The organism is Vibrio sp. SG41-7 (assembly GCF_014164465.1).
Classification (GTDB): Bacteria; Pseudomonadota; Gammaproteobacteria; order Enterobacterales; family Vibrionaceae; genus Vibrio; species Vibrio splendidus.
On the sequence record NZ_JACJFF010000035.1, the window covers coordinates 1 to 46,339 of the forward strand.

A 46,339-nucleotide genomic window follows, 5' to 3' on the forward strand; every position below is an offset into this window, starting at 1 on the left:
ACCGCGAGTAATCTTAGCCTCAACCTCGCGTTGGAGGTTGCGCCGATAAGCTTTGATAAATCTGAGTTCATATAGGCTCCTTTCAGAGTCTATATTAGATCATGAATTTAATGGAATTGGTATAACTAGTTGGTTGTACTCTTCGTAGCTCTTGATTTGATCCGGTTTCACGATGTATTTGTTGTTAACCAGAACTCCAGGAACACCTGTTAGTGTGCTTTGATCAAACTCTTTATCGAAACGTTTTTGCATCGAGTTCACTGCAAAGCTGTTGTATGCCGCATCAAACTTCTTCGCATCGATACCGTTATCAATGAAAACTTCACGCAGTTCTGCTTCATTTTTTGGTGTTTGTTGCTTCTCATGGATCTGAGCAAACATGGCAGGAACCATGCTTTCTTCAGCGTCTAGAGCAATCATGGTCGCGTAAGCCTTCGCCATTGGTACTGCCATGTTGTTACCCATAAAAGCGACGTGCACTTTTTGGAAGCTTGCTGACTTTGGCAAGTCTGCTTTTAGGTACTTAATGACCCCTTCAAACTTGTAACAATGTGGGCAGTAGAAAGAGAAAAATTCGGTAACGACAGGCTTGTCGGCCTTTGCTACATCAAGGATTTTGTAGTGCGTGCCTTCTTCAAATTGTGCGGCGTTTACTGAAGCGCTCAAGAGTAGAGCGGCAAAGAGGCTAAATAGTTTTTTCATGTGTTCATTTCCTAAATTCGGATGTCATTTGATACAGCAAAAATGCTGTTATAACTTGGTGGCAGATATTGCCAAACAGGGACAAACGATTAGGAAATAGGGGGGCGGTATGGCGCTTGTGGTGCAACAATCGCTTTGTGCGAAGGCTCTTTTTCTATCAGTGCCAGTGATTCAATCTGCGGTTCGAAAGATTCAGAAACGATCAGTGGTGGCATTTTCAGTAGACAGACCGATCCACAACAGTGGTGCTCAACGGTGGGTTGTGCGCTGGAAAAAGGTGTTGGGGTGCTCTCTACAGAACTGATGTTAGAAGCAGAGAAAGAGAAGCTATTGGCAGAAGTTGATTGAGCTTGGGGGGCTTGCAGAGCATTGCTGCTCGCGATGCTGTCCACACTAATGGTGGCCATTAGCATAGCGAAGAGCATGAAAGCGTGTACCCAAATTTTGTTAATCAACTTTGGCATGAATTCTTAGTCTTGGTAAACGAGTGAAGCAGGCGAATCATACCTCACTCGTTTGTGCATCTCTAATCAAACCCAATAAAACTTAGCCGAGCTCAACTTTTATTACGCTTGATACTGTTTCAGGAACATCTCGACACTGGATTGGATGATCACTTGTTTGTGTTCAGCATCCGGTGACGGCGTATGACCAATGATTTGTGGCCAAAATGCAAAAGACTTTAACAGTGCAATAAACTGGGTAGATGCAAATAGAGGGTCTAGTTCAATTAAGCGGTCATCTGCCAGTGCTGCTTTAATCCAGATTGTGAGTCCACTTTCTGCTTGGGAATACTTTTCCATCGCTTGATGCGCCAGTTCGGCATTGTGGAAATACTCTGAGAATAAGACACGTGACAGATCGATGAAGCCTTCAGACTCAAGTAACTCAAGTTCTTGATTGGCTATCGACGAAAGCTGTTCTTCAAGTGGCAGTTCTGCTTGATAAGGGAAATGCGTCGCGGCGAGAGTTTTGCTCCAAATGCTGTCTAGAATCTCATCTAAAAGCAGTTCTTTGCTGGCAAAGTGATTGTATACGGTGCGCTTTGATACTTCCGCGCGGCTCGATATTTTATCCATGCTGGTGGCCTTGTAACCGTGCTCAGTAAACTCTGCGATAGCAGCGGCAACGATCGATTCACGTTTTCTTTGGCTCAGCGTTTTTTTTACAGTCATCGGGATACTACTCAATAGGTCGCAGTTAGCATTGCATTCGATAATTTTACACCAGTAAGTTTACTTTTAGAACACCAATCCGCGTATTGGTAATTAGGTCGATAGCCACTGAATCGCTTTGCAATGCACTGTGGGTATCATAGAATCGAAAGCGTATTCGAATTTTATTGATATCAACGGAAGAGAATAAACAATCAATGAGTAGTATTTTAGAGTGTATTCGTACAGTTGGACGAGGAGAAAGAGGGCGTAAGCCTTTATCGTTCGAACAAGCCTACCGCATCATGGATGAGTATTTAAGCGGAGAGGTCGGCGACGACCAAATGGCTATGCTACTGATGTTGATTCGTGTGCAGAATGAAACTAATGAAGAGATCGCTGGCTTTGTAAAAGCGTTTCAATCTCGAGTGCCAGACTTAGGCGCCGATATTGACTGGCCGTGCTACGCAGGTAAGCGTAACGATACCGCCAGTGGTAAGCCTTGGAATTTGTTGGCGGCAAAAATCTTAGCTGATAATGGCTATAAAGTCTTAATGCATGGCTACATGGACAAACCAAGTGGCCGTACGCACGTTGAGACTCACCTAGAGTGTGTTGGTGTTCGCCGAGCTCAAGACACACAAGACGCCAAGCAGATCCTTGAAGCGGATGGTATCGCCTATTTGCCTTTGGCGAACTTCGCACCTGAAGCTCAAACTATGATTGGTTGGAAACACCGTTACGGGCTGAGAACGCCGATTAATACTGTAGTTCGAGCATTGAACCCCGGTGGTGGTCGTTTGGGCTTGCGTGGTAGTTTTCACCCGGGCTTTCCTCAATTACACGCTGAAGTTGAGCATGTCATTGGTAATAAATCCCACTCGGTGATTTCATTTAAAGGCATGAATGGCGAATCAGAATACAACCCTAAAGTGAGTCAAACGGTCTGGATGAGTTCTCCTGAGAAGGTGGAATCTTTCTACTGGGAAGGCACGATGAATGTTGAACTGCCTCTGCCTTCTGAATGTGTACTGGGTACACCGGAAGATGAGATGGAGTTGATGGCGAACAGTGTTGTGGACAGTATGACTGCGATTTTATTCGCAGAAACGCACGATAAAACTGAGGCATACCAGAAAGCGGTGCGTCTGTGGCATGAGTATTGTGCGCGTTAGATGATGGTTTTTAACCAATGAGAGAAGGTCAGCGAGCGCTGGCCTTTTTTATGCTTAATTTCTAGCAAGGGCCTTTCGTGAATGCCCAAACAATAGAGCTACTTCACTCGCATCAATCGATGCATCTTGTCTTCGAATTGAATCTCAATCACTTGTGAAATTTTCATCTTCTCAACTCGTTCAAGCATTGCTGTTTGATAGGCTCGTTTCTTCATCCACTCTAACGGTTCTTTAAAGCCATCTTCATTTATAACAAAGGACTGATCGGTGATGGAGTCTTCAAAGATATGAACCACCCAAATCCGCGATTGGAAATCCAATAATTCGCTAAAGTAGCTTTTTAGCTTAGGGATAAAGTGAAATAGAACAGTTTGAGGAGAACGAAGCGAAGTCATAGTGAACCGTTTGGACAATGAAAAGCGGTGCGACGGATGTCTCCAATTCGAGCGCTTATCGGTTAAAGCAGGTAATCATCGTCAATGTGATTACCTACTCAAGAACTTGCCACAAAATACGGTATTCAGGTGTCGTTGACAATGCTTGTTGAGCTTGTCGGTCAAGACATGTGTGATGAGTCTGCTATTTAACGAACAAGCCGAAGTCGATCTCTTGCTCTCTTTGGTATTTGACCAGCTTTACTTTCAAATTGTGTTTTGCCGCCAGATCAATCGCTAAGCTAGACATGTGTTTTATCTCATCGACGCAGCTAGAGATAAGGGGCTTTTCTTGGTTATCGACAGTAGCGATGAGGGTGTTTTCTGTACCATCGACACCGGAATAAATGTACGCGTACATACTGTTGTTGTGTTGCATAAACGGCCTAATTGTAACGATATAATTATTTATGGCGTGAAGAGTACAAGGTTTATTCATTCAAGCCAGTGTCATAAAGTAAGGCTTTGTAAGGACTCTATTTTTTATTTTTTTGCTCGCGTAAAAATGCTCACAAGCCTTTTGTGACCTTGTTTTCTCGCCTTGGTAGGTTTTACCTATCAATAAAATTGTTGAAATCCATTTAGTAAAATCAAGATTTTAGACAACAATTAGGTTAACAAGATAGAAAAAGACATGACGAAAGTATTTAGGGAGAACGCAATGCATTCAATAAAAGTGAAAGATTACATGACGCCGCAGGTTGTGACATTCACTCCTGACATGCCGTTAAGTCTCGCGTTAGATAGAGTAATGAGCAGCCATCACATGGGCGGTCCAGTAATTGATGATAATGAGCAAGTTATTGGTTTCCTTTCTGAGCAAGATTTATTAGAAAAATTGGTGAAGGTGAGCTATTTCTGCCAAGACACACACATTGTGGGTGATTGTATGTACCAAGAGGTGCTATCGGTATCACCAGACTTATCCATCATTGAATTGGCAGATATGATGCAAGTGGGTAAACCCAAAGCTTATCCAGTGCTCGATAATAAAAAGCTAGTGGGTATTATCACCAGAACCGATGTTTTGAGAGCAATCGGCAAGAACTTGGAAGAATGCTTCAAACATCAGGTATAGTAGCGTGTTAAGAACGATTATTTTTCTCAATACCCTCAATTGAAAAAAGGCGCACTAGCGCCTTTTTTCTGTATAGAGCTTTTCTTGGTCGATCCTTTCTTTGTGGCTCCCTAGCTTGTGGAACGCTAGTTTTGGGTCACTAGTTTAGAGAGCTTGCTTGAGGGTGTCCCAGCTTTTGGAGGTTTCATGTCAAATCAAACGGCAAAGTTTGTAGAAGGTTCAACGATGCGCCACATCTTGGTGATGTCGGGGGCTGGCTCAGTCGGTTTGATGGCGTTATTCGTGGTCGATTTACTTGATATGTTGTTCATCAGTATGTTGGGACAAGTCGAATTGGCCGCTGCAGTGGGTTTTGCAGGCACGCTGACTTTGTTCTCTACCTCCGTTTCGATCGGTACTTCCATTGCTATGGGCGCGTTAGTTTCCAAAGCGATCGGTTCAAAGAATCAGGAGCACGCTCGAAACCTCGCCACCAGTATTATGCTGACTGCTTTTGTCATCAGTTTGACGATTACCGCGGTGATGTTTGCTTATATCCCAGAACTGTTAGCCGCTATAGGGGCAAAAGGGGTTGCCGCAGAGCGTGCCCAAGCTTACCTACAGATTTTATTGCCAAGTGGTCCATTTTTGGCGTTGGCGATGGCGGCTGGTGCGGGTTTGAGGGCGGCAGGAGATGCCAAACGTTCGATGTGGGCGACTTTGTCGGGCGGTATCGTTAATGCGATTTTGGATCCTCTGTTTATTTTTGGTTTTGGCTGGAATATAGAAGGGGCGGCTATTGCTTCTGTTTTTGCCCGTTTTTCGGTGCTTCTCTTCTCGCTGTATCCTCTGATTCGTAGTCATCACTTGGTTGCACCTCCTTCACTGGTGCAGTGGCGCATTAATATTCGCCCTATATTGGCCATTGCGCTTCCCGCAATTATCACCAATACCGCAACACCTATTGGTAATGCGATTGTGACAACGGGTATCGCACAATACGGTGAGGATTTTGTCGCGGGCTTTGCCGTGATTGGTCGTCTAACGCCGGTTTGCTTTGCGGTTATTTTTGCCTTGTCTGGCGCTGTAGGACCAATCATTGGGCAAAACTTTGGTGCAGAACGAATGGACAGAGTAAAAGAAACACTCAACAACTCATTGTTGGTTACTACGGCATACACCATCGCCGTCTGTATTCTGTTGTACTTTGTCCAAGACTATGTGATCCAAGGCTTTAGCCTGCAAGGTGATGCAGCAATTATTGTTGCGGCATTTTGTACTTATGTCGCCTTAACCTTTACTTTTAATGGCGCGCTGTTTGTTGCCAATACGTCTTTCAATAACCTAGGTAAACCGCTTTACTCGACCGCACTGAATCTGGGTAAAGCCACTCTTGGTACGTTGCCGTTCGTCTACTTAGGCTCGCAATGGTATGGCGCATTGGGTGTGTTGTATGGGCAAGCCTTGGGTAATGTTTTGTTCGGAATACTCGGTACCTTGGTGCTTCGCTATCATATTGCCGAGCTTATGCAAGGTTCCCAAGTTGACCCTGTAGAAGACGATGTGTCGATCGTGAGCTTGAATACACAGCCGTTTTGCTCACACGATGCGGTTCTTATTGATGATGTATCTGCGAACAGAGAAGAGTGTAAAGAGTTCAAGTCGCAATAACACCGGCATTCCAATATGAGATTGGTCGGTTTGCAAATTTCTTCTTGGCCTTGGACAATTTCTTCTTGACCTTGGAGTAGCCTCCAAGGTTTATACTTTTGATGAACTTAAGGTTTGGTTGCTGTGATTAGCCGGCAACAACCTCAAGGCTTTTGAGTATTAAGGAGATACATTATGTGCGCAAAACATGCAGCGTGCCGCTCAACAAAAGTGGACGTTCAACCTCAAGCGGCAGGAGCAAGCTGTTCCAGCCCTAAAATTTCCAGCATCACGGCAGCGGGTACTTCATCATGCTGTAGTTCTACGACGGCTTCTGCATCAGCAGATGATTGTTGTGGTTCAGACAGTGGAGAAGAAGACCGGCTGCCCTTAACTGAGTCTCTTAACGCCCAATTTTCCAAAAGTTGGCTGGTTGCCGGAATGGACTGCCCAGCTTGTGCAAGAAAAATAGAAAACGCGATCAGTAATATTGACGGTGTTATTCAAGCGAAGGTTCTCTTTGCTACCGAAAAACTGGTTGTTAAATTCGATAATGAAAGTCTTGCCGACACCATTGAACAGGTCTCTATCAAAACGGGCTTCCCTCTTTCGGAAGTCGGTTCTAAGAAAGAAAAACAACAACCTGAGACTTTTTGGCAAGCGTACATCCAACCTAATTTTCAGATTATCGCGATTGCAGCGGCAATGCTGTTCGCTGCGCTTCTCAAAAGTACATATCCTCAATTAAGTGAAGGCTTATTCATCGCAACCTGTCTACTCGGATTATATCCGGTGGCTAAGAAAGCGGTTCAGTTGGCACGTTCAGGTACACCTTTCGCAATAGAAACTCTAATGAGTGTTGCCGCGTTGGGTGCCTTGTACCTGGGCGAAACCGCGGAAGCGGCGATGGTTTTACTGCTGTTCTTGATTGGTGAGCGCTTAGAAGCGTTTGCTTCATCAAGAGCAAGAAGTGGCGTTCAAGCGCTAATGGCATTGGTACCAGAAAACGCAATCAAGATCATCAACGGCGAACGTGTCGAAGTTGCAGTCAGTGAACTGGTTCCCGGTGATGTGATTGAAGTGGCGGCGGGCTCTCGTTTACCTGCTGATGGCCAACTGATTACCGACGCAGCAAGCTTCGATGAAAGTGCATTAACGGGTGAATCTGTTCCTGTTGAACATATCGAAGGCAACAGCATCATGGCTGGCGCTGTGGTGGTCGATAAAGTGGTGCGTATTACCATCACTTCAAAACAGGGTGAGAACGCGATCGACCGTATTCTTCACCTGATTGAAGAAGCAGAGTCTCGTAAAGCGCCGCTCGAGCGATTCCTCGATAAGTTCAGTCGCTGGTATACACCGTTAATGATGTTGGTGGCTCTTTTAGTCATCATAACGCCGCCATTGTTGTTCGCACAGCCGTGGGAGACATGGGTCTATCGTGGTTTAGCGCTATTGTTGATTGCTTGTCCGTGTGCGTTGGTTATTTCGACTCCAGCCGCGATTACGTCTGGTTTGGCAGCAGCCGCGAAACGTGGTGCGCTAATTAAAGGCGGCGCAGCGCTAGAGCAGCTTGGAAAAATTCAAACCATTGCCTTCGATAAGACGGGCACACTGACTGAAGGTAAGCCTCAGGTTACGGACATTCAGCCTCTATCGGGTTGGCAACAAGGTGCGATGCTGCGTGTGGTTGGAGCAATTGAAGTGGGTTCTACTCACCCATTGGCGCAGTCGCTAGTTGCTAAAGTGAAAGAACTGAATGTCGAAATTCCAGAGTCACACAACAAGACCGCGCTGATCGGTAGTGGTGTTGAAGGTGATGTCGACGGAATTAAGTATCAGGTTCTATCGCCTTCTAAGGTGACGTTCGATCTTAGTGCCGATGTTGTTTCTCAGGTTGAGGCATTAGAAGGCGAGGGCAAGACGGTTGTGGTTGCTCTTGAGCTTAAAGATCAAGAAGAATCAATAGAGCAAGCTGCGACTGTGATTGGTCTGATTGCTTGGCAAGATACGTTACGTAGTGACGCTAAGCTTGCGATTGAACGACTCAATGACTTAGGAATTCAATCTATCATGCTTACTGGGGATAACCCGCGAAGCGCGGCAGCGATCAGCAGCAAGATTGGTATGCAGTATAAAGCAAGCCTATTGCCAAGCGACAAGGTGTCTTACGTTGAACAGTTATCTCAGCAGTCACACGTGGCCATGGTGGGCGATGGCATCAACGATGCGCCGGCTATGAAAACGGCAAATGTAGGTATTGCAATGGGCGGTGGTACGGATGTTGCCCTTGAAACTGCGGATTCAGCACTGACTCACAACCGTTTAACTGAGTTACCAGCGATGATTGAACTGTCGCAAGCGACCATGAATAACATTCGCCAAAACGTCGCACTTGCACTTGGTTTGAAAGGTGTGTTCTTAGTGACAAGCTTGTTAGGTATTACCGGTTTGTGGGTGGCAGTTTTAGCGGATAGTGGTGCGACAGCCTTGGTGACACTCAACGCTCTTCGTTTACTTCGATTCAAGTCAAAAGCGGATTAGTTTCAGGTTCCTGATGTAGGACGCTCTCAATTTGAAAGTGCCTAATATCAAAAACGCTTAATATAAAAAGCGCCTTTAGCGGTAATACGTTAAAGGCGTTTTTTGTCTCATTCGTATGCAACACATGTGTGTAGATTGCTTATTTTTGTGATGCCAATCGGTTTTTCGTGAAACTTGAAATCTTGTTGCGATCATTGGTGTGACACTCGTCACTTCATTTTGTAATGAGCTTGGTTAGAGTGTGTTCGTACCCCACGAATTTACTATGAGCTTAAATAAGGGTAAAAAGCCCAATAAGCCAAAAGGAGCGAACTATGTCTCAAGCTGTTTTCCATTTAGGTGTTACTGAAGCAGATCTTAACGGTGCTACTCTTGCGATCATTCCTGGTGATCCTGCTCGTGTGCAAAAAATTGCCGAAGAGATGGAGAATCCTGTATTTCTTGCTAGTCACCGTGAATACACGCTTTACCGCGCAGAGCTAGACGGCAAGCCAGTTGTTGTATGTTCAACAGGTATCGGTGGTCCATCTACTTCTATCGCAGTTGAAGAGCTTGCTCAACTTGGTGTTCGCACTTTCCTACGTGTTGGTACTACTGGTGCTATCCAACCACACGTAAACGTGGGTGACATGATTGTTTCTACAGGTTCTGTTCGTCTAGACGGTGCTAGCCTGCACTTTGCTCCTATGGAGTTCCCAGCAGTGGCTGACTTTGAAGTTGCAACAGCAATGAAAGCGGCAGTTGATGAATCAGGTGCAACAGTCCACATGGGCGTAACGGCATCAAGCGATACGTTCTACCCAGGTCAAGAGCGTTACGACACGTTCTCTGGTCGCGTTGTTAAGCGTTTCCAAGGCTCTATGCAAGAATGGCAAGACATGGGCGTTCTAAACTTCGAAATGGAATCTGCAACGCTTCTAACTATGTGTGCGAGTTCTGGTCTTAAAGCGGGTTGTGTTGCTGGTGTAATCATCAACCGTACTCAAAAAGAGACGCCTGATCACGAAACGCTAAAAGTAACAGAAGCTCGTTCAATCAAAGTGGTTGTAGAAGCTGCTCGTAAAATGCTTTAAGTCTGTTTCCAAGATTTAAAAATGGCCGCATCAAATGATGCGGCCATTTTTTATGGGGCAAAGAAATTAGAGACATAGATAGTTGAAAGATGAAAATAGAGCTAAACAGATAAATGGCTAGAGAACAAAAAAGGCGAGTGACCTAATCGTCATTCGCCTTTTTAGATTTACTTAAGAGCGTTGAGCTCTCAAGAGTCTATTGGCTTTTAGCATTCTAAATCTTCATCACCACCGGCGGCGGTAAACCATGCCGCTAGGTGTGTTTTAAGATCTTTTAATTCGTCAGGGCCAATCAATGCAAGGCCAAGATCTTCTGCTCGTGTGATGTCGTTATGACGAAGAGGGCGGAAACTCACTAACATTGCACGTGCTTGTAGGCCACCCAGAAGGTCTCTAAGCGATTCCAGCTTGTACAAGGTATCATCGCCATCATCACGCATACCTTTGGTCTTACACTCGATGATGTGCAGCTTATTGTTCACTACAGAGGCAACATCAAGCTCGTTACGAACCTCGCGCTCACCGAGTTGACGATAAACTTGAACATTCAAAGAGCGGTCTTGAATGGTCGGCATGTCATCTTGGATCTGCTTAACTGTGCTATGAACCAATGTTTCAAGCCATTCGCCGTTTGAGAAGCGTCGTGCGTCTTCATTGGCAAACGTCAAAATACCATTGTCGTAAGTGGCGATCTTAGCTTCAACCAAATCGCTCAACAGCATGTTTAGCTCACGATAACCTTGTTGTTTCTCTGACAACCCTACATCAAGTCTCTGTTCTTTGCGGCAGGTCGTTGCAAGATAGTTCAATGTAGCAAGGCCTGGGCCGAGTTCTAGTGCATTACTTGCCCAGCGTTCACCCAGCTCATAAAGCTTTTGATCAAGTTGCGGAGACAGCTGTACATCGCTGAATTCACCACGAGCGCCGAACACAGTCAGGTAGTCGTCGATAGTGATGCGGTCTTGAACTTGTGCGTCTTCTTTGCCATTCGGGTAAAGCCAGCACAGCTTGTCACTGTTTGGTTCAACAACAAAGATTGGCCAGTGGTAAGTACGAAATACTTCGTATACAGAAAGTAGGCGGTGACGAAGGCCACAACTTGCGTTGAGTTTCACTTCTTCACCACGAGCTTTGAGGTCTTCGGCAAGGTTTTGGATAGACTCTTTAATCGCGGATGTATTTACGAGGGTTGGAATCTCGAAAAATTCACTCGTAATGTCGCGCTTCTGCAAAACGCTGTCTAAGCGTTGGTAAATACTGACTTGATTCTTGTCACCGATGAACACGATGTGAGTGCTGATCGTTCGGTTATCGAGTAGTGGGGTGATCAAGCGAATGGGATCTTGATCGATAATGCCAACATGAACAGCCATATAAATTCCTTAATAGCGGCTCGCTCATAAAGGTGAAAGAAAAAACGGGAAGCAGCAAGCCTTAATAATCATATAATGACAAAGCTCATAAAAAACAAGGGCAACCCTTGATAAAAGTTGCCCTTGTTCAAATAGTTATCACTATTGGGTAAGAAGTCCCAATATTCTCACTAAATATCTATCAATTTCTCAGCTACCTATAGCTTGAACTGATGAACCAAATCACCTTGCTGGTTTGCGAGAATTGTTAGGTTTTGGCTTGCCTCCGCAATTGAAGACATCGCTTGGTAACTCTTATCTGCGATGTGGTTGATGTCTTCTATATTCCGCGCAATATCACCAGAAGTTTCACTCTGCTCAGCGGCTGCTTGAGAGATGTGTGTGCTCATGTGGCTGATCTCTAGAATCAAGGCTTGGATCTCTTCCATCGCACTGTTGGCACTTGAAGCTTGTTGAACCGACATGTCCATATCGCTCATACAACTTTCAATCACGTTGCTTGCTGTTTTCGAGCTTGATTGCAGGTTGCTGATCATGGTCTCGATTTCAGACGTTGATTGAGTGGTCTTCTGTGCTAGCACGCGTACTTCATCGGCAACCACTGCAAAACCACGACCTTGTTCACCGGCACGTGCCGCTTCGATTGCCGCGTTAAGTGCAAGTAGGTTGGTTTGTTCAGCAATACCACGGATAACATCGAGGATTGAGCCAATCTGGCTACTCATCTGTTGCAACTCACCTACAGCACCAACAGATTCAGTAAGGCGAACCTCGAGCTGGTTAATGGTACTGATGTTGGTGTTCATTATCTGACGACCAGACTCAGAAGCCGATTCTACTTGTTGAACCATGGTAAGTGAGCTTTGCGCGCTGTTCGCCACTTCTTGTACAGAATGAGACATTTCTGTCATTGCGGTCGCGACAGTTGCCGTTTGCTCTCGTTGGCTGTTCAGTTGAGCTTGCGTCTCTGTAGAGGTTTTCTGGTTTACGCTTGCGGTCTTCGTTAAGTCATCTGAAGCGTCATTCAGTTTCACCAGAATATTGCGTAGGTTGTCGGCTAAGGTGTTGATGTGACGACTCACACGGCTGAATTCGTTGTCATAACGAATATCGATACGCTGAGTCATATCGCCTTCAGTTAGGCCTTCTAATGTACCTAGAATGCGAGTTAATGGCTCTCTTACGCTATGTGCAATATGGTAACCAATTGCTGCAGCGAATACGGTGACAACAATACCAATTGCAATCGCATTGAACAGGCCTTTGTCGTAGATGCTGCTTGCGTCTTCAAGTGAAGCGTTCAGTTGCTCTTCCGCAGTCACGTTGAATGAGTCTAAAACAGCCATGGCTTGGTCTATTTCTACGGCTAAGTTAGCAATGTTGATGTACAGAGCTTGTTTCGCTTTCAAGTAGTTGTTGTGCTTGTCCAACACACCGCCTTTTTGACCAACGTCTTTGGTGAACTTCTGAACCGATTCATCAAAGACATTTTTAAGTGCTGGCAGTTGTGTGGATAGGCCGCGATAAGCGTAGTTAAGGTGAGTAACGGCCTTTTTGTTTTGGTTAACGGCTTTCTGAACGAAGGCAACATCAGAACTGGCTAGCGCATCAGAGGTAATCACTTCAGCATCTTGAAGTTTAATGAAGTAGCTTTTTGCCATCACTTTTACAGAGATGCTTTTTTGGTCGGCAACGTACTCTTTCATGCCAACAGTTAACTCTGAATGTAAGCGTTGGAAATCGCGAGATGCTTTCTGTACTTGCTCTTGAGCTTCAAACATCGCGACGTAGTTGTTCATCGCTTCGTCCGCTTCGGCGAAGTAGCGTTCTTCCATTGCTCTTAATTGGGCAATGCGTTCAGTGAGCGAAACATTGTTTTGGCTTGCCGCTTCTAAACTTCCGAGAACTTCTGAAAACGAGTTTTGTGACGCAGCAAACTCAGTACGCATTGCAGACATGCGTTCAGCGTTTTGTGTGGTTAAGTAATCTTTGAATGATTTATCAGCAGAAAGCAATTGAACACTTGTTTGATTTGAAAGCGCGACAAGTGGTAGTGAGGTTTCTGAGACACTCTCAAAATTGCTGTGTATCTGATTCATGCTGTTCATCATGATGGTTATCGTGACTGCGAACATGATGATGATCAGTGCGAAACCAGCGTACATACGCTTGATCACAGATCCCTTCATGGCTTTCTCCCTAAATAAAAATGCAGACCTAATGTCAGGTCAAAGTAAAACTAACAAAATTATCAGCATTCTATTGAGCTCCGTTTACGCATTTTATGACGCACACGTCAAAAATAGCCCTCAGTTATAACCAACATGCCATTCTTGAGAGCTAAGGCTCGTTTTCTTTGATTTGAACGGTGTTTTTTATTATGCTTTAAAGCAGATTTATTGTGGTTTGATGCGGCATAGCGCATACTCAAAGCATTAAAAAATAAATGTTTTATCGGAGAGAAACATGGCTGAAGAAACCATTTTTAGTAAGATCATCAATAAAGAAATCCCAGCAGATCTGCTATACCAAGACGATTTAGTAACGGCATTTCGCGATATCAACCCTCGCGCTCCAAGCCATATCTTAATCATCCCAAACAAGCTGATTCCAACAACGAATGATGTTGAAGTAGAAGATGAAGCAATGATGGGGCGTATGTTTACCGTGGCTCGCAAGTTAGCAAAAGAAGAAGGCATCGCAGAAGATGGCTACCGTCTTATTGTGAACTGCAATTCTCATGGCGGCCAAGAGGTTTACCATATTCACATGCATTTGGTTGGTGGTCGTCCACTTGGTCCGCTATTAATGAGCTAATAAAAAGTTAATGAGCTAATGCAAAGCTACCAAGTTAATGAAAGCTAATGAGCTAGTTTAAACGAACTCATTAGTGGGTTAACACAAGTAGTTAGTTGGAAAATTTGTAGTTTGTATGCCAACTTTAAGTTCTATCTGTTGTCTGAATGTCGGCATCGCCTAGGCAGAAGCTAAATCAGTAGGGTTTCAACTGGCTTGAGATCCTTTTTACAACACGTTTCGTTTTGATAATGAGACCAAGAAAGGTCAACAGACCCTAACAAAGTTGGCATTTTAAACATGCACGGAGACGATAAGTGAAGCAACAGTTTAGATTCGCTTCCATTGCCCTGTTATCGGCGTTGACTGTGGGCTGTGCAAGTATGTCTGCAGGAAACCTGTTCAGTCATTACAGCGCGCAAAACAAAGAGATCTACCAAGCCGTTAAATCTGGAGATTATTCAGAGGCTCAACAAGAGCTACCAGATTACGCTGCGGGTGACATCCTTGATAACTTTGAAAGAGGCAGAATTAACCTTCTGGATCAGCAATACCCAGAGAGTAAGTCTTCGTTTGAAGTGGCGGATCAGGCGGTAACTGAGCAGCAAAGACAAGCCGTGATCTCGATTTCAGACAGTGCAACCAGCGTGGGTGCGTTGGCGGTGAATGATAATATTACCGAGTATGTGCCAGCCGATTATGAGCTGGGGTTTCTTCATCTGTATCTCGGTTTAAATTATCTCAAGAAAAACGATTTAGAAGGTGCGGTGATTGAAATGCGTCGCGCCAACCAAGTTCAAGAACAAGCAAAGAAGCAACGTGAAGCTGAGTTAGACCGTGCAGCCAGCGATGCGAAGAAGCAGGGGTTGTCTGCCAATGTGGGGAGCATCCTTGCAAACTATCCTGATGCGGGTAAAAAGCTGCAGTCGGTACAGAATGCGTATTTGATGTTTTTGTCTGGACTGCTTTATGAAGCTTCGAATGATTTAAACAGCGCATACGTTGACTATCGTCGTGCTTTGGCTGTGATGCCAGATAACCAAGAAATCATCGACAGAACGATGGCAACAGCTGCTCGTTTAGGGATGCGACAAGATTTAGCGACATTAGAAAAACGCTATAAGCAGTCTTCTAAACTTAGTGCAGGTGAAGGGCGAGTGATTGTTCTTCAAGAGCAGAGCGCTGTACAAGCAATGGACAGTTGGCGATTAGATTTACCTGTTTATGACAGTCGCGATCAGGGCGCAATATACTCTCTGGCACTGCCCTATTATCCGAGCCAAAATGTGGAGCGTTTTTCTGCCTTGCGAATCAGCGGGCAACCGTTACAAGAACACCTGATCACGGACGTAAACGCGATGGCTCAGAATGATTTGTCTGAACGTATGACGAGCATTGTTATCCGTCAGGCTTTACGTGTGGTAGCTAAAGACCGTATCCGTAAAGAAGCGACCAAAGGCAACGATGTCGGCAATATCTTGTTCAATGTGTGGAATACATTCACCGAACAACCAGACACTCGCAGTTGGCAATCTCTACCTGCTGAAATTAAGAGCAGCACGTTCGTAGCAAACAGCGGTCAATATACGCTAGAAGCGGGCACTAAAACGTACGACTTTGATATCCGAGAAGGGCAGACCACTTTGGTGTGGATTTCTCGACAAGGTAACAATGCAACAATGTGGCATAAACAGCTAGGGAGGCTGTAATGAAAAAGTGGTTAGTGAGTTTAGCAGCGGTTATGGCTCTGGCTGGTTGTGCTGATAATACAGCTGGCGTAAGGGTTGATAGTCTGACCCAGAACGTTTTCTTTGGTGACAAGGTATTGGGCAGCCGTTTGTTGGTTGAATATATCCGTACCGACCAAGTTGACGGTCACACTCGAGGAATTGTTCGTTTAAACAGTAACTATAAAGGCGATCAACATATCCTTTATCGTTTTTACTGGTACGACGATGCCGGGCTTGAGGTCAACCTAAAACAAGGCCCTTGGAAGCAAGCGATTGTTCGTGGTTTTGAAAGTATTTCGTTGTCGGAAGTGTCGGTAAACCCGAAAGCGACTCAATTCAGAGTCCAGTTCCGAGAGCAGTAAGTCTGATAAAACGGGTCTAATGATTCGTAAATACAAGAATTTAAGAGTGTGGGTAACCCCGCTCAGTGATAAGTTGAGGAAACAAAATGAAAAAGAGTGTCATTGCGCTACTAGGTTTAGCGGTTATTTTAGGCGGTTGTTCAAACAAGGTAAGCTACGGTGATGCACAAGCTGTAGAAACCACGACAATCGATTTCGGTTCAACTGACCTTCAAACGATTGCGGGTGAAATGGTCGATAGCATGATGGCGTCTGGTTCAGTGTCTTACATTACTCGTGAGCAACGTCCAATCGTGTTCGTAGAGCGAATCAAGAACAAGACAAGTGAGCACATCGATACTGAGTCAATCACTGACACTATCAGTACTAAAATGCTGAATTCTGGTAAGTTCCGTTTCGTTGATATGGACCGTGTAGAGTCTGTTCGTGACCAATTGAACTTCCAAAACAATGATGAGCTTGTAAATCAAAGCTCAGCAATTCAATTCGGTAAAATGGTCGGTGCTCAATACATGCTGTACGGCAACCTATCAAGCATCGTTAAGAAAGACGGTAGCGCCGAAGACGTTTACTACAAAATGACGATGCGTCTAATGGATCTTGAGTCTGGCTTGATTGAATGGGCTGACGAGACTGAAATCCGTAAGCAACAATCTAAGAGCCTACTAGGCCTTTAATTTCGCTTACTTGCCAACTAAACGCAGCCAGTTTTGACAGCGTCTAGTCTTGGCAGCGCATAGCTTGGCCACACAGAGCTTGGTCACACGCCAATGCAGTGCATGATGTGCTGTTTATGAAGAGACACTGGCTTTTGGTCAGTGTCTTTTTTGTAGGGAAATGAAGACGTTTATAGGGCAGTTAAGACGTTTATAGGGAGTAAATATGGCAATTTTTTCTTGGTCTGAGGCTAAGCTTCTTGATACCAGTTTGAGTTCGCTTGATGGTTACTTTTCTGAGCCTCCAGTTAGAGCACAGACATTAACCGGCGGTTTGACCAATCGATGCTGGAAGTTGGTTGATGTCGATGGTACTGCGTATGTTTGGCGGCCCACCACTCCCATCACCAAAGCGTTCTTCATCTCTCGTCATGAAGAGTACCAAGTGCTGTCTACGATTGAACGCCTTGGGCTAGGGCCAAGTCCAATAGTGGTCAATGAGCAAGGCTTATTGGTTGAATGGATTGCGGGTGAGACGCTTTACGAAGGCTTAGAGCTTGATGATTTGTTGAAGACTCTGATCTCGGTGCATTTGGTTAATACCGCGCGATTGCCGCTCCAACCGTTCAGTTTCACAGCGCGAGTCGATCATTACTGGCTGCAACTTGATTCGATTCATAAGACTGAAACCTGCACCAAGATTTATCAAGAGTGGCGAGTAGCACCGAGTGTTCCAAATGTTGACCTGTCTTTGTGCCATTTTGATTTAGGTGGTTATAACCTAGTGAGAAATAGTGACGGCATTAATATTATTGATTGGGAATATGCTGCGTTAGCAGACCCTAGACTTGATCTTACGCTGACCATTGCTGTTGCAGGGTTACCAGTTGCTGAAGCCGTTGATCAGTACTGTCAACTGCGAGGTATCCATGATGTTCAGCCTTGGCTCGATGGGGTAGAAGCATGGTTACCAAGAAGCCAGATGATGGCGATGCTATGGTATTTACTTGCGCATCAGCTCTGGGGCGATGAAAGTTATCTGCGTGAAGCAGAGGCGCTGAGTCACACTTTATGTAGCTAGGATCACGTTTAGGAAGTGAAAAATATAATTTCGTTCGTGTTCCCTTTAAAACCTTATTTTTCATGTTAGATTAATTAAAACGTACCAATATTCAACAAGGAGGTACTAATGATTATTTATCTACATGGCTTCGACTCAACTAGCCCGGGCAATCACGAAAAAATACTGCAGTTGCAATTCATTGATGATGACGTTCGTTTCATCAACTACAGTACTTTGCATCCAAAACACGATATGCAACATTTGCTAAAAGAAGTGCATAAAGTGATAGAGCAATCCGATGACCCGCATCCGATCATTTGTGGTGTAGGCTTAGGTGGTTTTTGGTCTGAACGTATTGGTTTTTTATGTGGTATCAAGCAGGTGGTGTTCAACCCGAATCTGCACCCTGAGAACAACATGGTAGGTCGAATTGACCGTCCAGAAGAGTACGAAGACATCGCGACTAAGTGTGTTGCTCAATATCGTATGAAGAACAAAGGTCGCTGTTTAGTGGTGCTTTCTCGTGAAGATGAGATTCACGACAATACCAAAACAGCTGCCGCGTTAGAAGATTATTATGATGTCATCTGGGACGAAAAAGAGAGTCATAAGTTCAAAAAAATCTCTCAGCACTTGAAGACAATGAAAGCGTTTAAAAACGCTTAATTATTCCAGTTATTTTATAAAAGCAGTACTCAATTGAGTGCTGCTTTTTTTTACATCTGAACCCAAGAGCCGAACATTAATCAAATGGTTGTAGTTATTTTTTGAAGAGTTTGAGCATTTAAAGATAAGTTTGCGCAAACGTTAACTAATTCGCCGCGAATCCTCATTGTGGGTAAGGATTTTTGTTGCGGTCATCTTTTTGCTATATATAATGTTCCCAAGCAAAATATTTTGATAAATATCAAGAAAAATTGAGAGCGAGTGATAAAACTTGCCCATTATTTGTGCTCTACCTCTCAGGTAGTCACCTTTTTTATCCAAGTGAGCAAAGCGGCAAGCCAATGTTTGTTGCTTGTAACCCCTCTAACTACTCGGTGAGCTGTCGTTATTCTTTTTCGCGGTAATCCAATTTGTAACAGCCTTCGCATTCAAGGCCGAGTAGATACATAGAATTTATCGGTTGGAGTAATCGAGCCGAACCCCATTTATTCATTTTGTAGAGGATTGTCATTGTGACAAAAATTATCGTAGTAGGCGGTGGTGCTGGTGGTTTAGAACTAGCAACTAAGCTAGGCCGCACTTTAGGTCGTAAAAAACGTGCCCAGATTACTCTGGTAGACCGTAAAGCAAGCCACCTATGGAAACCATTACTTCATGAAGTAGCAACGGGTTCATTGGACGAGGGTGTTGATGCGTTAAGCTACCGCGCGCACGCAAAAAACCATTACTTCGATTTCCAAATGGGCAGCCTGAACGACATCGATCGTGAACGTAAAGTGATCGCTTTGAGCGAACTGAAAGATGACCACGGTGAACTGCTTATGCCAAGCCGTGAACTTGAATACGATATTCTTGTGATGGCGCTAGGTTCAACGTCAAACGACTTCAACACACCAGGTGTTCGCGACAACTGTATTTTCCTTGATAGTCCAGAGCAAGCGCACCGTTTCCGTACAGAAATGAACAACCAGTTCTTAAAGCTTCACGCTAAGAACGGCCAAGGCACGGTGGATATTGCTATTGTTGGTGCTGGCGCGACAGGTGTTGAGCTTTCTGCAGAACTGCACAACGCGGTTAAAGAGCTTCGTACTTATGGCTTTGGCGATCTAGATTCAAGCAAGCTGAACGTTAACCTTGTTGAAGCAGGTGAGCGTATTCTTCCAGCCCTACCTCCTCGTATTTCGAGCGCAGCGCACTCTGAGCTTACGAAGCTTGGTGTAACTGTGCGTACGACTACAATGGTTACACAAGCTGATGCTGACGGCCTAACGACTAAAGATGGTGAGAAGATCCCAGCACAAATCATGGTTTGGGCTGCAGGCATTAAAGCGCCAGATTTCATGAAAGATATCGGTGGTCTTGAGACGAACCGTATCAACCAGTTGGTTGTGAAAAATACGCTACAAACTACGCTTGATGACAATATCTTTGCTATTGGTGACTTAGCGCAATGTACGCAAGCAGATGGTTCATTCGTTCCACCACGTGCACAAGCGGCTCACCAGATGGCAAGTTGTGCATTTAGCAATATCATTGCTAAGTTAAACGGCCGCGACCTGAAAGATTACATCTATTAAGATAAAGGCTCACTTGTTTCGCTAAGCCGATTTTCTACGGTAGGTAGCTTGATGGGTAACCTAACTAAAGGTTCGATGATGGTTGAGGGTCGTATTGCTCGTATCGTTTACATCTCTTTGTACCGTATGCATCAGATGGCGCTTCACGGACTAATTAAAACATCGCTGATGATGTTAGTTGGTCGTATTAACCGTGTACTTCGTCCAAACCTAAAGCTCCACTAATCAGGCAAGCCTGCTAAAGGCGTTACGCTGATAATAAAAAAGAGCTCTTCGGAGCTCTTTTTTTGATCGTGTCGACTGCGTGTTGTGACGGATTGTTACTCTATTAAGCTATTAAGCTATTAAGCTATTAAGCTGTTAAGAGGTTGGAGGTAGCACTGAATAAACCACGCCATCTTTCGGCTTACCGTTAAAGATAAAGCGATTCTTAGCAATGGTTTCGCGTTCAGCGCCACATTTCTCGATCAGCTTTTGGCTGGGTAGGTTCTCTGTATCGCAGACAATCTCCAAACGCGTTAACTTGAGCAGTGCGAAGCAAAATTCAAATAAGGCAAGCATCGCTTCCTTGGCTATCCCTTTTCTTTGAAATTCATCACCCACCCAATAACCTAAACTTGCCATGTTAAAGGTGTGGTAAAGCTCATTAATGGCCACCATACCGACTAACTTATCGCTTTTTCGCTCGAAGATACCAAAGCCAAACGCTTCGGCTTTAACCCAGTTTAAGCGAGTCGCCAGAATGAATTTCTCGGCCTCGATGATAGAAAACTCGCTATGACACCAGTCGAGCCATGGCAATAAACTCGGGGAGGACTTAACCAGCTGTGAAAATTCTTGAGCGTCTGAGGCTTCAATAATTTTGAGGCTGAGATTTTGTGTATTGATCTGAAAGTCAGGGCTCATAAGAAATACCGAATTACATGTAAGTACTGAACAAAGGATCCAGTACAGAATAAAGATAGCACTTAATAAAACGCCCTCACTAGGAGGGCGGATTGAATTATTTATATAATTATAGCCGAATCGGCAAGTAACTTACTGCGCCACACGTCGAACTTGAATCACCATGCCAAGAAGCGGGTGATCAAGGTAGTGAGTCTCAGTACTGCGCATACGACGCTTTTGGTCCATGCGGTAGCTCTTAAGGAACTCTTCCACTTCAACAGTTGGAGAGATTTCAGTGAGGTTGCCCACTTGAACATTGCTTTCGGCGCCACTTACTGGTGAATCTAGCTCGATTTGTTGCTCTTGAAGAGTCACTTCACGAACGCTCGGCGCTTTTAAATCCAATGTTGTTTCAGCGTAGAGGTAATGCTGAACGTAGATTTGTAGCTTGCCGTCTAATTCGTATAGTGGCTTATCAATGGTCTCTTCTTTGAAGCCATCAGTATTTGCTGCAGTTACTGCACCTTTCTCTGAACCGTCAGCGTTGAAGTCTTTAGAGAAATCTTTACCTGCTTGAATGTGGAATACAGGTGCCGAGCTCTTACCTTGGTCGCCCTGACGCCAAGCGGTATGCATTAGCACTTCAAAACCAGCGTGTTTACGTAGCTTGTCTTTCTGAGGCGTTAACTTGTATTCCGAGTAAGGCAGCATTTGAACGCCTTTCTTTGCTCGGTATTGGGTATCTTGAAATGAACCAACGCGCTCAAGTGAAATCTTAGGCTGTGTGTTAGGCCAAGATTCATTCACTTTTTCTGCATCAACAGCACGCTTAAAAATGATCACTTCTATATCAAATTGTCTCTGCGCCAAACTTGGCAGTGAGACGAACAATAGTAGCAGTGGGATCAGTCTTTTCATTTTTACTCCGTCTTCCAGCTGATCTATCGGCTGGATAATTTATATGTGCAAGTGGATTGGGTCTTATGCTGAAGGCAGCAAGTTCTGTCTGAATTCGCCCAATAAATCACTAACAAATTGAATTCGTTTCCGTCTGTCGACCAATGGTATCGTAAACTTGAACTTTGTTGGTCCTTCCATTGAAAACTTTTGCGGTTGAGATTGCAACAGTTTAACAAGGTAGGCCGGGTTTATGTCAGCATCTGGGTAGAATTCTAAGAATCCACCTTTATCGTGAGCTTCAATTTTCTTCGCTTTGATTGACGCCGCGGCTAATTTTAGCTCAGAAACTGACAACAAGTTTTTGGTAGCATCAGGTAGAAGGCCGAAGCGATCAATCAGCTCGACTTTCAACTCGGCCAATTCGTCGGTGTCACTCACACTCGCAATACGCTTATAGGTAGACAAACGTGTATTGATGTCTGGGATGTAGTCATCAGGCAACAGTGCTGGCAGGCGCATCTCAATTTCAGTTTGTTCACGCAGTAGGTCATCAAGCGATGGCTCTCGTCCCTCTTTTAATGCCTCAACCGCTTGTTCAAGCATCTCCATGTAAAGCGTAAAGCCAACCGACTGGATTTGACCACTCTGTTCATCACCGAGTAGTTCACCTGCACCACGAATCTCTAAGTCATGGGTTGCTAGCGTAAAGCCTGCACCTAAGTCTTCAAGTGAAGCAATGGCGTCCAATCGCTTGACGGCATCTTTGGTCATTGCTTTCGGGGGAGGTGTTAGCAAGTAGGCATAAGCTTGGTGGTGAGATCGACCCACACGCCCACGCAATTGGTGCAGTTGCGCTAAACCAAGGTTATCGGCTCTGTCCATTAAGATGGTATTTGCCGTTGGTACGTCGATACCCGTTTCGATGATGGTTGTGCACACTAGCAAGTTAAAACGCTGGTGATAGAAGTCATTCATGATGCGTTCTAGCTCTCGCTCTCGCATCTGACCATGGGCAACGGTGACACGTGCTTCTGGAATCAGTTTTTGTAGTGACTCAGCCGTCTTTTCAATCGTGTCGACTTGGTTGTGCAGGAAGTAAACTTGACCACCACGCATGATTTCACGCAGTACCGCTTCTCTGACTATCGCGTCATCACTCTCACGGACAAAAGTCTTTATTGCTAAGCGTCGTGCGGGTGGTGTGGCGATGATCGAAAGATCTCGCATACCGCTCATTGCCATATTCAACGTTCTCGGAATCGGTGTCGCGGTTAGCGTGAGGATATCGACATCCGCGCGCATCGCCTTCACTTTCTCTTTTTGGCGCACACCGAAGCGGTGCTCTTCATCGACGACTAACAAGCCAAGGTCTTTAAACTTAAGGTCACTGGAAAGCAGCTTGTGAGTACCCACTAAGATGTCGACCTTACCGTCGGCAACATCTTGCATGATCAATTTCTGTTCTTTAGCTGATTTAAATCGCGACAGAACTTCGACACGTATCGGTTGGTTCGCGAAACGGTCTCGGAAGTTTTCAAAGTGTTGCTGAGCAAGTAGGGTGGTTGGAACTAACACGGCTACTTGTTTACTGTTGTCGGTACAAACGAATGCCGCGCGCATCGCGACTTCGGTTTTACCAAAACCAACGTCACCACACACTAAGCGATCCATGGCTTTTGCTTGGCACATATCCGACATAACGGCATTGATGGCCATTGCTTGGTCATCCGTTTCTTCAAACGGGAAGCCAGACTTGAAGGTCGCGTATTGGCCACGATCGAGTACAAACTTGTAGCCAGGTTTTAGTTCACGCTTGGCGTAAACATCAAGCAGTTCGGCTGCAACGTCACGAACTTTCTCTGCGGCGCGCTTACGAGCTTTCTGCCATGCTTCACCACCTAACTTATGCAGTGGTGCAGAGTCTTCAGCGCCGCCAGAGTAGCGTCCGATTAAGTTCAGAGAAGCAACCGGTACGTATAACTTGGCATCATTTTGATACTCAAGCGTTACGTATTCGGTTTTCATACCACCCGCTTCAAGTGTTTGCAGGCCGATGTAACGACCAATACCGTGGTCAATGTGAACAACAGGTTGACCAGGTTTAAGTTCGGCTAAGTGACGAATTACAGTGTCGCTGTTAACGCTTTTCTTGTCTTTCTTACGACGTTGTACAACGCGATCACCTAACAGGTCGCTTTCACAGACAAGGGCGATGTTTTGCTCTTCGTGGATAAAGCCATGCTCAGCAGAACCTAGGATCAGGGTGAACTTATCTTTACTTTTAATCGCCGCGTCGAGGTTTTCAACTTCGCTTGGACGAACTTTGATGCCTCGAAGCAATTCACTCAATGCTTCACGGCGGCCTTCAGACTCAACCGAAAAGACCACTTTGCCGTCGAAGGCTTCAGTGAACTTTCTTAGGTTAGACAAAGGTTCTTTATTCTGATGTTGAACGCTGAGATCAGGCAGAGACACAACCGGAAGGTTGGTACGTCCGGCTTTTTCTTCAATTGAGTCTAAGCTCAGATTGACCTGTGGCTTTTGTTTGAAATGTGCGAACAGTTCGTCTTTTTGTAGCCAAAGTTGTTCAGGTTTCAGCAGTGGTCGTAATGGGTCAACACCGCGTTGTTCGTATCGATGAGAAACGTCTGTTAGGAATGAATCTACCGCAGTCTCGACATCACCTAGAACGAGGATTTGCGCTTCATCGGCAACATAATCAAACAAGGTTTCAGTATGGTCGAAGAAAAGCGGTTGCCAGTATTCAATACCTGCGGGCCAAGTGCCTTTTGAAACCTGCATATAAACCGATTCTGGTTCACGGCGCGCATCAAACTGTTGGCGCCAGCGAATGCGGAAATCTTCAATAGCACTTTCAGAGGTTGGGAACTCGTGAGCTGGCAGCAAACGGATCTCAGAGATGTCTTCGATAGAGCGCTGATTTTCAGGATCGAAAGTACGGATGGTGTCGATCTCGTCATCGAAGAAGTCGATACGATACGGGTCTTTGCTGCCCATTGGGAACAAGTCGAGAATTGAACCTCGGCTCGCATACTCACCCGGGCCAAACACTTGGTCTACGTAACGATAGCCAGACTTTTCAAGTTGAAGACGCAGCTTCTCTAACGAGTACAGATCGCCCGTTTTCACCATTAAGGTGTGCTGCAACAAGAAGTCACGTGGCGACTGACGTTGTAGTAGCGTGCTGATTGGTACGATCGTGATGCCATCTTTTAACGTTGGCAGTGCATAAAGTCGCGCTATACGGTCAGAAATGATCTCTTGGTGCGGTGAGAAGCTGTCGTATGGCAGAGTCTCCCAATCAGGGAATAGCGCCACTTCATGTGACGTAAACTGTTCAATTTCTGATTGAAGCTTGAGTGCGATTTGAGGATCGGGCACTGCAAGTAAAGTATGGCTTTTATGCTGCTCCGCAAGTCTAGCGATAGCAAGCGCGAGAGATGAACCAACTAGGTTACCGATGTGTTTTTTATCACCGGCACCTTTGAGCTTAGGTAGTGTAAAAATGGATTGTTTTGTCATGTCTATTTACTTGTTATCTCGTTCTAGAGAGCGTTGACGTAAGAGCTTTTGTTGTTGATGAAGCGCAGCTTTGATCAGCAAGTCTTGGTCAGTGTCACGAAGATGAGCGTATTTGAATTTGATTTCGAAGCCTGAATCTTTTGGTTCGCTAGCGAAGACTTCTGCGTAGCAATAAATAGCGGCGGCTGGGTGCTCGATAAAGAGCTTAGCTTTAACTAAGCGACCCGCTTCGATATCTGTTTTGGAAAAACAAGAGAACTGACTCGCGCCAAATGAATACGTGTGGGTACGAAATTGTTCATCATCTTGTTGCGATAACATAAAGCTCAACAAGAGGTTTAATTTAGAGTTCTGTGCATCCAATAAACTGATGACATTCTTCAAGTCGCTGTTTTTCAGTTCGTTGCGAGCACTGTCAGCTAATAGATCCAATTGGCTAAATTCACTTGCCACGACAAACGGGGCAGGGATCTCAGATTCGAATTGAATTTGAGAAGGTAAAGTGAAGCCGCTGTCCATTGGTTCAATATTCGCGGTGAGGCTGTGGTGAACGGTGAAAAACTCTTGTTCTGTCATGCGTTAGTTCCTTGAAGTGATCTATTGATTATCGCTATGTGGCCGCAGTAATCAAGGTCAGTTAATTGAAAGTCTCAAATAGTTGTTTGAAAGTTGGCTATTTGACAAGGTTCTGTTTTTCAAGCCTAACTAATTGAGTTAATTCACTCTATATTTTCAATTAACCCCTACACAGTAACAGCAATACCCGTTACATTAACCCGCATCCCCTTTAGATGGTTCAAAGTATGTTTCATCCTATTTCGTTGTTTGTTGGCCTGCGCTATTTGAAAGGTCGTTCAGGTGATCGCTTTAGCCGTTTTGTTTCTTATATGTCGACGGCAGGTATCACCATTGGTGTGCTGTCTTTGGTTACTGTTTTATCGGTAATGAATGGATTCGAAGCGCAGTTAAAAGACCGAATTCTCGGTGTCCTTCCTCAAGCCGTCGTTTACGAGCAGGGAGGCACAACATCACTTTCTGCTCAAGCGCCTAATTTTGCAGAGCAAATGTCGCTCAATGGTCACGTTGAGCCTATTGTCCGCAGTGAAGCGGTAATTCAAAGTCCTGCTCAGTTATCTGCAGGTCTGTTGATCGGCATTGAACCTAATTCAGATGACCCTCTTCAGAACCACTTGATTGCGGGTAAATTGTCTTCACTTAAAGCGGGTCAGTATCAGCTATTTCTTGGCCATACCTTGGCGAGAAATTTGAAGGTATCTATGGGTGACAAAGTTCGCCTGATGGTGACCAGTGCCAGTCAATACACACCGCTCGGACGTATTCCTAGCCAACGGAATTTCACGGTAGCAGGCATCTTCAATACAGGTTCTGATATTGATGCTCAACTGATGGTGACAGATATTAAAGATGCTGGGCGTTTGATGCGCTATAAATCCGATACCATTTCAGGCTGGCGCTTGTTCTTTGAAGACCCGTTTGAAGTGGCGAAACTATCAAACCAAAAGCTACCTGAAGGTTGGTTGTGGAGTGATTGGCGAGACCAACGTGGTGAGTTATTCCAGGCCGTTCGAATGGAAAAAAATATGATGGGCTTAATGCTTGGGCTGATCATCGGTGTTGCTGCTTTCAATATTATTTCGGCACTTATCATGGTGGTGATGGAGAAGCAGTCTGAAGTGGCTATTCTTAAAACCCAAGGCATGACCGATGGTCAAGTTATGGGGATATTCATGGTTCAAGGCGCAAGTAGCGGCGTGATTGGTGCCCTATCAGGTGGCGTGTTAGGCGTTGCTCTAGCGATGAACCTCAATACTATTTTAGAGGCGATGGGTGTTGCTCTGTTTTCATTTGGTGGACAGTTGCCAATTTTAATTAACCCAATTCAAATCGCTGTTGTTGTGGTTCTGGCTATTGCACTTAGCTTGATTGCCACTGTATTCCCATCTTATCGTGCATCGTCTGTGAAACCTGCTGAGGCCCTTCGTTATGAGTAATTTTCTTCAATGTAATGATATCCGTAAAACGTACCGTGAAGGCTCGTTAGATACTGAGGTTCTCAAGGGAGTCAGCTTTGAAATCGAAAAGGGTGAGCTAGTCGCTATCATTGGTACCTCTGGTTCCGGTAAAAGTACGTTATTGCATATTTTAGGGGCATTGGATGATGCGTCTGACGGCAGCGTGAGCTTTCTCGGACAAGACTTAGCATCTTTGAGCTCAAATAAGCAGGCGAAGCTTCGTAACCAGCATCTTGGCTTTGTTTATCAATTCCATCATCTTCTTTCGGACTTTTCAGCGTTAGAAAACGTAGCAATGCCGCTGCTGATTGGTGGTGAAAAGCCAGCTAAAGCAAAAGAAGAGGCGCAACGTCTGTTGGATAAAGTTGGATTGAGTCATCGTGTTGACCACCGACCTTCAGAGCTTTCTGGTGGTGAGAGGCAACGTGTGGCGATTGCTCGAGCTTTAGTGAATAAACCTGCTTTGGTGTTGGCGGATGAGCCTACCGGCAACCTTGACCACAACACCGCACTTTCTATTTACGACTTAATGCGTGAACTAAACCGCGAGTACGACACGGCCTTTTTGGTAGTAACTCATGATGGTGAACTTGCAGGTAAGATGGATCGCCAGCTTCACATGCAAGATGGTTTATTGGTCAACGTAGAAAAAGAGGAGAGCTAAGTGTTTTCTTCTTTATCTCTATTGATAGGTGGCCGATTTAGCCGAGCGAAACAGCGAGACAAAATGGTGTCGTTCATCTCTTTGTCTTCGACGATTGGTATTGCCGTTGGTGTGGCCGTGATCATTATCGGTTTGTCTGCAATGAATGGCTTTGAGCGAGAGCTTGAGTCGCGTGTACTTTCCGTTATTCCACATGGTGAATTCGAGGGTGTGAATGAACCAGTGACTCGCTGGGAGCACGTGATTGAGCGGTCAGTGAAAAATGATAAAGTTGTAGCGGCTGCACCCTATGTAAAAATTACCGCGCTTGCTGAAAAGGGCAAAGAACTCAAAGCAATTGAAGTTCGCGGTGTTGATCCGCAACTTGAACAACAGGTATCAAGCCTATCGAAATTTATTGATAAACAAGCTTGGAGTGAGTTTAAAGCAGGGCAACAACAAATCATCTTAGGTTCTGGTGTGGCTAACGTGTTGGGGGCGAAAGTGGGTGACTATCTGACTTTGATGATTCCAACGGTTAACGGTTCTGTGAAAGTTCAGGCGCCAAAACGAGTTCGAGTGAAAGTGGTTGGCTTACTGACGCTTAATGGCCAGATCGACCACAGCTTGGCGCTAATCCCGATTGGCGATGCTCAAGCTTATGCAAACTTAGGCGAGGCAGTAACCGGAGTTTCTTTAAAAGTGACCGATGTGCTGAACGCAAACTCTATTGTGCGTGAAGTGGGTAACCAGCTTGATGTGTATGTGTATCTACGAAGCTGGCAACAGAAGTTTGGCTTCTTGTATCGAGATATTCAGTTGGTTCGCACCATTATGTATCTGGTGATGGTACTGGTTATTGGTGTTGCTTGTTTCAATATTGTCTCGACCTTAATGATGGCAGTCAAAGACAGAGCATCGGAGATCGCGATCTTAAGAACCATGGGCGCATCAGACGGCCTTGTTAAACGCATCTTTGTTTGGCAGGGCGTATTCTCGGGTGTGCTAGGCAGCTTAGTCGGGAGTGCGATAGGTGTCTTGGTGGCGCTTAATCTCACTACGCTTATCAAAGGGCTCGAAAAGTTGGTCGACCACCAGTTTTTGTCCGGTGATATTTACTTTGTCGACTTCTTGCCATCACAACTTGATATGACGGATGTTGTTGTGGTTTCCGGTACCGCGATTGTGTTGAGCTTACTGGCGACATGGTATCCAGCCTCACGAGCAGCTAAGCTAAACCCGGCCTCGGTGCTTAGCTCGAAGTAATACGCTAAGTAAACGTCACGTTGCGCGATAGACTAACGGCATAAACAAAAAAAGGATCCCTGATGGGATCCTTTTTTATTGAATTCAATTCGTGTTCTTTACGACTTTCGTTACATGTCAATCTTGCAGAGTTCAGTGGCTCATCTGATTTTCACTTGTGTACGTTTTAAGTGAAGTGCATACAAGGATAGATTGAATAACAAGGTACGGTCGTTCAGTACCTTGCTTGTCGCTTCTTCCAGCTTCTTACTACTGAGTAACGCCATAACCCGCGAATACCAAAGTAGCCAACCATTGCAGAAACCACACCACAAATCAGACAACCCAGCAGGAACGGAGGTCCTATGGTGCTCATTTGCGCCAAGATGAAATCCCAAGACAGTTCGAAATGAAAGGCTTGAGGCGGTACATGCATCACAAACGCGCCTACTTTATAAGCAAAGTAGAACAGCACCGGCATAGTCACAGGATTACTGATCCAAACCAATGCGACAGATAGTGGTAGGTTAACACCACATGCGACCGCAAGGCCTGCAGACATAATCATTTGACTTGGTAAAGGGACAAACGCCATGAATAACCCAACAGCGAACGCACCAGCCGCAGAGCGACGATTAAGGCACCATAAGTTGGGGTTGTACAAAACATTGCCAAAAACTTTCAATGCTTTCTGACGCTTGATTAGCTCATGGTCAGGCATAAATCGTTTGATAAACTTTCTTGGCATAGGAGGAAGCTACTCTCTTGTTTAACACTTGGTTCTTGATTTCATTTGCTGCGACAGTTGTGTCTGCCAGCTTCTGGCCTGTGATGCCACATTGGGTTTGGGCACCATTGATGCTGTTGTTACTGCTAGCATCAACAAAGTATAGCGTTTTCCGGAGTGCAAGAGGTCTAGCAACAGCATTGATACTAGTTATCTGCCTAGGGAATGCGATTGAAATACAAACGAGTCGCTTATTCCAATCAGGGCAGAATACTACCATAAATGCTTCGGTTGTTAGCCTTTTTAGTGAAAATAGCCACGGTTTTGAAAGCGTAATAGTAGCCAGATCAATTGGCGGCGAAAAATTAATCTTTCCTCAATTGATAAAATTGCGTTTGTTTACTCCTTTTAAGTTGACGCTCGGAGATGATGTCTATTTATCAGTCTCAATAAAACCAGTGTGGGGTAAACTCAATGAAGCAGGCTTTGATCTAGAAAAGTATTTGTTTAGCACCGGTGTGGTTGCCAATGCAACTTACAGAGCTGATACCCAATATCGAATTCACACCAATACCAACATGCGGTCTCATTGGTTTGAAAACCGTCTTGAAAGGTTAAGTGAGTTAGCAAATCAAGACCTCATTATGGCTTTGAGTTTTGGTTATCGAGACCTTATTCATCCTCAGCGTTGGGATTTGCTTAAAAGCAGTGGTTTGATTCACTTGATGGCTATCTCGGGGCTACATATTGGGATTGCCTTTGGTATCGGCTATCAGGTAGGAAAGGTATTCAGGTTACTCTCACCTTCATTTCTTTGGTTTCCCACAATATTCGGGCTCGGCTTAGCCTATTTCTATAGTTGGTTTGCTGGATTCACGCTGCCAACCTTGAGAGCTTTAGTGATGTGTATTATCGCGAGCTATTTCTTGTGGCGTGGGCAAAATATCAGTGTGCTTCGGTATGTCGTCTTAAGCCTGTGCGTGGTTCTGCTGATTTGGCCGTTTTCAGCATTGTCGAGCAGCTTTTGGCTATCCTTTGGTGCGTTGGGCGCCGTTATTTATATTGCCTTGAATAGTCGGCCATCATCTTCAAACGCCACTCTTATCGCTCGATTGCTGCAGCTCATCAAGATTCAGCTGATGCTGACATTTCTTATTGCTCCCTTTTCGATACTGTTTTTCAAAGGGGTGAGTCTAGTCTCTGTTCTCTACAACTTGCTCCTTTTGCCTTGGGTATCAGTAGTGACTATCCCGCTGCTGTTTCTTGCGATGTTACTTAGCTTAATATTGGAGTCAGTGTCTGAGGTGATGAGTTTGACAGCGTTAAGCAATGGTTTTTCTGAACAGCTATGGATGTTGGTCGACTTGTCGCTTGATCCTCTCGTATTTAGCCTTCCTTTCTCTGAACGATTTTGGATTCAAGTTGATAATCACAGTATGGCGTTGTCTGTATTCCTCATCTTATTTTTCGGGTTCGTCAGTCGATATCTCAAACGAACACTATCAATATTGGTCATTGCAGTTTTTGTACTGTGGTGGGAGTTTGGTAAGCAGCAAAACAAATTAACAATCGATATCTTGGATGTTGGGCATGGGTTGTCTTTAGTTTTGGAAAAGAACAATCGGGTCGTTGTTTACGATCTCGGCAACGCGTGGCAGGGAGGTTCGATTGTTGAATCCTTGCTGATTCCCACCTTGAATCAGAGAGGAGTTCATGAGGTGGAAGGTGTGATAGTGAGTCATTTCGATTCTGACCATGCTGGTGGCTATCCGGCGTTACTTGAAAACTACAATCCTAAGTGGATAAGAGCCAGTCAGAACATCAATCAGCAAACACAATCGACGGTTCAAGTTCAGTCGAATATCCAAACATGTATTTTTGGAGAGGCGTGGAACTGGCAGGGGCTAGAGTTTGAGGTTTTATGGCCACCTCAAAGAGTAAAGAGGGCGTACAACCCACATTCGTGTGTGGTCAGGATTTTTGAGCCCAATTCTGAATTCTCGATGTTGCTAACTGGTGATATTGAACGGGTAAGTGAGTGGCTACTTGCTCGTGAAGGTCGGCGGCTCAAGAGTGACGTGATGCTTGTCCCGCATCATGGTAGTAATTCGTCGTCGATTAAGCCGTTTATTGAGGCAGTTTCACCTCAGTTAGCAATTGCTTCTTTGGCCAAAGGTAACCAGTGGGGAATGCCCAGCAAATCTGTGATTGAACGTTATCATGAAACGGGTAGTGCTTGGCTTGATACCGGAGAAAGCGGACAAATAACCATCACTATCAGTAAGGAAGGTTGGAAATATCATACGATTAGAGAACAACAAGGCAGGCAGTGGTATAGGCAGATGCTGCGTAAGGGAGTAGAATAGATAGATTATTGTGAGAAAATTAAGCGATTCTATGTCAACACAAACAGATGAAACTACCTGGGTCACATTCAAAAGACTTTGGACTTATATTCGACTGTATAAGGCCGGCCTTGGTGTTGCGGTTATTGCGCTTATTATAAATGCCGCCTCGGATACCTATATGATTTCTTTATTGAAGCCTCTACTTGATGAAGGTTTTGGTAACGCTGAGTCAGACTTCCTACGTACACTTCCAATTATCATATTTGTTATGATGTTTGTTCGTGGCGTCAGTGGTTTTGTTTCAACCTATTGCCTCAGTTGGGTTTCTGGTAATGTGGTCATGGAAATTCGTCGTAAGATCTTTAGCCAGTTTATGCACATGCCTGTTTCTTTCTTTGATAAAGAGCAGACGGGCGCACTGCTATCTCGAATTACTTACGATTCAGAACAGGTGTCTGCTGCGACCAGTAAAGCTTTGGTGAGTATCGTGCGTGAAGGTGCCAGTATCATTGGCTTGCTGACGCTGATGTTCTGGAATAGCTGGCAGTTGTCTTTAGTTCTATTTGCTGTCGCACCCGTTGTCGCTTGGGCTATTACTATAGTTTCTAAACGATTCAGAAAGATCTCTAAAAATATGCAGACTAGTATGGGACATGTTACTTCTTCAGCAGAGCAAATGTTGAAAGGGCATAAAGTAGTTCTAACTTATGGTGGTCAAGATATAGAGAAGCAACGTTTTGATCAAGTTAGTAACCAAATGCGCCAGCAGAGTATGAAGTTAGTAACAGCACAAGCGGCCGCTAACCCAATAATTCAGATGATTGCGTCTGTTGCAGTTGTGACGGTGTTGATCTTAGCTAGCTTTGATTCTATTCGAGCTGAGTTAACTCCCGGTACATTTACCGTTATTTTCTCTGCGATGTTCGGTTTAATGCGTCCATTAAAAGCACTAACTAGTGTCACGTCTCAGTTCCAACGCGGTATGGCGGCGAGTACGACTCTATTTGGTTTGATGGATCTAGACACTGAGCAAAACAAAGGTACGTTGAAACCTGAAACCGTAACGGGTGAAGTTGCTGTAAAAGATGTGACATTTACTTATCAAGGTGCTGAGAAACCGGCACTTGACAAGGTTAGTTTCAATATACCGAAAGGCAAGACCGTTGCACTTGTCGGCCGATCAGGTTCGGGCAAGAGTACCATTGCGAACCTGTTTACTCGTTTTTATGACGTAGATTCAGGCTCTATTGAGCTTGATGGCCACGACATTCGTGATTATGAATTGAGAAACCTACGTGAGCACTTTGCGCTTGTTTCTCAAAATGTACACCTGTTTAACGATACGGTAGCTAATAACATTGCTTACGCAGCAGAAGATAAATATTCTCGCGAACAGATCGAACATGCGGCTAAGCTTGCTCATGCCAGTGAATTTATCGAAGGCATGGAAAACGGCATTGATACAGTTGTGGGTGAGAATGGTAGTACTCTATCAGGCGGCCAAAGACAACGTATCGCTATCGCAAGAGCGTTGTTAAGAGAGGCTCCAGTATTGATTCTTGATGAAGCCACATCGGCTTTGGATACTGAATCAGAGAGAGCGATCCAATCTGCGTTAGAAGAGCTGCAAAAGGACAAGACAGTATTGGTTATCGCACACCGACTCTCTACTATCGAACAAGCCGATGAGATCTTAGTGGTTGATGATGGTCGTATTGTAGAAAGAGGTGCACACGCGGAGCTAATCGCGCATGATGGCGCTTATGCACAACTCCACCGAATTCAGTTCAGCGGATAAGATTAGGCCTTGTTGTGATCGAAAAGATTTGGTTTAACAATCATCCGTTAAAATACCTTCTTTGGCCGCTACTGTGGCCATTGAGTCTGCTTTTCAAAATGATCAGCGGTCAAAGACGTGACGCCTATCTATCCGGTAAAAAAGAGACCTACCGTCCGCCCTTACCAGTAATTGTTGTTGGTAATATTACCGCTGGTGGCAATGGTAAAACACCGGTTGTGATTTGGTTAGTTGAGGTGCTTCAAGCTAACGGCTTTAAGCCTGGAGTGGTTTCTCGAGGTTATGGGGCAAAAGCACCAAGCTACCCGTTAGTATTGGATGAAAACACGCCTGCTGAACACTCTGGCGATGAACCTCGTTTAATTCGAAAGCGAACTGGTGCGCCTGTCGCAGTCGATCCTGTGCGTGCAAACGCCGTAAAGGCTTTGTTGAGCGAAGGGGTTGATGTCATCATCACGGATGATGGCCTTCAGCATTATGCACTTGAACGTGATATTGAATTTGCGGTTATCGACGGTGCTAGACGCTTTGGTAGCGAATGCCTAATTCCTTTAGGCCCGTTAAGAGAGCCTATATCTCGTTTAGATGACGTAGACTTTTTGGTTAACAATGGCGGTAAAGTGCAAGGACGAGAGTTCTCTATGTCTTTGTTACCAAGCCAAGCAGTTAACCTAAAGACCGGTCAGAAAATATCGGTAGCAGAACTACAGAAGTTGGTGGCTTTTGCTGGTATTGGTCACCCACCACGCTTTTTTAAAACATTGGAAGATCTTGATGGTGATGTGGTTTTCACACAGGGCTTCGCCGACCATCAAGATTTTGATAAAGATGAACTTCATGCCTTAGCTAAGAAAGGTATGAATCTGATTATGACAGAAAAAGACGCTGTAAAATGCGAAGAATATGCTCAAGATAACTGGTGGTATCTTCCAGTTTCTGCGCAGTTTGATGAAGATTCGCAACAGCAAATTTTAAAAAGAATAAAAGAGGTTATGGAATACTATGGATCACCGTCTACTTGAGATCGTTGCTTGCCCTGTATGTAAAGGTAAACTAACTTTTGACAAGGATAAGCAAGAGCTTGTTTGTAAAATTGATCGCCTTGCTTACCCAATTAAAGAGGGTATTCCTGTTCTTTTAGAACCTGAAGCTCGCACCGTTTCAATGGATGAGGGTAAGTAATGTCCTATACGGTTGTTATACCTGCGAGATACCAATCGAGCCGTTTACCTGGGAAGCCGCTTGCTGACATTGGTGGAAAGCCGATGATTCAATGGGTATACGAACAGTCAATGAAGGCGGGTGCTGATCACGTTATTATCGCTACCGACGACGCTCGAGTTGAAAAAGCGGCTAAAGCATTTGGCGCGACCGTTTGTATGACATCACCGAATCATGAGTCAGGTACTGAACGCCTAGCTGAAGTGATTGAAGTTATGAAGATTCCTGATGATCATATTATCGTGAATGTTCAAGGTGATGAGCCACTTATCCCATCAGCGATCATTAATCAGGTTGCTAACAATCTTGCGAACAGTACAGCTCCGATGGCAACACTCGGTGTGGAAATTACTCATGCTGATGAAGTGTTTAATCCTAACGCCGTAAAAGTTGTGACTGACAAAGATGGGTATGCCCTGTATTTTAGCCGAGCTACTATTCCTTGGGATCGCGATGCTTACGCGAACAACGGTACAGCAGCGAAATCTCCACTGCTTCGTCACATTGGCATCTACGCTTACCGTGCGGGTTTTATCAATACCTATATCAATTGGGAACCAAGTACTCTTGAGCGTATTGAGTGCCTAGAGCAGTTACGTGTACTTTGGTATGGTGAAAAAATTCATGTGGCAGTTGCAGAAGAGGCGCCAGCTGCAGGTGTTGATACGCCTGAAGATCTAGAAGCGGTTCGAGCTATTATTGGCTAAGCTTCTTTGAGCTGTTTACAGAACACCGCTGAGCCTTGCTTATTGTGAGGCTTTTTTATGTCTATAGAAAATTGCGAACGTCTCTTATGGATCTAAGCTCGCGTATTGACCTAAGCAAACGGATATTGGGCTGGTTGCATTGGTTTATGCATCATCAACTCGGAATTATCTGAGATTTACCTCGCTCGACTTCCAATTTGTCTCTATAATATGCCGCCTATAAAGTAGTGGCGAATCGCTAGTACAGAATAAAACTTACGACAAAACGTGGAGTAAAAGATGCCTTCTCAAAGCCCAGTGATTACGGTTGATGGACCAAGTGGTGCAGGTAAAGGTACCCTGTGTATGTTGCTAGCAGATAAGCTAGGCTTTCATCTTCTAGACTCAGGCGCGATCTATCGCGTATTGGCTTTAGCGGCAATTCACCATGGTGTGGATACTGAATCAGAAGATGCTTTAGTACCGCTTGCGACACACTTAGACGTGCAGTTTATTGCTGAAGGCGACTTAGTTAAGGTTATCCTAGAAGGTGAAGATGTGTCTGGTGAACTTCGCAAAGAAGAAACCGGCATGGCAGCTTCAAAAGTGGCCGCTTTACCTCGCGTTCGTGAAGCACTGCTTCGTCGTCAACGCGCATTCAGCGCGGCACCTGGTTTGGTTGCTGATGGCCGTGACATGGGAACGGTCGTGTTCCCTGAAGCTGAAGCGAAAATATTTTTAGATGCAAGTGCTGAAGAGCGTGCGAGTCGCCGCCTTAAACAGTTGCAACAGAAGGGGTTAGATGTTAAATTTGACGACCTTTTGAGCGAGATCCAAGAGCGAGACGACCGAGATCGTAATCGCCCAGTGGCGCCACTTCGCCCTGCAGAGGATGCTCTAGTGCTTGATTCCACCTCAATGAATATTGAGCAGGTAGTAGAAAAAGCACTACACTATATTGAATCGAAACTGGCTGGGTAATTTCGCCGAGCTAGTACGAACGTTGGTCGCAAGGATGATGACCGGCGAATTTATCAACCCCATGCGGTAGGATACCCATGGACGTTTAATTATTGAAGATTAAATAATGACTGAATCTTTTGCTCAACTCTTTGAAGAGTTTCTATCTGAAACTGAATTCCAACAAGGCAGCATCGTTAAAGGTACTGTAGTAGCTATCGAGAACGGTTTCGTTCTTGTAGATGCTGGTCTTAAGTCTGAATCTGCTATCCCTGCTGAACAATTCAAGAACGCTGCTGGCGAACTTGAAGTTGAAGTTGGTGCTGAAGTAGACGTAGCTCTAGACGCTGTTGAAGATGGTTTCGGTGAAACTCAACTTTCTCGTGAGAAAGCTAAGCGTCACGAAGCTTGGATCGTACTTGAGAAAGCTTGTGAAGAAGCTGAAACTGTTGTTGGTATCATCAACGGTAAAGTTAAAGGCGGTTTCACTGTTGAACTTAACGGTATCCGTGCTTTCCTTCCAGGTTCTCTAGTAGACGTACGTCCTATCCGTGACACTGCTCACCTAGAAAACAAAGAGCTAGAGTTCAAAGTAATCAAGCTAGACCAGAAGCGTAACAACGTTGTTGTTTCTCGTCGTGCTGTTATCGAATCTGAAAACAGTGTTGAGCGTGACGAACTTCTTGAAACTCTACAAGAAGGTACTGAAGTTAAAGGTATCGTTAAGAACCTTACTGACTACGGTGCATTCGTTGATCTTGGCGGTGTTGACGGTCTTCTACATATCACAGATATGGCTTGGAAGCGCGTTAAGCACCCATCAGAGATCGTTAACGTTGGTGACGAAATCCTAGTTAAAGTTCTTAAGTTCGATCGTGAGCGCACTCGTGTTTCACTAGGTCTTAAGCAACTAGGCGAAGATCCATGGGTAGCAATCGCTAAGCGTTACCCTGAAGGTCACAAGCTTTCTGGTCGTGTTACAAACCTAACTGACTACGGCTGCTTCGTTGAAATCGAAGAAGGCGTTGAAGGTCTAGTACACGTTTCTGAAATGGATTGGACTAACAAGAACATCCACCCTTCTAAAGTTGTTAATGTTGGCGACGAAGTTGAGGTTATGGTTCTTGATATCGACGAAGAACGTCGTCGTATCTCTCTAGGTCTGAAACAGTGTAAAGCTAACCCATGGCAGTCATTTGCAGAAATGCAAGCTAAGGGCGACAAAGTTACTGGTAAGATCAAGTCTATCACTGACTTTGGTATCTTCATCGGTCTAGAAGGCGGTATCGACGGTCTTGTACACCTATCTGACATTTCTTGGAACGCTGCCGGCGAAGAAGCTGTACGTGAATACAAGAAAGGCGACGAAATCTCTGCTGTTGTTCTAGCAGTAGATGCAGAGCGTGAGCGTATTTCTCTTGGCGTTAAGCAAATGGAAAACGACCCGTTCAACGCATACGTTGCTGACAACAAGAAAGGTGTTCTTGTAAACGGTACTGTAACTGCAGTTGACGCGAAAGGCGCTACTATCGAGCTAATCGAAGGCGTTGAGGGTTACCTACGCGCTTCTGAAGTTTCTCGTGACCGTATCGAAGATGCATCTCTAATCCTAAGCGTTGGCGACAGCGTTGAAGCGAAGTTCACTGGTGTAGACCGTAAGAACCGCGTAATCAACCTATCTATCAAAGCTAAAGATGAAGCTGATGAGCAAGAAGCAATGGCTTCACTGAACAAGTCTGATGAAGGCGCGTTCGGTAACGCAATGGCAGACGCATTCAAAGCTGCTAAAGGCGAATAATAGCTTCTCGTTAAGAGAATTATAGCTATATAGCCAAGAAAGGAGCCGTAAGGCTCCTTTTTTTTTGCTTATTTTTCCGATAGGTCTATAATTTCTAAAAAGAAAACCAACGAGGGTAACTATGACTAAGTCTGAATTGATTGAAAGACTGTGCGCTGAGCAAACGCACCTTTCTGCAAAAGAAATTGAAGACGCTGTAAAAGACATTTTAGAGCACATGGCTTCAACACTAGAAAGTGGTGATCGAATCGAAATTCGCGGATTTGGCAGTTTTTCTCTGCATTACCGTGAACCTCGTGTTGGACGTAATCCTAAAACTGGTGACAAGGTTGAGTTGGAAGGCAAATACGTTCCTCACTTTAAACCAGGTAAAGAGCTACGCGAACGAGTAAACTCAGGACTGTAGACTACTTATCGGAATTAAGAAAAGCGGCATACTATAATGTATGCCGCTTTTTTATGACCATAATATGGTGGTCTGATTAGTAATTTTCCTGCATAATCGTACAGCTAACTAACCAATGAGTGATGAACTATGAAAATTATAAAAATAGTCGCCGTTATCGCACTTTTCCTAATTGCACTGGCTTTAGGCTCTCAAAACCAAACAAGTGTGAATTTCAACTATCTGCTAGCGCAAGGTGACTTCCACCTATCAAGCTTATTAGGTGTTGTCTTCGTTTCAGGTTTTGGTCTTGCTTGGTTAGTCTTCGGCAATATGCACATGCGATCTCAACTGAGAATTCATCGTTTGAAGAAACAACTCAATAAGCAATCAAAGCAGGTAGCTGCTGATACCAAAGCTTAAAGGTCTTATTTGATGTTAGAGTTACTGTTCTTGCTCTTACCTATTGCCGCCGCCTACGGTTGGTATATGGGTAATCGTAATGCTCAGCAAGAAAAACAGAAACAATCACACCAGATTTCCCGTCAATACGTGACGGGTTTGAACCTATTACTGTCAGATCAGTCTGACAAAGCGGTTGATCACTTCATTGAACTCCTTCAAGTCGACAATGAAACCATCGATACTCACTTAGCTTTGGGCAACTTGTTCCGCTCTAGAGGTGAAGTCGACCGTGCTATTCGTATCCACCAAAATCTTATCTCTCGTTCGGGGCTTACTCTCGATCAGAAAAATCTCGCACTACAACAATTAGCTAAAGATTATATGGTCTCTGGCTTTCTTGATCGTGCCGAAAAAATCTTTGAACAGCTTGTAGAAGAACCCGATCACAAAGAGGGTGCTCTACAACAGTTGGTTGCTATTTATCAGCAAACTCGAGAGTGGAACAAGGCTATTCATTACGGAAATATCCTAGTTAAGCTCGGTAAGAAGAAAATGAAGATGCGTGCGACAGTTGCACATTTCTGGTGTGAACTTGCGATGCAAGAGCAAGCCGATGGTAATCGTTCTAAAGCGCTTCAGCATTTCAAAAAGGCACTTTCTGAAGACCCTAAATGTGTCCGTGCTAGCATTGCTCTAGGCAAGTTCCACTTAGCGAACGAAGACTACCAAAAGACAATCGATTGTTTGGAATCGGTACTCGAGCAAGATATAGACTTTATTAGTGAGGTGTTGCCAACCCTTGCTGAGTGTTACCACAAGCTTGGGCAAGAGGCTCAATTGGTCGAGTTCCTTAAAGCTTGTATTCAGAATAAAGCTGGTGTGTCCGCTGAACTGATGCTCGCTCAATTGGTTGCTCACCATGAAGATGTTGGTTCTGCTCAAGAGCTACTAACAAAGCAGCTAGTCAAAAATCCAACCATGAAGGGTTTTTATCGATTAATCGATTATCACCTAGCGGAAGCAGAAGAAGGTCGTGCGAAAGACAGCTTAACCACACTTCAATCTATGGTTGGTGAACAACTTAAGGTTAAGCCTCATTATCGTTGTCGTCAGTGTGGTTTCTCAACACACTCAATGTATTGGCACTGCCCTTCATGTAAGGGGTGGGGAACGATCAAGCCTATTCGTGGGCTTGATGGTGAATAGATTTGTGGTCATTTTAAGACCAAATTATTAATTGCAGCTTTCGGGCTGCATTTTTATGACTGTTATTTATGGCCTGATTGGTATAAATATTTTGTAGAAAGTTAACTGCGTTAGGAGATGAAATGAACGACCAAAAAATCATTGTAGCATTGGATTATGATAACCAAGCGGATGCGTTAGCCTTTGTTGATCGTATTGACCCAGCATCTTGCCGTCTAAAAGTGGGCAAAGAGATGTTTACCTTGTTTGGTCCTGAATTTGTTCGTGAATTGCATAAACGTGGTTTCTCAGTATTTTTGGATCTTAAATTCCACGACATCCCGAACACATGTTCAAAAGCTGTGCGAGCTGCCGCGGAACTAGGCGTTTGGATGGTGAACGTACATGCTAGTGGCGGTGAGCGCATGATGACGGCGTCTCGCGAAATTTTGGAACCGTATGGTAAAGATCGTCCGTTGCTGATTGGCGTGACAGTACTGACTAGTATGGAGCAATCTGACTTGGCGGGTATTGGTTTGGATCTTGAGCCACAGCAGCAGGTGATGCGCTTGGCATCTCTGACTAAAAACTCAGGCTTAGATGGCGTTGTATGTTCGGCACAAGAGGCTTCTTTGCTAAAAGGTGCACTTGGCCAAGAATTCAAGCTAGTAACTCCTGGTATTCGTCCTGTAGGTGCTGATGTTGGTGACCAGAAGAGAATCATGACGCCTTCTAAAGCGATTGAGTCAGGTTCTGACTACCTTGTTATCGGTCGCCCTATCACTCAAGCGATAGATCCTGCCGCTGTACTTGCAGAGATCAACGGTACGCTAGCTTAGGTTTGCATCAGAAAGCTATTCGAATAAGAAGGAAGGCCAGCAAATTGCTGGCCTTCTTATTTGTGTACGAAGCCTTTTCATTTGTGTACGAGGCATTGAATTGATCTGGACTTGAGTTATCTTGCCTAGCCTAAACCGGAGCGCCGCTATGGAACTTAAAATCGCTGTCTTCTGAAGTGATAAGATCCGCTTCTACTTGCGCGAAATGAGCAATACGCTCTGAGATATCTTTCCCTGCGATCTGCTCTGCTAACTCAAGGTAATCTTGGTAATGTCGAGCCTCTGAGCGAAGCAGAGACACGTAAAACTTCTCCATATCTTCTTCCAAGAATGGAGCTAATTTAGCGAAACGCTCACAAGAGCGAGCTTCGATAAACGCACCGATGATGAGCTTATCAACTAGAGCATCGGGTTCGTAAGTTTTGACTTGCTTGATTAAACCCTTAGCGTAGCGACCCGCTTCAATCGGTTGGTAAGTGACGCCTTTCTTTACCATCAATTCCATGACTTGGTAGAAATGATGCAGCTCTTCTTTGATCAGCAATACCATTTTATCGATCAGGTCAGCGCCGTAATTGCAGCCTTCTTTCGCTGTAATTTGCTTTGATACGTTGCTTTTACCACGCAGAGACTCTAAGTCTCCGATACGACGGTAAGCAAATTGCTCGTAGGGCAAAATCCATTCATTCAGTTGCTTTGCGCTTTCTTTATCAACTGCGTACTTGCGGATAAGGAACAAAGCACTCTGTGCCGCCTTAAGCTCACAAAGCATGTGATCGCGTAGAATGATGTGAAGGTTTTCAGGCTTTTTGGCTTCATCGATCCATGAATCTGGCGTTTCAGCTTTAAGAAAAGAGTGGATTGGAGCTAATAATTCTTGATACATGGTCAGGGCAAGTTTGTTGATAATGCGGGATTTTATCACAGCTCAAGAGATCTCCCTATACAGAGAAAGGAAACTCAACAGGTACAAAAAAGGCCGCTAATTTAATGTAAATAAGCGGCCTTTAAGTATTGCGTTAGACAGTTACCATTTCTTCTTTTGACCGAAGAGGGCGTCCATGTCTTCGTCACGCTCTTTAGATTCGATCTGTTGTAAATCTTGCGCGTTTTTATCTTGGCGCTTCTGATCAAGATCGTTAAGCATCTGCTGAAGCTTTTCTTTCGCTTGAGTAGAGTATGAATCGTTCTTAGTTGCTAATGCGTCGATACCTTTACGCAGTAACTGAATTGCTGTGCCTGGCTGTCCGCGAGAAATCGAGTCGTTTGCACGCTTGATAACATTTTCGATGTTGATGCGAATTTGAATCGTCTCTAAACGAGCGTTTTCAACCACATAAGCTTGAGTCTCGAAGCGGCCTTTATTGTGCTCGTTACGGACCGTATCACGTAGGCGCTTAACTAACTTCAGCATCATGATCGCTTGTTTGTCACTGCTTGGAACACGGAAGGTAGTACTTTCACCACCTTGGTAGTTCTCTTTAAGCTGAGTGATTTGTTGTTTTACGCTTTCAATGCGTTGGGCAAGCTGCTTGTTTTTGGGATCGAGCTGATACATGTTTTCTAACGCATCAAGAATTCGATTGTTTAAGCATATAAGAAGATCTTGGCTAAACGGCATGTGATGAGCATTGCCAATCAACTCTTCTGTTCCGTCAATAATGGTTAGATAACGAGAAGCTTCCTGTTTCTTCGCTGTTTCTACCTTAACTTTGTATTGAAGCATGATGTTGTAGCCTAAAACCAACACCAAAAGAACGGCGACTAAGGCGATTATTAAACCAATATTCATATATTTGTGTCTGCTTGTTGTTTTCTATAGCTAACTTGAGAGGATACACGATTCCATTGTGTATCGGCACTCGTAAATTGCAATTTCTGATTATCTCTTGTTGAGCACAATCGGCAATCAAAACTTACCAACTAATGTATGAGAATGAGGTGTGGGTTGCAAAGCGTTAGTGATGTTTTTGTTTGTTAAGCTAGAAAAACTCATTATTTCTGTCATTTTGGTTCTCGAAGCGTTATAACTATTAATTATATTACACGAGACTATAAAGCTCTATTTGCAAATAAGTTAGCGCAGAAATGAGTAAAGGATTACGAGGTTAGATATGAAGTTACAGCAACTGAAGTACATTGTTGAGGTTCTAAACCATAACCTAAATGTTTCAGCGACAGCAGAGAGTTTGTATACATCTCAGCCCGGTATTAGTAAGCAAGTTAGGTTACTTGAAGACGAGCTAGGCATTCAGATTTTTGAACGTAGCGGTAAGCATTTAACTCAGGTTACACAAGCCGGTGAGGATATTATTCGTATCTCTCAAGAGATTTTGGCACGTGTAGAGAGTATTAAAGCAGTCGCGGGTGAGCACACTCATCCCGAGATGGGCACATTGAATATTTCAACCACTCATACTCAAGCTCGTTATGCGCTCCCTGATGTGATTAAAGGTTTCACGGCACGTTATCCAAAAGTGTCGCTTCACATGCACCAAGGTACACCAAGCCAGATGTCAGAAGCGGTCGCTAAAGGGACTGCGAACTTTGCGATTGCAACGGAAGCGCTGCACCTTTATCAAGATGCAATTATGCTGCCTTGTTATCACTGGAACCGTTCAATCGTCGTAACTAAAGATCATCCTCTTGCGCAAAAACGAACTATCTCGATTGAAGATCTTGCTGCTTATTCTCTCGTGACTTATGTATTTGGTTTTACTGGCCGTTCTGAGCTTGATACTGCATTCAACAAAGTAGGATTAACACCGCGAGTTGTGTTTACCGCAACGGATGCAGACGTAATTAAAACTTATGTTCGTATGGGGATCGGAGTTGGTGTAATCGCAAGTATGGCGATTGACCACGAACAAGATACAGATTTGGTTGCTATTGATGCGAGCCACCTATTTGGTGCGAGCACCACAAGCATTGGCTTTAGAAAAGGCACTTTCCTGCGTTCTTACATGTTTGATTTTATGGAGCGTTTTGCACCGCACTTAACTCGTCCTGTGGTTGAACAAGCTATTTCTTTGAAATCGAATGAAGAAATCGAAGAGATGTTTAAAGACATCGACCTGCCTGTTCGCTAAGGGGCACAGTCTTTAATTCGATTCCTATTCGGCCTGTTTACAGGCCGTTTTCATTTGAACTCGGTTTTGGTTTATACCAATCGTAGTAAATAACTGGTCACCCTAGCTTGTTAAAACGCTCGATAACGTTGTTAGAACTTTTGATTGCAGAATAAGTACTTATCGAAACGACTTGCCGAACAGAGCTGCCTTGTTCTCAAGCCTTTACCTGCGCTACTTCTGTTCACTGACTTTCCGTGATTGGTATTATTTACTGATAGCCTGTCCCTATAGCCTCGATTTGTATCCTTCCTTTCCATTTTGGCCTCATACCCCTACAATCCTCGCATCATAGGGGGAAGCATGCATTCACGATTTACAATACTCGACTCATTCTTGTTAGAGCACCAAGTCTATTGGCGTTCGGAGCCTTTTCATCTATGCCAAACTCACCATCAACCATGGAAAGATGTGAATCGTCCACTTGTCGATTGGTTAGAAGGTTTGAGTATTGAGCGCATTCAAACGTTAAAAGAGCAGCCTCAGCTTTTGGTCGAGGAACTGACTCGCTTCCTTCCTCGATTAGATGCTGCTAACCAAAATATCCAGTTTGATAACACGGCTTTGGTTGGATTAGACCTCCCACGTGGTACTGCTGATGGTATTCCCGGCAGAAAGCTGCAACAAATCGTGGCGATGGGAGAGGCTGCACTTGAACACCATCATGGTAAAGAGTGGCTAGAGTGGTGTTCTGGCAAAGGTTTTCTGGGCCGAATTTTATCTCAACAATCAGATCAAAAGGTCACTAGCTTTGAATGGCAACAATCGTTATGTGAAAGCGGACAAAAGGTAGCAGACGACCAGAAATTAGAAATGCACTTTGTCCAAGGTGACGCGTTTTCAGAGGAAGCAGATGGCGTATTTAACTCTGATCAACACGCTGTCGCGCTCCATGCTTGTGGTGATCTGCATGTTGAACTGGTGAAAAAGTCTGTTTCACATGGGTTATCGGCGGTAACAATTTCACCTTGTTGTTATCACCTTATTCGAGGCGATGTGTATCAAGCTATGTCTACCGTGGCCAAAGGTTCAGCACTAACGTTGAGCAAAAGCGACTTAAGAATCCCGCTTCAAGAAACCGTCACTGGTGGTGAAAGAGTAAAGAGACATCGCCAACTAGAGATGAGTTATCGTTTGGGCTTCAGCAAACTGCTCAAAGCTGAACGACATATCGACGAATACATTCCGGTGCCAAGCATTAAAAAATCAGAGCTATCTAAGGGTTTTGAATCATTCTGCCGCTGGGCATCTGAAGTTAAAAAAGTATCACTGGGCTCAGACGTCGATTTTGATTTCTATTTGGCCCAAGGTGAGACGCTTTTCTGGGAAATGGAGAAGTTGAGCTTAGTACAACAAGTCTTTAGACGACCATTGGAGATATGGTTGGCTTTAGATCGTGCCATCTATCTGCAAGAACAAGGTTATGAAGCTTCGATTGAAGAGTTCTGTGAACGCAGTATTACGCCAAGAAACCTATTGATTCATGGGGTTAAAGTCTAGCGTTATCAGTAAACAGAACTGTTGCGTGTTTTACCAGCTAAGCTCATAAACGCATAAACGCATAAACGCATAAACGCATAAACGCATAACAAAGT

At 44.5% G+C, this 46,339-nt stretch carries 41 protein-coding genes and 1 pseudogene; 28 read left to right on the forward strand and 14 right to left on the reverse strand.

The genetic code is table 11. The features are described from left to right. Positions 1-99: 99 nt before the first annotated feature. The 3 genes from H5300_RS11505 to H5300_RS11515 all read right to left on the reverse strand — a co-directional run bounded on the left by H5300_RS11505 (position 100) and on the right by H5300_RS11515 (position 1,877). On the reverse strand, positions 100-702 hold the full coding sequence (locus tag H5300_RS11505; RefSeq protein WP_182796013.1) for a thiol:disulfide interchange protein DsbA/DsbL: 603 nt from the start codon (positions 700-702) through the stop codon (positions 100-102). Positions 703-791: 89 nt separating this feature from the next. After that, positions 792-1,166: a hypothetical protein gene (locus H5300_RS11510; protein ID WP_017078933.1), complete on the reverse strand. Its 375-nt coding sequence runs from the start codon at positions 1,164-1,166 to the stop codon at positions 792-794. A gap of 102 nt (positions 1,167-1,268) precedes the next feature. Further along, the gene (locus H5300_RS11515; protein ID WP_182796014.1) at positions 1,269-1,877 is read right to left on the reverse strand and encodes a TetR/AcrR family transcriptional regulator; all 609 of its coding nucleotides are present in this window, start codon (positions 1,875-1,877) and stop codon (positions 1,269-1,271) included. A 197-nt stretch (positions 1,878-2,074) separates the two neighbouring features. Between H5300_RS11515 and H5300_RS11520 the strand changes: the two genes are divergently transcribed. Then, positions 2,075-3,031, forward strand: coding sequence for a glycosyl transferase family protein (locus H5300_RS11520; RefSeq protein ID WP_032546691.1), 957 nt, complete (start codon positions 2,075-2,077; stop codon positions 3,029-3,031). Positions 3,032-3,129: 98 nt separating this feature from the next. Here H5300_RS11520 and H5300_RS11525 read toward each other — a convergent pair whose 3' ends face one another. Both H5300_RS11525 and H5300_RS11530 read right to left on the reverse strand, forming a co-directional pair. Next, a complete protein-coding gene (locus H5300_RS11525; protein WP_182796015.1) occupies positions 3,130-3,426 on the reverse strand; it encodes a hypothetical protein in 297 nt (98 codons plus the stop codon). Between the two features lie 184 nt (positions 3,427-3,610). Beyond that, positions 3,611-3,844 (reverse strand): hypothetical protein, encoded by a 234-nt coding sequence (locus H5300_RS11530; protein WP_004736278.1) that lies wholly within the window; start codon positions 3,842-3,844, stop codon positions 3,611-3,613. Positions 3,845-4,126: 282 nt separating this feature from the next. Between H5300_RS11530 and H5300_RS11535 the strand changes: the two genes are divergently transcribed. The 4 genes from H5300_RS11535 (at position 4,127) to udp (ending at position 9,789) form a co-directional block, all read left to right on the forward strand. Further along, positions 4,127-4,543 carry a CBS domain-containing protein gene (locus H5300_RS11535; protein ID WP_017078938.1) on the forward strand — a complete coding sequence of 139 codons (417 nt, stop codon included), beginning with the start codon at positions 4,127-4,129 and terminating at the stop codon, positions 4,541-4,543. A 186-nt stretch (positions 4,544-4,729) separates the two neighbouring features. After that, positions 4,730-6,193: an MATE family efflux transporter gene (locus H5300_RS11540; protein ID WP_182796016.1), complete on the forward strand. Its 1,464-nt coding sequence runs from the start codon at positions 4,730-4,732 to the stop codon at positions 6,191-6,193. A 174-nt stretch (positions 6,194-6,367) separates the two neighbouring features. Beyond that, entirely contained in the window at positions 6,368-8,716 is a 2,349-nt protein-coding gene (locus tag H5300_RS11545) for a zinc/cadmium/mercury/lead-transporting ATPase (RefSeq protein ID WP_182796017.1), read from the forward strand. 314 nt (positions 8,717-9,030) lie between these two features. Continuing rightward, positions 9,031-9,789 (forward strand): uridine phosphorylase, encoded by a 759-nt coding sequence (udp, locus tag H5300_RS11550; RefSeq protein ID WP_004736272.1) that lies wholly within the window; start codon positions 9,031-9,033, stop codon positions 9,787-9,789. A 206-nt stretch (positions 9,790-9,995) separates the two neighbouring features. On the opposite strand, the gene H5300_RS11555 is transcribed toward udp, so the two are convergent. Next, positions 9,996-11,162: a DUF1887 family protein gene (locus tag H5300_RS11555; protein WP_004736271.1), complete on the reverse strand. Its 1,167-nt coding sequence runs from the start codon at positions 11,160-11,162 to the stop codon at positions 9,996-9,998. Between the two features lie 197 nt (positions 11,163-11,359). Then, on the reverse strand, positions 11,360-13,351 hold the full coding sequence (locus H5300_RS11560; RefSeq protein WP_004736269.1) for a methyl-accepting chemotaxis protein: 1,992 nt from the start codon (positions 13,349-13,351) through the stop codon (positions 11,360-11,362). A gap of 277 nt (positions 13,352-13,628) precedes the next feature. On the opposite strand from H5300_RS11560, the gene hinT reads away from it, so the two are divergent. The 7 genes and pseudogenes from hinT (at position 13,629) to H5300_RS11595 (ending at position 20,237) form a co-directional block, all read left to right on the forward strand. Beyond that, the gene (gene hinT / locus H5300_RS11565; RefSeq protein ID WP_004736268.1) at positions 13,629-13,979 is read left to right on the forward strand and encodes a purine nucleoside phosphoramidase; all 351 of its coding nucleotides are present in this window, start codon (positions 13,629-13,631) and stop codon (positions 13,977-13,979) included. A 296-nt stretch (positions 13,980-14,275) separates the two neighbouring features. Next, positions 14,276-15,667 (forward strand): COG3014 family protein, encoded by a 1,392-nt coding sequence (locus tag H5300_RS11570; RefSeq protein WP_182796018.1) that lies wholly within the window; start codon positions 14,276-14,278, stop codon positions 15,665-15,667. Continuing rightward, complete coding sequence (locus H5300_RS11575; RefSeq protein WP_182796019.1) at positions 15,667-16,050, forward strand: YcfL family protein; 384 nt, start codon at positions 15,667-15,669, stop codon at positions 16,048-16,050. Before H5300_RS11570 ends, H5300_RS11575 begins: the two co-directional genes overlap by 1 nt. An 86-nt stretch (positions 16,051-16,136) precedes the next feature. Further along, positions 16,137-16,727, forward strand: a complete 591-nt coding sequence (gene lpoB, locus H5300_RS11580) for a penicillin-binding protein activator LpoB (protein ID WP_182796020.1) — start codon at positions 16,137-16,139, stop codon at positions 16,725-16,727. Positions 16,728-16,932: 205 nt separating this feature from the next. Then, positions 16,933-17,787, forward strand: a complete 855-nt coding sequence (locus H5300_RS11585) for a phosphotransferase (RefSeq protein WP_182796021.1) — start codon at positions 16,933-16,935, stop codon at positions 17,785-17,787. Between the two features lie 108 nt (positions 17,788-17,895). Next, entirely contained in the window at positions 17,896-18,435 is a 540-nt protein-coding gene (gene ycfP, locus H5300_RS11590) for an alpha/beta hydrolase YcfP (protein ID WP_004736262.1), read from the forward strand. A gap of 512 nt (positions 18,436-18,947) precedes the next feature. Beyond that, a pseudogene (locus H5300_RS11595) lies at positions 18,948-20,237 on the forward strand (NAD(P)/FAD-dependent oxidoreductase). A gap of 135 nt (positions 20,238-20,372) precedes the next feature. Here the strand turns inward: H5300_RS11595 and H5300_RS11600 are convergent. The 4 genes from H5300_RS11600 to H5300_RS11615 form a co-directional block, all read right to left on the reverse strand. Next, positions 20,373-20,918: a GNAT family N-acetyltransferase gene (locus tag H5300_RS11600; RefSeq protein ID WP_054541055.1), complete on the reverse strand. Its 546-nt coding sequence runs from the start codon at positions 20,916-20,918 to the stop codon at positions 20,373-20,375. A 132-nt stretch (positions 20,919-21,050) separates the two neighbouring features. After that, positions 21,051-21,818 (reverse strand): peptidoglycan binding protein CsiV, encoded by a 768-nt coding sequence (locus H5300_RS11605; protein ID WP_017086100.1) that lies wholly within the window; start codon positions 21,816-21,818, stop codon positions 21,051-21,053. A gap of 63 nt (positions 21,819-21,881) precedes the next feature. Beyond that, on the reverse strand, positions 21,882-25,343 hold the full coding sequence (mfd, locus tag H5300_RS11610; protein WP_182796022.1) for a transcription-repair coupling factor: 3,462 nt from the start codon (positions 25,341-25,343) through the stop codon (positions 21,882-21,884). 6 nt (positions 25,344-25,349) lie between these two features. Continuing rightward, entirely contained in the window at positions 25,350-25,919 is a 570-nt protein-coding gene (locus H5300_RS11615) for a hypothetical protein (RefSeq protein WP_004736257.1), read from the reverse strand. A gap of 227 nt (positions 25,920-26,146) precedes the next feature. Between H5300_RS11615 and lolC the strand changes: the two genes are divergently transcribed. From lolC to lolE, 3 genes are read left to right on the forward strand one after another with little or no spacing between them, the layout of a single operon-like run. Next, positions 26,147-27,355 carry a lipoprotein-releasing ABC transporter permease subunit LolC gene (gene lolC, locus H5300_RS11620; RefSeq protein ID WP_182796023.1) on the forward strand — a complete coding sequence of 403 codons (1,209 nt, stop codon included), beginning with the start codon at positions 26,147-26,149 and terminating at the stop codon, positions 27,353-27,355. Then, on the forward strand, positions 27,348-28,040 hold the full coding sequence (lolD, locus tag H5300_RS11625; protein WP_017083246.1) for a lipoprotein-releasing ABC transporter ATP-binding protein LolD: 693 nt from the start codon (positions 27,348-27,350) through the stop codon (positions 28,038-28,040). Before lolC ends, lolD begins: the two co-directional genes overlap by 8 nt. Continuing rightward, positions 28,041-29,285, forward strand: a complete 1,245-nt coding sequence (gene lolE / locus H5300_RS11630; RefSeq protein ID WP_102332958.1) for a lipoprotein-releasing ABC transporter permease subunit LolE — start codon at positions 28,041-28,043, stop codon at positions 29,283-29,285. A gap of 214 nt (positions 29,286-29,499) precedes the next feature. Here the strand turns inward: lolE and H5300_RS11635 are convergent, their stop codons facing one another. Next, positions 29,500-30,012, reverse strand: coding sequence for a DUF2062 domain-containing protein (locus H5300_RS11635; protein WP_017078948.1), 513 nt, complete (start codon positions 30,010-30,012; stop codon positions 29,500-29,502). A gap of 17 nt (positions 30,013-30,029) precedes the next feature. On the opposite strand from H5300_RS11635, the gene H5300_RS11640 reads away from it, so the two are divergent. The 11 genes from H5300_RS11640 to pyrF all read left to right on the forward strand — a co-directional run bounded on the left by H5300_RS11640 (position 30,030) and on the right by pyrF (position 41,616). Further along, the gene (locus H5300_RS11640; RefSeq protein WP_182796024.1) at positions 30,030-32,357 is read left to right on the forward strand and encodes a DNA internalization-related competence protein ComEC/Rec2; all 2,328 of its coding nucleotides are present in this window, start codon (positions 30,030-30,032) and stop codon (positions 32,355-32,357) included. Between the two features lie 31 nt (positions 32,358-32,388). Next, complete coding sequence (gene msbA, locus H5300_RS11645; protein WP_102441472.1) at positions 32,389-34,137, forward strand: lipid A ABC transporter ATP-binding protein/permease MsbA; 1,749 nt, start codon at positions 32,389-32,391, stop codon at positions 34,135-34,137. 14 nt (positions 34,138-34,151) lie between these two features. Beyond that, the gene (lpxK, locus tag H5300_RS11650) at positions 34,152-35,159 is read left to right on the forward strand and encodes a tetraacyldisaccharide 4'-kinase (protein ID WP_102441471.1); all 1,008 of its coding nucleotides are present in this window, start codon (positions 34,152-34,154) and stop codon (positions 35,157-35,159) included. Then, on the forward strand, positions 35,140-35,319 hold the full coding sequence (locus tag H5300_RS11655) for a Trm112 family protein (RefSeq protein WP_004736429.1): 180 nt from the start codon (positions 35,140-35,142) through the stop codon (positions 35,317-35,319). Before lpxK ends, H5300_RS11655 begins: the two co-directional genes overlap by 20 nt. Continuing rightward, positions 35,319-36,065: a 3-deoxy-manno-octulosonate cytidylyltransferase gene (kdsB, locus tag H5300_RS11660; protein ID WP_182796025.1), complete on the forward strand. Its 747-nt coding sequence runs from the start codon at positions 35,319-35,321 to the stop codon at positions 36,063-36,065. The genes H5300_RS11655 and kdsB overlap by 1 nt, the downstream gene beginning before the upstream one ends. A 279-nt stretch (positions 36,066-36,344) precedes the next feature. After that, complete coding sequence (gene cmk, locus H5300_RS11665; RefSeq protein ID WP_017060237.1) at positions 36,345-37,025, forward strand: (d)CMP kinase; 681 nt, start codon at positions 36,345-36,347, stop codon at positions 37,023-37,025. Positions 37,026-37,131: 106 nt separating this feature from the next. After that, positions 37,132-38,802 (forward strand): 30S ribosomal protein S1, encoded by a 1,671-nt coding sequence (gene rpsA, locus H5300_RS11670; RefSeq protein ID WP_017057038.1) that lies wholly within the window; start codon positions 37,132-37,134, stop codon positions 38,800-38,802. Positions 38,803-38,923: 121 nt separating this feature from the next. Then, entirely contained in the window at positions 38,924-39,208 is a 285-nt protein-coding gene (gene ihfB / locus H5300_RS11675; protein ID WP_010439923.1) for an integration host factor subunit beta, read from the forward strand. A gap of 129 nt (positions 39,209-39,337) precedes the next feature. Further along, positions 39,338-39,610: a LapA family protein gene (locus tag H5300_RS11680; protein ID WP_004734544.1), complete on the forward strand. Its 273-nt coding sequence runs from the start codon at positions 39,338-39,340 to the stop codon at positions 39,608-39,610. Positions 39,611-39,622: 12 nt separating this feature from the next. Next, positions 39,623-40,798, forward strand: a complete 1,176-nt coding sequence (lapB, locus tag H5300_RS11685) for a lipopolysaccharide assembly protein LapB (protein WP_004734543.1) — start codon at positions 39,623-39,625, stop codon at positions 40,796-40,798. Positions 40,799-40,920: 122 nt separating this feature from the next. Then, complete coding sequence (pyrF, locus tag H5300_RS11690) at positions 40,921-41,616, forward strand: orotidine-5'-phosphate decarboxylase (RefSeq protein ID WP_017078954.1); 696 nt, start codon at positions 40,921-40,923, stop codon at positions 41,614-41,616. 130 nt (positions 41,617-41,746) lie between these two features. Here the strand turns inward: pyrF and H5300_RS11695 are convergent, their stop codons facing one another. Beyond that, entirely contained in the window at positions 41,747-42,541 is a 795-nt protein-coding gene (locus tag H5300_RS11695) for a tRNA isopentenyl-2-thiomethyl-A-37 hydroxylase MiaE (protein ID WP_017080436.1), read from the reverse strand. Between the two features lie 102 nt (positions 42,542-42,643). Further along, the gene (locus H5300_RS11700) at positions 42,644-43,408 is read right to left on the reverse strand and encodes a hypothetical protein (protein ID WP_004734562.1); all 765 of its coding nucleotides are present in this window, start codon (positions 43,406-43,408) and stop codon (positions 42,644-42,646) included. 322 nt (positions 43,409-43,730) lie between these two features. On the opposite strand from H5300_RS11700, the gene cysB reads away from it, so the two are divergent. Together cysB and H5300_RS11710 are read left to right on the forward strand one after the other, a co-directional pair. Then, positions 43,731-44,705, forward strand: coding sequence for an HTH-type transcriptional regulator CysB (gene cysB / locus H5300_RS11705; RefSeq protein WP_004734561.1), 975 nt, complete (start codon positions 43,731-43,733; stop codon positions 44,703-44,705). A 342-nt stretch (positions 44,706-45,047) separates the two neighbouring features. Beyond that, a complete protein-coding gene (locus H5300_RS11710) occupies positions 45,048-46,244 on the forward strand; it encodes a methyltransferase (protein WP_182796026.1) in 1,197 nt (398 codons plus the stop codon). Positions 46,245-46,339 lie beyond the last annotated feature (95 nt).

Coding starts and splice junctions, on each gene's coding strand:
- H5300_RS11505 (WP_182796013.1), bottom strand. CDS start 702: ATGAAAAAACTATTTAGCCTCTTTGCCGCTCTACTCTTGAGCGCTTCA.
- H5300_RS11510 (WP_017078933.1), bottom strand. CDS start 1,166: ATGCCAAAGTTGATTAACAAAATTTGGGTACACGCTTTCATGCTCTTC.
- H5300_RS11515 (WP_182796014.1), bottom strand. CDS start 1,877: ATGACTGTAAAAAAAACGCTGAGCCAAAGAAAACGTGAATCGATCGTT.
- H5300_RS11520 (WP_032546691.1), top strand. CDS start 2,075: ATGAGTAGTATTTTAGAGTGTATTCGTACAGTTGGACGAGGAGAAAGA.
- H5300_RS11525 (WP_182796015.1), bottom strand. CDS start 3,426: ATGACTTCGCTTCGTTCTCCTCAAACTGTTCTATTTCACTTTATCCCT.
- H5300_RS11530 (WP_004736278.1), bottom strand. CDS start 3,844: ATGCAACACAACAACAGTATGTACGCGTACATTTATTCCGGTGTCGAT.
- H5300_RS11535 (WP_017078938.1), top strand. CDS start 4,127: ATGCATTCAATAAAAGTGAAAGATTACATGACGCCGCAGGTTGTGACA.
- H5300_RS11540 (WP_182796016.1), top strand. CDS start 4,730: ATGTCAAATCAAACGGCAAAGTTTGTAGAAGGTTCAACGATGCGCCAC.
- H5300_RS11545 (WP_182796017.1), top strand. CDS start 6,368: ATGTGCGCAAAACATGCAGCGTGCCGCTCAACAAAAGTGGACGTTCAA.
- udp (WP_004736272.1), top strand. CDS start 9,031: ATGTCTCAAGCTGTTTTCCATTTAGGTGTTACTGAAGCAGATCTTAAC.
- H5300_RS11555 (WP_004736271.1), bottom strand. CDS start 11,162: ATGGCTGTTCATGTTGGCATTATCGATCAAGATCCCATTCGCTTGATC.
- H5300_RS11560 (WP_004736269.1), bottom strand. CDS start 13,351: ATGAAGGGATCTGTGATCAAGCGTATGTACGCTGGTTTCGCACTGATC.
- hinT (WP_004736268.1), top strand. CDS start 13,629: ATGGCTGAAGAAACCATTTTTAGTAAGATCATCAATAAAGAAATCCCA.
- H5300_RS11575 (WP_182796019.1), top strand. CDS start 15,667: ATGAAAAAGTGGTTAGTGAGTTTAGCAGCGGTTATGGCTCTGGCTGGT.
- lpoB (WP_182796020.1), top strand. CDS start 16,137: ATGAAAAAGAGTGTCATTGCGCTACTAGGTTTAGCGGTTATTTTAGGC.
- H5300_RS11585 (WP_182796021.1), top strand. CDS start 16,933: ATGGCAATTTTTTCTTGGTCTGAGGCTAAGCTTCTTGATACCAGTTTG.
- ycfP (WP_004736262.1), top strand. CDS start 17,896: ATGATTATTTATCTACATGGCTTCGACTCAACTAGCCCGGGCAATCAC.
- H5300_RS11600 (WP_054541055.1), bottom strand. CDS start 20,918: ATGAGCCCTGACTTTCAGATCAATACACAAAATCTCAGCCTCAAAATT.
- H5300_RS11605 (WP_017086100.1), bottom strand. CDS start 21,818: ATGAAAAGACTGATCCCACTGCTACTATTGTTCGTCTCACTGCCAAGT.
- mfd (WP_182796022.1), bottom strand. CDS start 25,343: ATGACAAAACAATCCATTTTTACACTACCTAAGCTCAAAGGTGCCGGT.
- H5300_RS11615 (WP_004736257.1), bottom strand. CDS start 25,919: ATGACAGAACAAGAGTTTTTCACCGTTCACCACAGCCTCACCGCGAAT.
- lolC (WP_182796023.1), top strand. CDS start 26,147: ATGTTTCATCCTATTTCGTTGTTTGTTGGCCTGCGCTATTTGAAAGGT.
- lolD (WP_017083246.1), top strand. CDS start 27,348: ATGAGTAATTTTCTTCAATGTAATGATATCCGTAAAACGTACCGTGAA.
- H5300_RS11635 (WP_017078948.1), bottom strand. CDS start 30,012: ATGCCAAGAAAGTTTATCAAACGATTTATGCCTGACCATGAGCTAATC.
- msbA (WP_102441472.1), top strand. CDS start 32,389: ATGTCAACACAAACAGATGAAACTACCTGGGTCACATTCAAAAGACTT.
- H5300_RS11655 (WP_004736429.1), top strand. CDS start 35,140: ATGGATCACCGTCTACTTGAGATCGTTGCTTGCCCTGTATGTAAAGGT.
- kdsB (WP_182796025.1), top strand. CDS start 35,319: ATGTCCTATACGGTTGTTATACCTGCGAGATACCAATCGAGCCGTTTA.
- cmk (WP_017060237.1), top strand. CDS start 36,345: ATGCCTTCTCAAAGCCCAGTGATTACGGTTGATGGACCAAGTGGTGCA.
- rpsA (WP_017057038.1), top strand. CDS start 37,132: ATGACTGAATCTTTTGCTCAACTCTTTGAAGAGTTTCTATCTGAAACT.
- ihfB (WP_010439923.1), top strand. CDS start 38,924: ATGACTAAGTCTGAATTGATTGAAAGACTGTGCGCTGAGCAAACGCAC.
- H5300_RS11680 (WP_004734544.1), top strand. CDS start 39,338: ATGAAAATTATAAAAATAGTCGCCGTTATCGCACTTTTCCTAATTGCA.
- lapB (WP_004734543.1), top strand. CDS start 39,623: ATGTTAGAGTTACTGTTCTTGCTCTTACCTATTGCCGCCGCCTACGGT.
- pyrF (WP_017078954.1), top strand. CDS start 40,921: ATGAACGACCAAAAAATCATTGTAGCATTGGATTATGATAACCAAGCG.
- H5300_RS11700 (WP_004734562.1), bottom strand. CDS start 43,408: ATGAATATTGGTTTAATAATCGCCTTAGTCGCCGTTCTTTTGGTGTTG.
- cysB (WP_004734561.1), top strand. CDS start 43,731: ATGAAGTTACAGCAACTGAAGTACATTGTTGAGGTTCTAAACCATAAC.
- H5300_RS11710 (WP_182796026.1), top strand. CDS start 45,048: ATGCATTCACGATTTACAATACTCGACTCATTCTTGTTAGAGCACCAA.